At 60.5% G+C, this 56780-nt stretch carries 54 protein-coding genes, 8 tRNA genes and 1 riboswitch (2 of these 63 only partly in view); of the genes, 7 read left to right on the top strand and 55 right to left on the bottom strand.

The window, feature by feature from the left end; translation table 11 throughout:
- The 11 genes from HBH1_RS19190 to epsL form a co-directional block, all read right to left on the bottom strand.
- Nucleotides 1–594 carry the 5' end (the start) of an acyltransferase family protein gene (locus HBH1_RS19190; RefSeq protein ID WP_102664000.1) on the bottom strand. 1446 nt of this gene lie to the left of the window's left edge, so the window shows 594 of its 2040 coding nt (coding positions 1–594); the start codon lies at nt 592–594; the stop codon falls past the left edge of the window.
- A 28-nt stretch (nt 595–622) separates the two neighbouring features.
- A complete protein-coding gene (locus tag HBH1_RS19185) occupies nt 623–1681 on the bottom strand; it encodes an acyltransferase family protein (protein WP_102663999.1) in 1059 nt (352 codons plus the stop codon).
- Nucleotides 1678–2919 (bottom strand): glycosyltransferase family 4 protein, encoded by a 1242-nt coding sequence (locus tag HBH1_RS19180; RefSeq protein WP_102663998.1) that lies wholly within the window; start codon nt 2917–2919, stop codon nt 1678–1680. The genes HBH1_RS19185 and HBH1_RS19180 overlap by 4 nt, the downstream gene beginning before the upstream one ends.
- Before the next feature lie 86 nt (nt 2920–3005).
- Entirely contained in the window at nt 3006–4478 is a 1473-nt protein-coding gene (locus tag HBH1_RS19175; protein ID WP_233207656.1) for an O-antigen ligase family protein, read from the bottom strand.
- A gap of 128 nt (nt 4479–4606) precedes the next feature.
- Entirely contained in the window at nt 4607–6250 is a 1644-nt protein-coding gene (gene xrtB / locus HBH1_RS19170; RefSeq protein ID WP_102663996.1) for an exosortase B, read from the bottom strand.
- Between the two features lie 29 nt (nt 6251–6279).
- Complete coding sequence (epsG, locus tag HBH1_RS19165; protein ID WP_039876320.1) at nt 6280–7158, bottom strand: chain length determinant protein tyrosine kinase EpsG; 879 nt, start codon at nt 7156–7158, stop codon at nt 6280–6282.
- A gap of 51 nt (nt 7159–7209) precedes the next feature.
- Nucleotides 7210–8607 (bottom strand): chain length determinant protein EpsF, encoded by a 1398-nt coding sequence (gene epsF, locus HBH1_RS19160; protein ID WP_102663995.1) that lies wholly within the window; start codon nt 8605–8607, stop codon nt 7210–7212.
- A gap of 76 nt (nt 8608–8683) precedes the next feature.
- Nucleotides 8684–9475 carry a polysaccharide export protein EpsE gene (gene epsE, locus HBH1_RS19155; protein ID WP_166757967.1) on the bottom strand — a complete coding sequence of 264 codons (792 nt, stop codon included), beginning with the start codon at nt 9473–9475 and terminating at the stop codon, nt 8684–8686.
- 73 nt (nt 9476–9548) lie between these two features.
- Complete coding sequence (locus tag HBH1_RS19150) at nt 9549–10451, bottom strand: EpsD family peptidyl-prolyl cis-trans isomerase (RefSeq protein WP_006712707.1); 903 nt, start codon at nt 10449–10451, stop codon at nt 9549–9551.
- A 158-nt stretch (nt 10452–10609) separates the two neighbouring features.
- Nucleotides 10610–12019, bottom strand: coding sequence for an undecaprenyl-phosphate glucose phosphotransferase (locus tag HBH1_RS19145; RefSeq protein ID WP_102663994.1), 1410 nt, complete (start codon nt 12017–12019; stop codon nt 10610–10612).
- Between the two features lie 10 nt (nt 12020–12029).
- The gene (gene epsL, locus HBH1_RS19140; RefSeq protein WP_102663993.1) at nt 12030–13265 is read right to left on the bottom strand and encodes an XrtB/PEP-CTERM-associated polysaccharide biosynthesis outer membrane protein EpsL; all 1236 of its coding nucleotides are present in this window, start codon (nt 13263–13265) and stop codon (nt 12030–12032) included.
- 399 nt (nt 13266–13664) lie between these two features.
- Between epsL and HBH1_RS19135 the strand changes: the two genes are divergently transcribed.
- Nucleotides 13665–14273, top strand: a complete 609-nt coding sequence (locus HBH1_RS19135) for a phosphatase PAP2 family protein (RefSeq protein ID WP_102663992.1) — start codon at nt 13665–13667, stop codon at nt 14271–14273.
- A gap of 104 nt (nt 14274–14377) precedes the next feature.
- Here HBH1_RS19135 and HBH1_RS19130 read toward each other — a convergent pair whose 3' ends face one another.
- The 10 genes from HBH1_RS19130 to thrS all read right to left on the bottom strand — a co-directional run bounded on the left by HBH1_RS19130 (nt 14378) and on the right by thrS (nt 24326).
- A complete protein-coding gene (locus HBH1_RS19130) occupies nt 14378–15460 on the bottom strand; it encodes a choice-of-anchor A family protein (RefSeq protein WP_199181626.1) in 1083 nt (360 codons plus the stop codon).
- Between the two features lie 229 nt (nt 15461–15689).
- A complete protein-coding gene (locus HBH1_RS19125) occupies nt 15690–16211 on the bottom strand; it encodes a GNAT family N-acetyltransferase (protein ID WP_102663991.1) in 522 nt (173 codons plus the stop codon).
- Nucleotides 16212–16397: 186 nt separating this feature from the next.
- On the bottom strand, nt 16398–16799 hold the full coding sequence (locus HBH1_RS19120) for a MerR family transcriptional regulator (RefSeq protein ID WP_102663990.1): 402 nt from the start codon (nt 16797–16799) through the stop codon (nt 16398–16400).
- A 3-nt stretch (nt 16800–16802) separates the two neighbouring features.
- On the bottom strand, nt 16803–17216 hold the full coding sequence (locus tag HBH1_RS19115) for an integration host factor subunit alpha (RefSeq protein WP_077237224.1): 414 nt from the start codon (nt 17214–17216) through the stop codon (nt 16803–16805).
- A 64-nt stretch (nt 17217–17280) separates the two neighbouring features.
- Nucleotides 17281–19707, bottom strand: coding sequence for a phenylalanine--tRNA ligase subunit beta (gene pheT / locus HBH1_RS19110; protein ID WP_102663989.1), 2427 nt, complete (start codon nt 19705–19707; stop codon nt 17281–17283).
- Between the two features lie 66 nt (nt 19708–19773).
- Nucleotides 19774–20802: a phenylalanine--tRNA ligase subunit alpha gene (gene pheS, locus HBH1_RS19105; protein WP_006712692.1), complete on the bottom strand. Its 1029-nt coding sequence runs from the start codon at nt 20800–20802 to the stop codon at nt 19774–19776.
- Between the two features lie 185 nt (nt 20803–20987).
- On the bottom strand, nt 20988–21350 hold the full coding sequence (gene rplT, locus HBH1_RS19100; RefSeq protein WP_006712690.1) for a 50S ribosomal protein L20: 363 nt from the start codon (nt 21348–21350) through the stop codon (nt 20988–20990).
- A 24-nt stretch (nt 21351–21374) separates the two neighbouring features.
- Nucleotides 21375–21572: a 50S ribosomal protein L35 gene (gene rpmI / locus HBH1_RS19095; RefSeq protein ID WP_006712688.1), complete on the bottom strand. Its 198-nt coding sequence runs from the start codon at nt 21570–21572 to the stop codon at nt 21375–21377.
- Between the two features lie 251 nt (nt 21573–21823).
- Nucleotides 21824–22345: a translation initiation factor IF-3 gene (gene infC, locus HBH1_RS19090; RefSeq protein ID WP_077237003.1), complete on the bottom strand. Its 522-nt coding sequence runs from the start codon at nt 22343–22345 to the stop codon at nt 21824–21826.
- Nucleotides 22346–22418: 73 nt separating this feature from the next.
- A complete protein-coding gene (gene thrS / locus HBH1_RS19085) occupies nt 22419–24326 on the bottom strand; it encodes a threonine--tRNA ligase (RefSeq protein WP_102663988.1) in 1908 nt (635 codons plus the stop codon).
- A 372-nt stretch (nt 24327–24698) separates the two neighbouring features.
- Between thrS and HBH1_RS19080 the strand changes: the two genes are divergently transcribed.
- On the top strand, nt 24699–24884 hold the full coding sequence (locus HBH1_RS19080; RefSeq protein WP_102664010.1) for a hypothetical protein: 186 nt from the start codon (nt 24699–24701) through the stop codon (nt 24882–24884).
- Nucleotides 24885–24965: 81 nt separating this feature from the next.
- On the opposite strand, the gene HBH1_RS19075 is transcribed toward HBH1_RS19080, so the two are convergent.
- The 6 genes from HBH1_RS19075 to HBH1_RS19050 all read right to left on the bottom strand — a co-directional run bounded on the left by HBH1_RS19075 (nt 24966) and on the right by HBH1_RS19050 (nt 29615).
- Nucleotides 24966–25373 carry a response regulator gene (locus HBH1_RS19075; RefSeq protein WP_006712681.1) on the bottom strand — a complete coding sequence of 136 codons (408 nt, stop codon included), beginning with the start codon at nt 25371–25373 and terminating at the stop codon, nt 24966–24968.
- Between the two features lie 316 nt (nt 25374–25689).
- Nucleotides 25690–25766 (bottom strand) — tRNA-Val (locus HBH1_RS19070).
- Nucleotides 25767–25868: 102 nt separating this feature from the next.
- Nucleotides 25869–25945: transfer RNA gene (locus HBH1_RS19065), tRNA-Val, on the bottom strand.
- Nucleotides 25946–26069: 124 nt separating this feature from the next.
- Nucleotides 26070–28322, bottom strand: coding sequence for a RelA/SpoT family protein (locus HBH1_RS19060; protein WP_006712679.1), 2253 nt, complete (start codon nt 28320–28322; stop codon nt 26070–26072).
- A 6-nt stretch (nt 28323–28328) separates the two neighbouring features.
- Nucleotides 28329–28679: a RidA family protein gene (locus tag HBH1_RS19055; RefSeq protein ID WP_006712677.1), complete on the bottom strand. Its 351-nt coding sequence runs from the start codon at nt 28677–28679 to the stop codon at nt 28329–28331.
- 69 nt (nt 28680–28748) lie between these two features.
- Nucleotides 28749–29615, bottom strand: coding sequence for an alpha/beta fold hydrolase (locus tag HBH1_RS19050; RefSeq protein ID WP_102663987.1), 867 nt, complete (start codon nt 29613–29615; stop codon nt 28749–28751).
- Between the two features lie 305 nt (nt 29616–29920).
- Between HBH1_RS19050 and HBH1_RS19045 the strand changes: the two genes are divergently transcribed.
- Both HBH1_RS19045 and HBH1_RS19040 read left to right on the top strand, forming a co-directional pair.
- A tRNA-Leu gene (locus tag HBH1_RS19045) sits at nt 29921–30007 on the top strand.
- Between the two features lie 247 nt (nt 30008–30254).
- Entirely contained in the window at nt 30255–31184 is a 930-nt protein-coding gene (locus HBH1_RS19040) for a hypothetical protein (RefSeq protein ID WP_146012877.1), read from the top strand.
- Between the two features lie 85 nt (nt 31185–31269).
- Here HBH1_RS19040 and HBH1_RS25495 read toward each other — a convergent pair whose 3' ends face one another.
- A complete protein-coding gene (locus tag HBH1_RS25495; RefSeq protein ID WP_233207655.1) occupies nt 31270–31413 on the bottom strand; it encodes a hypothetical protein in 144 nt (47 codons plus the stop codon).
- 369 nt (nt 31414–31782) lie between these two features.
- Here HBH1_RS25495 and HBH1_RS19030 point away from each other — a divergent pair, with 369 nt between their 5' ends.
- Nucleotides 31783–32337 carry a DUF2242 domain-containing protein gene (locus HBH1_RS19030; RefSeq protein ID WP_102663985.1) on the top strand — a complete coding sequence of 185 codons (555 nt, stop codon included), beginning with the start codon at nt 31783–31785 and terminating at the stop codon, nt 32335–32337.
- 131 nt (nt 32338–32468) lie between these two features.
- Here HBH1_RS19030 and HBH1_RS19025 read toward each other — a convergent pair whose 3' ends face one another.
- From HBH1_RS19025 to HBH1_RS18990, 8 genes are all read right to left on the bottom strand, one after another.
- A complete protein-coding gene (locus HBH1_RS19025; protein ID WP_006465596.1) occupies nt 32469–32780 on the bottom strand; it encodes a hypothetical protein in 312 nt (103 codons plus the stop codon).
- A gap of 177 nt (nt 32781–32957) precedes the next feature.
- The gene (locus HBH1_RS19020) at nt 32958–33473 is read right to left on the bottom strand and encodes a 6,7-dimethyl-8-ribityllumazine synthase (protein WP_102663983.1); all 516 of its coding nucleotides are present in this window, start codon (nt 33471–33473) and stop codon (nt 32958–32960) included.
- Nucleotides 33474–33561: 88 nt separating this feature from the next.
- Nucleotides 33562–33730: riboswitch (FMN riboswitch) on the bottom strand.
- Nucleotides 33731–33825: 95 nt separating this feature from the next.
- A complete protein-coding gene (gene ybaL / locus HBH1_RS19015; protein ID WP_102663982.1) occupies nt 33826–35466 on the bottom strand; it encodes a YbaL family putative K(+) efflux transporter in 1641 nt (546 codons plus the stop codon).
- Nucleotides 35467–35641: 175 nt separating this feature from the next.
- A complete protein-coding gene (gene htpX, locus HBH1_RS19010; RefSeq protein WP_102663981.1) occupies nt 35642–36520 on the bottom strand; it encodes a protease HtpX in 879 nt (292 codons plus the stop codon).
- 155 nt (nt 36521–36675) lie between these two features.
- Nucleotides 36676–37101 (bottom strand): hypothetical protein, encoded by a 426-nt coding sequence (locus HBH1_RS19005; RefSeq protein WP_102663980.1) that lies wholly within the window; start codon nt 37099–37101, stop codon nt 36676–36678.
- A gap of 311 nt (nt 37102–37412) precedes the next feature.
- The gene (locus HBH1_RS19000; RefSeq protein ID WP_102663979.1) at nt 37413–38375 is read right to left on the bottom strand and encodes a sensor domain-containing diguanylate cyclase; all 963 of its coding nucleotides are present in this window, start codon (nt 38373–38375) and stop codon (nt 37413–37415) included.
- Nucleotides 38372–38995: a chemotaxis protein CheC gene (locus HBH1_RS18995; RefSeq protein ID WP_102663978.1), complete on the bottom strand. Its 624-nt coding sequence runs from the start codon at nt 38993–38995 to the stop codon at nt 38372–38374. Before HBH1_RS18995 ends, HBH1_RS19000 begins: the two co-directional genes overlap by 4 nt.
- Complete coding sequence (locus tag HBH1_RS18990; protein ID WP_102663977.1) at nt 38992–39375, bottom strand: response regulator transcription factor; 384 nt, start codon at nt 39373–39375, stop codon at nt 38992–38994. The genes HBH1_RS18995 and HBH1_RS18990 overlap by 4 nt, the downstream gene beginning before the upstream one ends.
- Before the next feature lie 321 nt (nt 39376–39696).
- Between HBH1_RS18990 and HBH1_RS18985 the strand changes: the two genes are divergently transcribed.
- Together HBH1_RS18985 and HBH1_RS18980 are read left to right on the top strand one after the other, a co-directional pair.
- Nucleotides 39697–41124 carry a cache domain-containing protein gene (locus tag HBH1_RS18985; RefSeq protein ID WP_102663976.1) on the top strand — a complete coding sequence of 476 codons (1428 nt, stop codon included), beginning with the start codon at nt 39697–39699 and terminating at the stop codon, nt 41122–41124.
- Nucleotides 41117–41770, top strand: a complete 654-nt coding sequence (locus HBH1_RS18980) for a response regulator (protein WP_102663975.1) — start codon at nt 41117–41119, stop codon at nt 41768–41770. Before HBH1_RS18985 ends, HBH1_RS18980 begins: the two co-directional genes overlap by 8 nt.
- Nucleotides 41771–41803: 33 nt before the next feature.
- On the opposite strand, the gene HBH1_RS18975 is transcribed toward HBH1_RS18980, so the two are convergent.
- From HBH1_RS18975 to lepA, 19 genes are all read right to left on the bottom strand, one after another.
- Nucleotides 41804–42418, bottom strand: a complete 615-nt coding sequence (locus HBH1_RS18975; RefSeq protein WP_102663974.1) for a histidine phosphatase family protein — start codon at nt 42416–42418, stop codon at nt 41804–41806.
- 2 nt (nt 42419–42420) lie between these two features.
- On the bottom strand, nt 42421–43203 hold the full coding sequence (locus HBH1_RS18970; RefSeq protein WP_199181625.1) for an adenosylcobinamide-GDP ribazoletransferase: 783 nt from the start codon (nt 43201–43203) through the stop codon (nt 42421–42423).
- Nucleotides 43204–43252: 49 nt separating this feature from the next.
- Nucleotides 43253–44296 (bottom strand): nicotinate-nucleotide--dimethylbenzimidazole phosphoribosyltransferase, encoded by a 1044-nt coding sequence (cobT, locus tag HBH1_RS18965; RefSeq protein WP_102663972.1) that lies wholly within the window; start codon nt 44294–44296, stop codon nt 43253–43255.
- Nucleotides 44297–44465: 169 nt separating this feature from the next.
- Complete coding sequence (locus HBH1_RS18960) at nt 44466–45440, bottom strand: chemotaxis protein (protein ID WP_006465609.1); 975 nt, start codon at nt 45438–45440, stop codon at nt 44466–44468.
- A 283-nt stretch (nt 45441–45723) separates the two neighbouring features.
- A tRNA-Gly gene (locus HBH1_RS18955) sits at nt 45724–45799 on the bottom strand.
- A gap of 52 nt (nt 45800–45851) precedes the next feature.
- A tRNA-Gly gene (locus tag HBH1_RS18950) sits at nt 45852–45927 on the bottom strand.
- A gap of 52 nt (nt 45928–45979) precedes the next feature.
- Nucleotides 45980–46055, bottom strand: a tRNA-Gly gene (locus HBH1_RS18945).
- Between the two features lie 11 nt (nt 46056–46066).
- Nucleotides 46067–46140: transfer RNA gene (locus tag HBH1_RS18940), tRNA-Cys, on the bottom strand.
- Between the two features lie 152 nt (nt 46141–46292).
- Nucleotides 46293–46368: transfer RNA gene (locus HBH1_RS18935), tRNA-Gly, on the bottom strand.
- Between the two features lie 70 nt (nt 46369–46438).
- Nucleotides 46439–47038: a CDP-diacylglycerol--glycerol-3-phosphate 3-phosphatidyltransferase gene (gene pgsA / locus HBH1_RS18930; protein ID WP_006463484.1), complete on the bottom strand. Its 600-nt coding sequence runs from the start codon at nt 47036–47038 to the stop codon at nt 46439–46441.
- Nucleotides 47039–47160: 122 nt separating this feature from the next.
- On the bottom strand, nt 47161–49026 hold the full coding sequence (uvrC, locus tag HBH1_RS18925) for an excinuclease ABC subunit UvrC (protein ID WP_102663971.1): 1866 nt from the start codon (nt 49024–49026) through the stop codon (nt 47161–47163).
- Nucleotides 49027–49041: 15 nt separating this feature from the next.
- Nucleotides 49042–50070 carry a beta-N-acetylhexosaminidase gene (gene nagZ, locus HBH1_RS18920; RefSeq protein WP_102663970.1) on the bottom strand — a complete coding sequence of 343 codons (1029 nt, stop codon included), beginning with the start codon at nt 50068–50070 and terminating at the stop codon, nt 49042–49044.
- Nucleotides 50067–50459, bottom strand: coding sequence for a holo-ACP synthase (acpS, locus tag HBH1_RS18915; RefSeq protein WP_102663969.1), 393 nt, complete (start codon nt 50457–50459; stop codon nt 50067–50069). The genes nagZ and acpS overlap by 4 nt, the downstream gene beginning before the upstream one ends.
- 10 nt (nt 50460–50469) lie before the next feature.
- Nucleotides 50470–51249 carry a pyridoxine 5'-phosphate synthase gene (pdxJ, locus tag HBH1_RS18910; RefSeq protein ID WP_102663968.1) on the bottom strand — a complete coding sequence of 260 codons (780 nt, stop codon included), beginning with the start codon at nt 51247–51249 and terminating at the stop codon, nt 50470–50472.
- Nucleotides 51250–51391: 142 nt separating this feature from the next.
- Complete coding sequence (gene recO / locus HBH1_RS18905; RefSeq protein ID WP_006463493.1) at nt 51392–52252, bottom strand: DNA repair protein RecO; 861 nt, start codon at nt 52250–52252, stop codon at nt 51392–51394.
- Nucleotides 52253–52355: 103 nt separating this feature from the next.
- Nucleotides 52356–53285: a GTPase Era gene (gene era, locus HBH1_RS18900; protein WP_039875381.1), complete on the bottom strand. Its 930-nt coding sequence runs from the start codon at nt 53283–53285 to the stop codon at nt 52356–52358.
- Nucleotides 53282–54256: a ribonuclease III gene (gene rnc / locus HBH1_RS18895; RefSeq protein ID WP_006463495.1), complete on the bottom strand. Its 975-nt coding sequence runs from the start codon at nt 54254–54256 to the stop codon at nt 53282–53284. Before rnc ends, era begins: the two co-directional genes overlap by 4 nt.
- A 203-nt stretch (nt 54257–54459) precedes the next feature.
- Nucleotides 54460–55374 (bottom strand): signal peptidase I, encoded by a 915-nt coding sequence (gene lepB / locus HBH1_RS18890; protein ID WP_006463496.1) that lies wholly within the window; start codon nt 55372–55374, stop codon nt 54460–54462.
- Nucleotide 55375: 1 nt separating this feature from the next.
- Nucleotides 55376–56780: the 3' portion of a translation elongation factor 4 gene (lepA, locus tag HBH1_RS18885; protein ID WP_102663967.1), read on the bottom strand. 389 nt of this gene lie beyond the right edge of the window; only the last 1405 of its 1794 coding nucleotides appear in the window; its start codon lies off the right edge, out of view — the gene reads right to left on this strand; the stop codon is at nt 55376–55378.

Raw genomic sequence — 56780 nt, 5'->3', positions numbered from 1 at the left:
GCCGATGATGCGCAGGAAGCCCCATTTGCGTTTCCACACGAAAGCCAGCAGGAGCGGCCAGAATAGATAGAACTGCTCCTCGATGGCCAGGCTCCAGAGATGGAGCAAGGGCTTGGTTTCGGCGGAGTTGTCGAAATAACCGCTCTCGCGCCAGAAAAGGATATTGGAAATGAAGGTAGAGCCACCCAGCAGGTGTTTGCCAAGCTGACGGTATTCATCGGCAAAAAGAATGATGCCACCGACCACCGCGCACAGAACCATCACCGTCATCAATGCCGGGAAAATGCGTTTGACACGGCGGATGTAGAAATCGACGATGCTGAAGCGATCATGCTCCAGATTATTGAAGATGATCAGCGAAATGAGGAAACCGGAAATGACGAAGAAGATATCCACGCCAATGAAGCCCCCCTTGAACCACTCCGGAAAGGCATGGAAGATCACTACCGAACCGACGGCGATAGCACGCAGGCCATCGATATCGGCGCGGTATTTGGGGTGCAGCTGGGGCAAGGCGGAACCCGATGTGATGGGAGGCGCAGACAAATCCGCCGCGTCTTTCTCAATAACAGGATTTTCGTTGTGTGTGACCATGTGATGGGCTTTCTCGACCAGTGCCGGACTAACGAAGCCGCGCTCGGAGCACGCGCAATGGAGCATCGACAAAGCGATCTACCGCGATGGCAAACAGGCAGGAAATAATCAGTGCAACGAGGACGTTGACTACAGCGTGACGAGAGATCCAGTCAACGTTGTTGAGCATGACGTAGTGGGCCAGATAGATCGAATAGGAATAGATGCCGATACGGCGTATCCACCCGATATTGAGCCAGCGAAACGGCCAGATTCCAGGATTGTTGACCGAATAATAGAACAGAGGAAGCAGTGCAATACCCTGCAGGGAATAGCGAATGGTCTCGCGAAAAGCATCATTACGCACGACCAGCGAAGCCAACAGCAAAACCAGCCCCGACAGCACGGCAACATGACGAACCACTGGCCTCTGCAATGTCTGCTGCCAGCGCTCGGATATTTGCACGGTGGCCAGAATGCAGCCGTACAGCATGGAATCGATACGGGTATCGCTGGCGTAATATGTCCGCTCGACCGACACGCCCACACCCAGGACCAGATAGCAGCGCCACGCAAGGAACAACAAGCACGCCACTGCCAGGTAGACCGGGATATGTCTTCGCTGGGCCCGATGCAGCATCAGCAGCAGCAAGGCGGGGAAGAAGAAATAGAAATGCTCTTCCACCGCCAGCGACCAGAACACGCCCGTCCCCAATGGAACCGTATGAGCAGCGTCGAAGAACAAGCCGTAGTAATTGGCAAAATAAAAAAGCTGTGCAAAAAAACCTTGCCAGGTCGCATACCCCTTGAACCACCCCAAGTAGGTCAACAGGTAGGTCACCACCAGTACCAGCAGCAAGGGGGGCGTCAAACGGAGCAAGCGGCGCAGATAGAAATGCTTGATGTTGATCGCACCGCTGGCGGCATATTCCCGCAGGAGCAAGGTCGTGATCAGATAGCCACTCAGGAAGAAGAATATGGTCACACCCAGACCGCCCGGCACGATCTTCCCCAGGCCAGCATGACTGGCTGCGACAATGATGATGGCAACAGCACGCCACCCGTCCAGCGAAGCGATGTCCTGATGCTTGGTATGCACCATGCTCATGCCGCTGCTCCCTGGGAAGCGACTGCTTGCCCGGAATGGCCGGAGAACAAAGCCGCAAGTTTGGCCGCCTCCGTATCAATGGAGTGACGGGCCACTGCACGCACGTGCGCCGCCTCCCCCATCCGTTCCAGTTGTTCAGGCGAAGCTTGCAGGCAGGCCTGCATGGAATTCACCAGGCGCTCCACGTCACCTGCCGGGAACAGCCAGCCGTTCTCTCCATCGATCACCAATTCGGGGATGCCTGCGATGAACGTCGTCAACACGGGCCGGCGCAACGCCATGGCTTCCATCACGACCACCGGCAATCCCTCTGCAAAGCTGGGCAGAACCATGGCACGGGCGGCAAGCAATTCGTCGCGCACCTGGCGACTGCTGATCCATCCCGTAATACGGATTTTTTCCTGCAGTCCGTGATGACGGATACGCTCCTCGATCTGCGGGCGCATCTCACCGTCGCCGGCCAGCACCAGCTCGAAGGACAGGCCTTTGCGATGGAGCGCTGCTGCAGCCTCGACCAGCAGCAACTGCCCCTTCTGTTCACATAGGCGTCCGACACACACCAGGCGCGCCGCAGCCTGAGCCTGTGCCGACGCATCCGAATAGAAACCGCGATCCAGTCCGCAATGGACGATCGCCACCTTGGACCACACGCTCTGCTCCACCCAGCGATACAGCTGGCTCTGGCAGAACGAGGTGATGGCCACTGTAAAGGCTGAACGCCGGATCTTCTCGTCCAGGCCCAAGGCCAGTGGCTTGTCGAATTCTTCAGGGCCGTGCACGGTGAAACTGTAGGTCGGGCCACCCAGGCAATGCGCCAGCATCACGATCTCAGTGGAATTGGTGCCGAAATGGGCGTGGATGTGAGTAGCGCCGAAATCCCGGGTCCATTCAACCACCTGGGCTGCTTCCAGCAGGTACACCAGGTGATAGATCAGCCCACGCTCACCGCGACGCGCCATCTTGAAAGCCAGTCCCAGTGCGGCCAGCGCGCCCTTGGGGTTGCTCAGCACCTGGCGCAGCATCGGCGCCAGCAAGGCAAACACGCCACGCTTGAGGATATAGCGCGTGCGGTCACGTTCAGCGCGATCGTCTTCATCCACCACTTCGGCGTCCCAGCCACGCAGCGCAATGCGGTCGATGGCAAAGCCCTGCAGTTCCACCGCAGCGATTTCACGGCGGATGAAGCTGTGGCTGACCTTGGGATACTGGTTGATGAAATAGGCGATTTTTTTTGTCATGACAGATTCGATGGCGAGTGCATGCCCCGGCGGCGAGGCCGGAGTACGAATATCGATGGTTCGGAATGGAGCGACCGAACCTGGTTTCAGGAAGATACGGCGGGAACCGGTTGCAGCGCGGTGCGTTTCTTCTTCATGGCGTCCTGTTTGCCGGCCTCGCTGTTGGCATAGACCGACCAGCCCATGCCCATCACCAACCAGAAATACCAGTTGAAGGCCAGGTAGGAAAGCATGTTGTCCGACGCCGAAACGACCAGGTATTCAATCAGCGTACAGATCAGGATCACGGCGCCGAGCTTGTCCACCGAGTAATAGCGAATGAGCACCCGCATGACCTGATAGAAGATGGCGAGATAGGCCACCATACCTACCAATCCCGTATCGAAGAACCACTGCACGAACACGCTGTGCGCACCCCACTTTACGCCGCCGGCCAGGGGGAAGAACATACCCGAATAGAAGGGGAAGGCTTCGACCCCATAACCAAAGATGTAGTGCGAAGGCGTCATCCAGTTCAATCCCGACTGCCAGAGATAAGTTCGCCAGGCGAAGGAATTCAGCTTCGCGTAGGTCGTGACGGTATTACCCGAATCCAGTTGCAGGATACGCTCCTGCACACTGGGAACCATCAGCGCCAAGGTGCCCAGCACAAGCATATACACCAGATAGCGCCGCTCGAACTTCACGCCGTACAGGAAGAAGATCAGGAAACACGCCACCCAGGCGCTACGGGTCTGCGTCAACAACAACAGCAGGAAGAGCACGCCCAGATAGCCCGCCAGTACGAAGCGCTTGAACTGGTCGAGCTTGAATTCGGCACTCTTGATCACATACAGGCCCAGCGCGATGACCAGGGTCAGATAGAAAGCGAAGATATTGGGGTGACCGAAGGTACCTTGCAGGCGAAATCCGCTCAGTCCACCGCGTGCATTGAGCGCGGTGCTGACCAGGCCGTAGACCGCCGGAATCAGTGAAGACGCGAGGATCAACAAGACCATCGATCTGAATTCCTCAGGCGTACGCACCAGGTAGAACGCGCAGACGAACACGGCAAAATAGGAGCACAGGCCCAGAACGATCTTGAGTGCCGCCCCCTTGTCGGGCGAGACGGCCATACCCGCAAAGGCGACGACCATCAATATCATCCAGTAGAGCCATGCCTTGCGCGGCAGCAGCTTGGGCCTCTCGATAAAGAACAGGAAAGCCATCAGGATGATCAAGCCGTTGATAGCCCCGCCCAGACCCAGCGACAGACTGCCGCCGGAACCGACACGCGTGGATTCGAGCACGATGTCCCCGGAAGCACGCAGCAGAAGCACGATCAACAAGAGCAGGCGCTTGTTGAAGAGGAACAGCCCCCCGAAGATCAGCAGTGCCGGCAATGCAGCGAGGCGTGCATAGCTACCTTCCAGAAGGCCGGCTACCACAGGCAGGACCAGACCCGCCATGGCTGCAATGACGCAGGCGGCGAGCAGGAACTTCAGCTCAGAGGGTGGGAGGTTGATTCTTCTCATCATTTCTTCCTTGGCGAATGGCTGCCATACCGGCCATCCGATCAATCATCATGTCTGCCCAGGCAGTACGCATCTGCCTCGGTTTCACCGGGCCCATCCGCCCACTTGCAATTGGGGCTGGAGCCGCCGGCGAACCAGGAGAAACTCCCAATCGGCCTGACTGCCAGCCAAATTCAGACCGGCACCAAGAGGCCAGGTTGGCCAACGCGCACAGCGGCATCCAGGTCTTGCAGGAACTTCTGCTGCAAGGCAAAGGCGTCTGCCTCGTCATCCTTTTCCGCCATCAAACTGGAGGCCCGCACAAGAATGCCGTCCGAGACCCGACCTGCCATGCCATCCTTGAAAATCTTCCATCGCGCAGCCAGGCCCCCATTGGGGAAACCATCACCGATGCGCACCCAATAGCTGACCGCCTCGACACGATTCTTCTGAGTGGCCACGAAACGCGAAGCGGCAATCGGATGATCCTGTCCGCGCATCGGCATCTCAACCCGTTGCTCATCCCTGAGCTTGAATCCCTGGGCGACGTAGCAGACCTCGGGCAGGTGGATCTTGACGTCCTGGGTCTGCTCGTTGGCATAGGCCAGAGCCAGCATCACCATCTGACCGTGGCTGTTGACGTAGGTGCGGCTGAGCACATCGTCGTAAGGTTGATCCGAATTGCGACCGGTCCCGTCATCCAGTCCGACGTCGACCTGCAAGAAAGGCGACGGCATTTCCCGCCAGTCGCCGAATTGGGTCGGCACGACGGCGGACAGCTTGGCGGCCTTCACGGTCTGCATCTCATGGGGTACCAGCAGGCCTGCGACTGCTACCGACACTGCCATGACGATGGCCACCGGTACGGCCAGACGAATGTTCATGACGAACTTGTCGCGGACAGCTTGGCTGGTGTCCACCCTCTCGCGTTGCACTGGCATCGGCGCGGCCCGACCCTTCCAGTTTGCATGACGCGCAGCGATCCAGCGTAGCAGTCCATCTAATGCAATGATCAGTCCCAGAGCCACCAGGAACAGCAGCATGCCGGCAAAGCCATGCAGGAAACCCTGCCCTGCGGCATCGCCCAGATAGTAGGTAATCAGTGCCAGCACCATGACGCGCACGGTATTGGCGGTGAAAGAAATCGGCACAATCAGAACCGCCAGCAACACGTTTCGCAACAGTGACTGATGGCGCACCAGATTCATGTACAACAGTCCCAGCGCCTCCAGGGTAAACAGCGAATTGAGGCCGGCGCAGGCATCGGCAACCAGCAACTGGTATGGGCCGATGTAGAGAATCACACCACTACGCGCGATGGGGTAGCCGAGCAGGCGCAACACCTGCTCCGACACATAGGACACCCCAATCTTCAACGGCTGCGTCAGGAGATCGACCACCGAGGCTGGCAGCGGCACCATGAAGAGCATGAAGAAAAACGCGAACCACAGCCGACGACAGGTACGCACGCCAAATTGCAGCAGCACGATTCCCATGAGGATAGGAATCAGGGAGCCGGCTTCCAGAAACAGTACCGTCTGCGACCGCCCGAGTACAAAACTGAGTATCCCGATCAACAGAAACGCCACGCCCGGGATTGGCGCAGGACGGCGTTCGATCAATCCTTCCTGCAACAGTTGGCGGACCCGCACCACCAGGTAGCAGCAGGCGACAGCGAGAACGATCGGACCGTGTGCGTTACGCTCGGTCCCCCACACTCCATGGAACAGATCGATGAAACTTGGAATGTACATCGCCGCCAGACCTGCCGCGATCACCAGCCATGGCAGGCCGGAAAATCGTGGTTCGGGCATCGGGCGGACGGTCTCTGCAGTCATCTGGACTTTCTCCGGCGGATAGACAGCCGTCAGAATTCGTTGACGACACTGCCGACCACGGCCACATGCGCACTGGTCAGGTTATCCGTCAACGTACGCACTGCAGAAATATGGGTCACATTGGTGCGCACCACCACCAGACTGGCACCGGTGCGGGCCGAGATCATGTTGCCGTCGGCGTATTGGGCGCCAGAGGGCGTGTCCACCAGGATGATGTCGAACTCCTGCGCCAGGTCGGTGAGCATCTGCGTGAAGTTCGGACGTCCCAGCAGTTCCTGCGGATTGGGTGGCGTAGGACCCGCCGGCAGCACCGACAGATCCAGCAGATCCGGCACGCGTTGAAGCGCATCGGCTGCGGAACAACGACCGGCGATCACGCCCGACAGACCATTGCGATTGTCCAGTCCGAACAATTCGTGCTGGCAAGGATGACGCATGTCGGCGTCGATCAGCAAGGTGCGTTCGCCCAGCTGCGAGAACACCACCGCCAGGTTGGAGGCAATGAAACTGCGCCCTTCCCCGCTCTCCGGGCTCACGATCGACAGGGACTTGTGCTTGCCGTCGACGTCGAACCAACGCACCATCAACTGGCTGCGCAGCGCCCGCAGGGCTTCGACCTGCTTGCTGAACGGGTTGTAGGCGGCAACGACTTTCTCACTGACCTTGCTCTCGCCCTTGAGCAGATAGGGGTAGTCGAACTGGCGCGACAGCGCCTGATCGATATCGGACTGGGTCAGCAGTCCCAACTGGATCGCCGCGTCCCCAAAGCGCAAGCCGCGCTCGCGCTGCAGGCGCAGGATACGTTCCGCGTTCTCGGGGGAGAGCTTGCCGCTATCGACCAGGATCGCACCGATGGAGCGGTTCGGCAGGGATGCGCCTTCATTGAAGGTCAACGTTGCAGTAGTCATGTTATTCCCGGGGATTCATATTTTTTATCGATGAACGAGAGCAGTCCGCACTCACACTGGTTTGGAGCGGCCAAAGCCGAACCGGCCGCGACGTGTCGCAGCGACGGGGCGGGTAATGGCACCCAGCACCGGCAGACCCAGTTCTTCAACCAGATCATGTTCCGAACGCACACGACGATTGGTCAGTTCCAGACCCAGGGCTGCCATCACGCCCAGGATGGTACCGACGAAGATCGACAGCACCAGGTTGACAAAAATACGGGGGCTGGAGGGATTGGCAGGCGGCACTGCTGCCGACAGCAGGGAAATGTCCGACTGGTTGGACTGCCCCTCCAGATTCGTCTGTGCGAAGCGCTGGGTGGTCAACTCGTAGGCGCGCTGGGCACTTTCCAGTTCGCGGGTAAGCACCGACAGTTCGTCACGGGTGCGATTCATCTCCAGGACCTTGCGCTTCTGGGCCTCGAACTCGGCGCGGATTTCTGCCTCGCGCTTGGCCAGGATGGTCGCATTGCTGCCCACCGAAGCCGAGATCGAGGAAGTGGCAGCAGCCAGCTGGGCACGCAGACCGTCGCGCTCGGCCTTGGCCGACTGGTAGTCCGGATGATTGGTGCCCAGTCGCTTGGCGGCTTGCTCGAAGCGTGCTTCCGAGCTGGCAAGATTCGCCCGCAGGTTCTGGATCAAGGCGTTGGAGTTGACGTCCGGCGATTCACCGGCGGCGCCACCGCTGGCCTGACGGCGACGGGACTGGGCTTCCGCCAGGGCCCCCTGAGCCATGACCAGCTGGGTCGACAAATCGTTGAGGCGATTGTTTTCGACGTCGGTACGGTTGTCCAGGTTGGTGATGCCGTGCTCTTCCTGGTACTTGGACAGCTTGGTTTGAGCCTGCTCATACGCGTCGCGCAGAACCTTGACCTGGTCGTTGAAATAGACCGAGGCCTTGCGGGTCGGGTCCAGCTTCAGCTGCATGCTCACATTCTGGTAGGCAGCGGCGAAGGCATTGGAAACGAGCGCGGCAAACTGCGGATCTTCTGCCCTGTAGGTGATATCGATCACGCTGCTCTCCTTGGAGGCAACGGCATCAAGCTTTTTCAGCAGCAGCGCAGCCAGCCAGTTACGGATGTCCAGTTCGCCGTGATCATCGGCCTCATAGGCATCCTTGACGGCCTGCTGCTGCGTCAGCTTGAGGCTGTCGACCACCGCCAGCGCCACCGAGGGGCTGTTGATGATGGCCACCTGCGTCGGCATGAAACCGGGTAGCGCCTGAGGCGAGACCACCAGACCGGTGACCGGGTCCGAAGCCTTGTAGTTGAGCACCACGGACGATGTCGCCTTGTATTGCTTGGGCAAGACCAGACTGACCACCAGCGTCACGACCACCGTGACGGCAAGAATGAGCAGGATCACCTTGCGACGGGCCTGAAGGATCAGAAGAAATTGGGATAGGTTCATAGGATCACGCCTCCTGGTTGGCGTATTCAGTCACTAAAAGAAAAAACGCACATCTGTCGTTGCCGGGATTGCGGGTTTAAAACCAGCTTTCCTTCACATAGACGATATCGTCGGCCTGCAGCAGATCATCCTTTTTCACAGGGACTTCCTGCAGATTGCCATCCGGATCACGGCGCTTGACCATCAGGCCCCGCTCCGTACCACGCTGGGTCAGGCCACCGCCCACCGACAAGGCCTGCAACACAGTGGTGTTGCGCTCCAGCTTATAGACACCGGGACGCTGGACTTCGCCGTAGATGTAGAAGCGCAGCGAACGCTCGACATAGACCACGTCATTGGCGCCGACTTCCGGCAGAGATGTGGTATCGCCGCTGTGAGTGATGTTGTAGATATCGACCAGTTGCTTGGTCACCCCACCCTTGCCATCCGGGCGCACGATGGTCACGGCATCGCCACCGTCGGGGGTGACGCCACCAGCCAAGGCAATCACGTCAGCCACGTTGCGTCGGCCATCCAGCGGGTAACGACCCGGCTTGGTCACCTGGCCCAGCACCGAGATCATCTGGCTTTGCGGCACGGTAACCAGAATGTTGACCTGCGGATTGTTCAGGTAACCACCGTTCTTGAGCAGACTGGCGATCTTGGTCTCCGCCTGCGCCGTGGACAGGCCACCAACCTTGACTTCGCCCACCAGCGGATAGCTGATCACACCGGCTTCACTGATCCGGGTTTCCAGACTCAGGTCGTCGCTGCCATACACCTTGACGCGAATGACGTCACCCGCACCCAGCAGGATGTCATCGGCCTTGGCAAACAGACTGGTGCTGGCGAGCAACAGGCCGACCAGCAGAAATACCATTTTTCTCATCATTGTCATTACTCCGCAGTACATCAGGTTCTTGATTCAGGCGTCGGACGCCCGGATGTTGATCAATACTTCCTTACTTGAAACTGGCCACGCCGCGCGATATTGCATCGTTCTTGACACTCTCGGCAGTCTTCCCGGCATCGTCCTTTTCAGCAGGGCTCGCGACACTCAAATCCTTGAACGATTTCGCCTGCTCGGAATACTCGATCTTGGCCTCGCTCTTGAGACGATCCAGCAATTGTTCAGAGGCCTGATTCTGCTTCTGCGTCACCAGATATTGCACAATCTGAGGTGTCGCCACGGCCAACGATACGGGCGCATTCTTGACGTCCTGCAACGAGGTCAGGATCGAGGTCTGACCTTCGATCACGATGAACAGTGTTCCTCGCTCCATGTTCTTCAGGGTGGCATTCATCTGCGGCGGGAGGTCTGCCGAGGTCTTGATGACGTTTTGGCGGACGTACTGGACACGATGCGCATCCAGCCAGGCCACGACGTCCTCAAGCCTCTTGCCACGCTGATCCATCAACTCACGCAGCTCGGGTGTGACACTGGAGCCAGCGACGATCAACTGTGCGAACTCAAATTGGCGACGCTGCGCAAACCAGTCCGGGTTCTTGCGATACAGGTCGTCGATGTCCTGATCCAGGGGCCGGGCAGGCGCCTTCACCTTGGTGGCTGCATAGCTTTGGGCGAGCACCAGATTGCGCGCGCGCTCCATGTCGGCCAGCACGGCCGGATCGGTATCGAGCTTGTCCTTCTTGGCGGCATTGATCAATAGCTGGCGCGCGACCAGGCCATCAAGCAACTGTTTGGTGACCTGCTGACCACCGGTCTTGGCCAATTCATTGTTGACCTGGTGGATCGTGATTTCCTGACCATCGACGATGGCCACTACCTGACTGGAGGACGCCGCAGCCGGCTTTTTCTCGCCGCAGGCAGCAAGGCCCATCAAGAGCATGGTCGAGACGAGCATCCTGGTCGCCATTTTGTTATGTTTTATCACCGCTTCGTTCCCGATTTTCATTTCACCAAGCTCTCGATTTTTTCATTCTGTTTATTCGCTACCACTTGTTGCGCAGGCGCCGGTACACCTCATACTGAGCGCACTCGCCGGTTAAGAAGCATCGCCCATCAATAGGCGTTGTCGCGCTTCACTACCATGCGTACGGTCTGGAAGATGATCCACAGATCAAATACCAGCGACCAGCGACGCAGATACTCCAGATCGAACTCGATACGGGCTTTCATCTTGTCCAGTGTTTCGGTCTCGCCGCGCAGGCCATTGACCTGGGCCCAGCCGGTGATGCCCGGCTTGACCTTGTGGCGCAGCATGTAGCCCTTGATCTGCTTGCGATACAGCTCGTTGTGGGCCACCGCATGTGGACGCGGTCCGACAATGCTCATACGACCCTGCAGGACGTTGAAGAACTGGGGCAATTCATCAAGGGAGCTGGAGCGCAGGAAACCACCAATCTTGGTCAGTCGCATATCCCCTTTGGTGGCTTGCGTGACCTTGCCGCCGTCTTCCATCACCGTCATGGAGCGGAATTTGTAGACCACGATTTCTTCGCCATCCAGGCCGTAACGGCGCTGCTTGAAGATGACCGGCCCCGGCGAGGTGAGCTTGACGCAGATGGCAATGACCATCATCACTGGCAACAACATGAGCAGAATGGCGGAGGCCAGAATCACGTCGCTCACGCGCTTGACCAGATTGTTGGTTCCGGTAAAGGGTGTTTCGCAGATCGCCATCACCGCCATCCCGCCCACATAGTCGAAGCGGGCCTGGATCAGGTTGAAGATGTAGATGTCCGGGATGAAATAGATCGATGCGGTTGTGTCCTGCAATTCGTCGATCATCTGCAGCACGCGCGGCTGGGCGGAGATCGGCATGCTGATGTAGACCATGTTGATGTTGTGCTGGCGGACATAGGCAGCAACATCAGACATCTTGCCATGCAGGGGGGTATAGGTACCGGCCGGCTGGCGATTCAACTCGCGGTCATCGAAGAAGCCCATGAGCTTGATCATCAGGGAGGGATACTTCTCCATGCGGTCTGCCAGCTTCAGCGCAGCCGGATTGACACCAATGATGATGGCCTTGCGTACCTCGCCCTTGGTATGCAGGTCGCGCAGGACGCGTGATTGCACATGCTGCGAAATGATCAGACCGATGGGCGTGCTGACCACCCAGAAGAAGATCGCACGCATCGAGAAGCTTTGGTAGAACTCGCAGATATAGGCCACCAGGACCAGCACCGCAGCCACTGCCATCCAGTCCAGCACCGGTGCCAGCACGGAGGGGCCTTTGGGATTGCGGCGCAAGCGACGCTGATGTAATTCGGTGAAGAAATAAGACGAGAGGAAAAAGGCCATGATGGCCAGCACCCAGTAATCGCCAGTAAAGGTGTGACCATGCAGGCGGACCAGAACCCACAGATAGGCCACGATCAGCGCAGGCTCGACAAAGCGCTTGAATACCATGGTGATGGTATTAGGCTTGACGTTGACCAACGGCAGGCCATCATGCAGGTCACTCATTTTGGGGGCCTCAGAATTCATAGCGCGAAGTCAGGGAAATGCCGTTGGAGAGGTAGCTGAAGGTATTGATGTTCGACTGCAGGTTTTCTCGATAGATGGACAACATCAACGACAAGGACGTGGTCGGCGAATAAGTCAGACTCAGGCTCGCCTTCTCATAGTTGTCCCGCCGATTCGTGGGTGTCACACCAGTCACGATTGAGGCACCGTTGTAATTACGCTTTTCATAATCGATCAAGCCATCCACGCGCAATTTGGCCGTGGGCAAATAGGTCGTCGCCACGCTGACGCCATTGGTCAGCGCGAAATTCGCATCCACATCGTTCACGCCACCGATCTCACGCCAGAGATTGGCCTTGAAACTGGTCTTGCCAGTGGCCGCCCAGTCTGCAATCAGGCGAGCGTTGAATCCACGATAACCGGCATCAGCGGCTGAATTTCGCTCACGCTGGGTGATACCACCCAGAAACTGAAGTTTGGTCTTGCCGCTGTAAAGCCAGACAATCTTGGCCTTGTAGTCTTCCTGGCTGAACGAGTTATTGATCGTCCCGGTACTGACCACGGAGTCATACGGATAATTGCCCGTGGTCTTACGTACCTGCACCCCTGCTATGCTGCCGCTGGCGGGGTTGTAATCCAGTCCGACTTCAGCCAGGTTCTGGGTAAAACTGTTTGCCTTCTGGGTACTCAGGTCATATGCCAAGCCAAACCGCGATGCCTGGACCCGCAACGTCCAATCGGGATGCAATTGCCATGCCAAGTTCGCATATTTCGTACTCATCGTGCGGATATTCAGATCCAGCACCCGGTAGTTCTGGAAAGGTGTCAACGAACGCGAATACACGTAACCGACGTTGCCCGAGAAACGCTCTCCAAGGGCCCAACCCCAGTCTGCTTTCAGATCACGCGCGTCGTTGTCGAACTGCCTGAAATAATCAAACGTGTTCTTGGTCGCACTCGCATCCAGATAGATGTGTTGGCGACTGAGATTCTTGTCGATACGGATCCCGGCCAGCCGGCTCTGCACGTTGTCCGACAATTTGGACGAACCGAGCGCTGCCTGGGCCGCCTCGGGACTATTCAAGCGCAACAGGTTATCGTCATGCAAATAGGTGTACTGCACATACGGAACGACCACCTGACCGGGGTCTGCCGCGTAGGCCAAAGGGCAGGTCACGGACACCAGCAGCGCACATACTTGCACCCGGGTCTTGCGCTTGCTGCTATTGCGAAACTGCCGTGGCATCACGAATCAGCGCCCTTTCTTTTTTTAGTTTTACTTTTAAAACAATGACAATTTTTTGCATCCGAATTGCTGCATCGCAACACGAAAAAATTTAGAGTCAATCATGCATCATTTTTGATATTTAGGCAAAAATTTGTGCTGAAGATTGCCCTCCAGAAAACAATGCGGTAAGGATACGCACCCCTAGAATCGGGACAATCAGACAATGACGGATGCCTTTGTAGGACAAACGGGATATTTCAGTTTTAATAACTATCGCAAGAAAAACCATAAACTATTTATATCGCGACGCAACAAAAACTGAACGTTTATCTCCTATCAAGCGTCCCAGCGCTTTCGCAGCACCCTTCTAGCGGATAAGATCCTCACCGCACTGCCTTGCAAACCTCCTTGTCTTCCATGAATCTCTCCTGGCATACCATTACCTTCTTCGGCGACAGCGCCATTACCATCCCGGCTGCCTGCATCCTTGCGCTCTGGCTGGGCCTGAACAGGCTGTGGCGTCCGATGCTGGCGTGGCTGGTCTGTTTTGGCACGGCAATGTTCATCGTCGTCGTCAGCAAGCTGTTGTTCATGGGGTGGGACATCGCCCCTCCCATGCTCAATTTCACTGGCTTCAGCGGCCATACCGCTTCTTCCAGTGCACTCTATCTGTCCATTGCGCTGGTGCTGACACAAGGTTGCAGCCGCCCTCGCCGCTCGCTGGTGCTCGCATTGACGGCACTGGCGGTGACTGCGATCGGCGTCTCACGCCTGATGATCAAGGTGCACTCCGAATCCGAGGTGTTGCTGGGCCTGCTGCTTGGCGCCGGCGCGGCCTGGGCGTTCAGCCTGTCGCTGCATCGCGCTCCCCCTCCCTGGCGCCATCTCTTGCTGCCACTGGGCCTGGCGGCTGCGCTGCTGATGACCGGCTTCGACAAACCGGCACCCACACAGAGCTTCCTGCAGGAACTGGCCAAGAATCTGTCGGGGCGGCCGGAGGTCTATTTCCGTCACGAACCGTTGTAAGTCGGCACTGCCGCGCCCTGCCCTTCACCATGAAAAATGCCGTTCAGCAATCCGCTGAACGGCATGTCTTGCGCATCACGTCTATCTGCTAGGTGACTGCGGCCTCAGGCAGCCAGTGCCGCCGGCATCGGGACATTCCTGCGACGCAGCGCTGCCACGCCAATGACGATGGCCAGGCCGGACAGCATCATCAGATATTGCTCAGGCTCCGGGACCGGAGCCACGGCTGCCAGGTTGCCAGTGAAGGACTGCAGGTGCAGTTCGCCATTCTGGGTCAGGCTGTTGACGAAGACACCACCCTCGATGTTCTGGTTATTGGTCAGGCTGGCATGCGTGGCCAGGATGGAGCCGCCAAACTGGTTGTTGATGGTGAGGCTGCTGGCGTTATAGAAATTCCAGACGATGGACTTGCCCAGCGACTGTGCTTGCCCGCCCAGGAAGTTGGCACCGATCACTGCCGAACTCACGCTCGAATTGATGATGATGGTGCTGGCGCCATTGGCGGCGAAAGAGAATTCGCCGGCCGAGAACACCGAGGCGCTGGTCGTGTTATCCAGGTTGAAGACGGCCACACCCTTGGCATTGGCAACGGCATTGAAGGTCGCCTTGTTGCCGCTGAGCGAAACCGTGCTGTTGGCGACTGCGCTCTTGAGGGTGTTGGACAGCGCGCCGAGCGTGCTCCCGAAATTGGTGGAGCCCGCTGCATCGAAGTTGGTCTGCATCAGCGAGGACGGCGCGGACAGATGGCCGCCATTGAAATTGCTGCCGGTGCTGCCGCCGACCACATAGGCCGGGCCGTTCAGATTGCTATTGGAGACGGAGCCGCCGATGTAGCTGGAGCCGGTGTTGACCGTGGAATTGACCAGCGAGCCGCCGATAGTCGAGCCCAGGCCGTTGACGTGTACGTTGGTCGCGGTACCCATGACCGTCAGGCCCGCATAGTTGGAGGCCGGAGTGTCGCCGGCATGCTGCACGTAATCGCCACCGGTGAGCGAGCCGCCGATCCAGGCACGACCATCGACGTGGGAATTGGACGTGGCACTACCGAGCACGACCAGGTTGAATTGCTGAAGCGCTTCGGCGCCAGTCAGCGACGTCGTGGCCGCCTGGGCGGCTTCGGACAGACCGAGCGACAGCAACGGCGCGATGGCAAACGTGGCCAGGACCGACTTGGAACGGACAAGCATGAAACCCCCGATTCAATGAAGTGACGCCCGGTCAGATCTCCCAACTGGCGCAGGCAAGAATTGATCGCGGCCAACACCGCGTAAATTCACACAAATAGTTGTAAATTTTTTATCAATTCTAAGGGCTTAGTTGTCACTTGATCAAGTAGGGAAGTGAAGTATTGCGTCGTTGTGAAAAATTTGCCACATTGACAATAATCAAGTTTCCCGCCGCCTGGAAGCGGCGTGGTCAGCGCAAGGTTCTGGACATGTAGCGAGCGCCAACTCCATAGCTGGAGATTGCGTCGGCCCCTTGCAGATGGGCCCGATCATCGCTCTCGAATCCAGCATTGCGCCAGTAGTCTCCGGAATCATGGACAGCCACCAGCGTGGCGCGCTGCAGACCAGCGGCGCGCCCAAGCTGGCAGATTTCCGCCACCAACGCGCGCCCCAGCCCCGAACCCCGGGCTTGCGGCAACAAGGCGACGTCATGCAGATGCAGGCAGTCCGCCTGCTCTTCGAGCTCCAGCAGCAAGCGATTCAAGGCGGGAGGTTGACCATGGCGGGTAGGATGCATGAAGGCATAACCGATGACTTCCTCGGTACCGGCTGGCGTCATGTGGGCGGCGATGCGGCAGCCTTGCGGGAACAAGGCCAGTCGTTCGGCAAAGACTTCAAGGGCTTCGTAGTAATCGGCGTGAACCAGCGCTGCGATCTCCATCACATGCGACAAGTCGTCCGCCTTCATCGCACGCCATTGGTAATGGGTCATGAGTAATCTTCCTTGCCATCGGCATCCTCGCGATGGCGGGCCTGAAAGGAAACGCGCCGCACGGTGGTCGATAAAGACCAGCGTGCGGCGCGTTGGATTGCAATGTCAGTCGAAACCGGGATAAGGCTATTGTCGAAGGCAGGACGCCCCGATACGAATAGCGCTGCCCATCAGTCCATCAGCCCATCAGGCTGCCGCACCCGGCTTGAGCGTCTCCAGAACCGCCTGCAGCTCGGCACGCAGGCTGTCGATGGCGGCCTCGTCCAGACTGATGGCGGGCGGTTGTGGCTCTTCCACTTGCTCGACCTCGTGGGTGCCATCGAGCTTGTTGCGGGCGCCACTGATGGTGAAGCCCTGCTCGTAGAGCAGTTCACGGATACGACGGATCAGCAGCACTTCATGATGCTGGTAATAACGACGGTTGCCACGTCGCTTCACCGGCTTCAACTGGGTAAATTCCTGCTCCCAATAGCGCAACACGTGCGGCTTGACGCCACACAGCTCGCTGACCTCACCTATCGTGAAATAACGCTTGGCCGGGATGGGCGGCAGCACGATGGCCGCCGGCTTGTTGACACGATCGTTCATAGATTAGACGGACATTTCAACGGTGCTACCGCTGGAGAGTTCCACCATTTCCTTCAATTTCTGGCTGGCATGGAAGGTCACGACGCGGCGCGCCGTGATCGGGATTTCCTCGCCTGTCTTGGGATTGCGGCCAGGCCGTTGCGGCTTGTCGCGCAGCTGGAAATTACCGAAGCCGGAAAGCTTGACGGCCTCACCACGCTCAAGCGCGTTGCGGATCTCGTCGAAGAAGGTTTCCACCATGTCCTTGGCTTCGCGCTTGTTCAGACCGACCTGCTCGAACAAAAGTTCGGCCAGCTCGGCCTTGGTCAGCGTCGGCAGGTTCTTGTCGGCCTGCGAGCGTGCCTGCGATTCCATCACGGCACGATGCAGGTCGGCGTCCAGCACGGATTGAAATTCGTTCGAATTCACGTTGTTCATGGCGATGAATGACTGGGCCTCAACCGATTCCGGTCTGTAATTATTTTCGCTCTCGGACATCACGTCAGGCACGCAACCTGGCGCCAAGCCTGCTGCCCGCAGCGGCCACCAGCGCACTCACGGCAAGGTCGACCTTGTCATCCTGAAGGGTGTTTTGAGTATCTTGCAAGGTGCAGCGGAACGCAAGACTTTTTTCGTCGCTCTCCAGACCCTTGCCTTGATATTCATCAAATAAAACAAGGGCTTGCAAGATGGCGCATGCGGGGTTGGCCTCTTTCTCGGCAGCGAAAACATCGAGCAATTGCTGGGCGCCAATCGACTGCTTGACCACCAGTGCGATATCACGGCTGACGGCCGGGAATTTGGAAATCTCGGTGTAGACCGGCAGGTCACGCTGCTGCAGCGCATCGGCATCGACTTCGAAGACCACCGGCGCCAACGGCAGCTCGTACTTCTGCTGCCACTTCGGATGCAGCTCGCCGATCACGCCGATGACCTGCTCGCCCAGCAGCACATGGGCGGTACGGCCCGGGTGCAACGCCGGATGTTCTGCCTTCACGAAACGCAGGGTGCGCGGTGCGAACAAGGCTTCCAGATCGGCCTTGACGTCGAAGTAATCGACGTTGCGGCTGGACTGGCCCCATTGTTCCTCGGCCACCGGGCCGTAGGCCAGCGCGGCCACGCGCTTGGGCTGCTCGAAACCGGCCACTGACAGCGGGCCATCGGCAATATCGGCATTCTTGCGGAAGACGGCACCGGCTTCGAAGACGCGGATGCGCGACGCCTTGCGGTTGACGTTGTAGCGTGCGTTGGCCACCAGCCCGGCGATCAGCGAAGAGCGCATGACGCTCATCTGGCTGGCAATGGGGTTGAGCAGCTTGATCGGATCGGCGTTGCCGCCGAAGTCGGCTTCCCAGGCGCTATCGACGAAGCTGAAATTGACCACTTCCTGGAAGTCCTGGTCCGCCAGCAGACGCCGGATAGCGAACAGCGAGCGAGTGTTCTCGGGCGCGATGCGCATGGCATTGGCGGCCACCGGCGGCAGCGCCGGGATGTTCTCGAAGCCGTAGACGCGCGCGACTTCCTCGATCAGGTCTTCCTCGATCTCGATGTCGAAACGATAGGACGGTGGCGTGACCGAGAACAGACCCGGCTCATAGTCGAAGGACAGGCCCAGGCGCTTGAAGATGTCCGAGACCATCTCATCGGTGACGTCCACACCGATCACCTTGGCCGCGCGCGCCGTACGCAGCGTCACCGGCTCGCGCTTGGGCAGGTTGACGATCTGGTCGTCGATGGGGCCGACGCGGGTGTCGCTGGTGCCGCAGATTTCCAGCAGCAGCGCAGTAATGCGTTCGATGTGATCGACCACGGTGGCGAAGTCGACACCACGTTCGAAGCGATGCGCCGCATCGGTCGAGAAGTTGTAGCGACGTGCCCGGCCCTGGATCGACTGCGGGAACCAGAAGGCGGCTTCCAGGTAGATGTTGCTGGTCTCCAGCGAGACTGCAGTGGCGTCGCCACCCATGATGCCGGCCAGGGATTCGATTTCCTTGTCGTCGGAGATCACGCCCACCCACTCATCGACTTCCACGGTATTGCCGTTGAGGAGCTTGAGCGACTCGCCCTTGCGCCCCCAGCGCACATCCAGGCCGCCATGGATCTTGTCCAGGTCGAACACGTGCGAGGGACGGCCCAGCTCCAGCATCACGTAGTTGGAGATATCCACCAGTGCCGAAATCGAGCGCTGGCCGCTGCGCTCCAGGCGCTGCTTCATCCATTGCGGCGTGGCTGCCTTGGCATTGAGGCCACGGATGACGCGACCGGCGAAACGGCCGCACAACTCAGGCGCGGAAATGCGCACGGGCAGTTTCTCGTCGAGATTGACCGCCGCCGCCTGATACACAGGCGCCTTCAGGGGGGTTCCGGTCAGGGCCGACACTTCACGCGCCACGCCCAGCACCGACAGGCAGTCCGCCTTGTTGGGGGTGAGCTTGATGGTGAACTTCAGATCGTTCAGTTGCAGGTAGTCGCGGAAATTCTGGCCCACCGGTGCATCGTCCGGCAGTTCCAGCAGGCCGCCGTGATCTTCCGACAGTTTCAGTTCGCGCGCGGAGCACAGCATGCCCTGCGATTCCACACCGCGCAGCTTGCCAACCTTGATTTCGAAGGGCTTGCCATCGGCACCCGGGGGCAGCACCGCGCCTACCATCGCGCAAGGCACCTTCAGGCCGGCACGCACGTTGGGCGCGCCGCAGACGATGTTCAAGATGGTGCCGGTGTGCACGTTGACGCGGCATACGTTCAGACGATCCGCATCCGGGTGCTTGGTCACTTCCAGCACTTCACCCACCACCACATTGGTGAAGGGGGGCGCGACCGGCTCGACTTCCTCGACCTCCAGGCCGGACATGGTCAGCAGATGCGACAGTTCATCCGAGGTCATGGTCGGATTGACCATGGTACGCAGCCAGTTTTCAGAGAATTGCATGATTCAGACTTTCAGCTATCAGCCAGAGGCGCGTCGCGACATGGCGCGGCGCCCTTCTTGATCGGATTAATTGAATTGCTTCAGGAAGCGCAGGTCGCCTTCGTAGAACAGGCGCAGGTCATTGATGCCATAACGCAGCATGGTCAGGCGCTCAAGGCCGGAGCCGAACGCGAAACCGATGTACTGCTCGGGGTCCAGCCCCATGTTGCGCACCACGGTGGGATGCACCTGGCCGGCACCGGAGACTTCCAGCCAGCGCCCCTTGAGCGGACCGCTGCCGAAGGCGATGTCGATCTCGGCCGAGGGTTCGGTGAAGGGGAAATAGGAAGGACGGAAACGTACCTGCAGGTCGTCGGTCTCGAAGAAGGCCTTGACGAAGTTGAGGTAGACGCCCTTCAAGTCGGCGAAGCTGATGTCCTCGGCGATCCACAGGCCTTCGACCTGGTGGAACATCGGCGAGTGGGTGGCATCGCTGTCCACGCGGTAGGTGCGGCCCGGGGCAATGACCTTGATGGGGGGCTTGTTCATGCGGGCGTAGCGCACCTGCATCGGGCTGGTGTGGGTACGCAGCAGCAGGGGCTTGCCCTGGGTATCGTGACCTTCGATGTAGAAGGTGTCCTGCATCGAGCGCGCCGGATGGTTCTCGGGGCTGTTCAGTGCAGTGAAATTAGTCCAGTCGGTCTCGATCTCGGGACCGTCGGCGACATCGAAGCCGATGGAGCGGAAGATTTCCTCGACGCGCTGCCAGGAGCGCATCACCGGATGGATACCGCCTACGCCGCGACCACGGCCAGGCAGGGTGACGTCGATGGCTTCCGCATTCAGGCGCGCCTGCATCTGGGCATTGGCCAGAGCATCGCGGCGTGCGGTCAGTGCGTTTTCGATCTGTTCCTTGGCGACGTTGATGATCGCCCCTTGTACCTTGCGCTCTTCCGGCGCCAGCTTGCCCAGCCCCTTCATCTGCTCGGTGATCTGGCCGGTCTTGCCGAGGTACTTGGCCTTGGCGTTTTCCAGTGCGGCGGCGTCCGGCGCGGCGGCGAAATCAGCCTGCGCCTGCGTGACCAGTTGGCCCAGGAGTTGGTCTAGGGGATTCATGCGGTAAGTCTCGCTCCAATCGAAAATCCGACGACGAAGTCGAAAAGGAAAAAAATCCACGAAACCGTGGATCAAAAACATACGGGGCATCGGTGTGACCCTCTGCCCCGCAGGATTTTGCAGCGCCGGCTGCTGGTCTGACTATTGCTGGACCTGCGACCGGCTACCGCACATACGCTGTCGATTTAGGCGGCAGCGATGTTGGCCTTCACCTGGTTGACGATGGCAGCGAATGCAGCCTTGTCGGTGACAGCCATATCGGCCAGGACCTTACGATCCAGTTCGATCGCAGCCTTCTTCAGGCCGTTCATGAACACGCTGTAGGTCACGCCGTGCGAACGCGCAGCGGCGTTGATACGGGCGATCCACAGTGCGCGGAACACGCGCTTCTTGTTACGACGGTCACGGTACGCGTACTGACCAGCGCGCATGACTGCTTGCTTGGCGATACGGTAGACGTTTTTGCGACGGCCGCGGTAACCCTTGGCGAGTGCGAGGACTTTCTTGTGGCGGGCACGTGCTGTTACCCCACGTTTGACTCTAGGCATAGTAGCTCCTTAGTGTAGGTGAGGTTAAGCGAACGGCAGCATTGCGCGAACGGAATTCAGGTTCGTCTCATGGACGCCCTCGGTACCGCGCAGTTGACGCTTGTTCTTGGTGGTCTTCTTGGTCAGGATGTGACGCTTGAAGGCTTGACCGCGCTTGACGGTACCGCCCGGGCGCACGCGAAAACGTTTCTTCGCGCTGCTCTTCGATTTCATCTTAGGCATAGCAACTCTGTCCTTCCGGACAGCTCCATTTTTTGATGATTGCAGGTGGCAGCAAATACTCGCTGCTCTTTGATGCCTGCTCTCACTTATTTGACAGCGGGTAATCCCGCTGCTTTTGCCTGGCACAGTCGCCTGCGCCCTGCAAATCCTTTGTCGGCCCTACGCTGCCGCGGCTTTCGCGGCATGGACGACACCGGAGAGATGTCGTCCTGATACGGCTAACTGCTTGAAACTGAACAACAGAAAAAGATTTACTTCTTTTTCTTCGGCGCCAGCACCATGATCATCTGGCGGCCTTCCATCTTGGGAAACTGCTCGACCTGGCCGTAAGGTTCCAGGTCTGCCTTCAGACGCTCCAGCACACGCATGCCGATTTCCTGGTGAGCCATTTCACGGCCGCGGAAACGCAGGGTGATCTTGGTCTTGTCACCGTCTTCCAGGAACTTGGTGAGGTTGCGCAGCTTGATGTTGTAATCGCCATCATCGGTACCCGGGCGGAACTTGACTTCCTTGACCTGGATGACCTTCTGCTTGAGCTTGGCCTCGTGCGCCTTCTTCTGCTCCTGGTACTTGAACTTGCCGTAGTCCATCAGGCGGCAGACGGGAGGTTGCGCGGTCGGCGCAATCTCGACCAGATCGACTTCAGCCTCTTCGGAAAGACGTAAGGCTTCGGCCAGGCTGACGATGCCCAGAGGCTCGTTTTCGACACCCGAAAGGCGTACTTCCGGCGCAGTGATCTCGCGGTTGAGGCGATGCGACTTGTCAGTAGCTATTGCAGTTTCCTTTTAAAATCCAATAAATTAAGCCGTGCTCTTGCGCTGGGAGGAAGCCCTAGGCTTCCCCGACTCAGGCTTTGGCGGCGACCTCATCCTTGAGGCGCTCCACCAAGGTGTCGATGGACATGACGCCCAGATCGACATTGCCCCGCGCACGCACGGCCACAGTGTTTGCATCCCGTTCTTTATCGCCGACAACCAGGATATAGGGCGGCTTCTGAATAGAATGCTGCCGTATTTTATAGGTAATCTTTTCGTTGCGCAAATCGGTCTCGACCCTAAACCCTTGTTTTTTCAGCGTTTGCGCAACGTTTTGCACATAATCCGCTTGCGCGTCGGAAATATTCAGGATGACAACTTGTGTTGGCGCCAGCCACAAAGGCATCGCGCCGGCGTGGTTTTCGATCAGGATGGCGATGAAACGCTCCAGCGAACCGACGATGGCCCGGTGCAACATCACTGGCACCTTGCGGTTGTTGTCTTCAGTGACATACTCGGCGCCCAGGCGGGCCGGCATCGAGAAGTCCACCTGCATGGTGCCGCACTGCCAGGAGCGACCGATGGAGTCCTTCAGGTGGTATTCGATCTTGGGACCATAGAAAGCGCCCTCACCCGGCAACTCCTCCCACTCCGAACCGGAGGCACGGATGGCTTCGCGCAGGGCGTTCTCGGCCTTGTCCCAGACTTCCTCGGCACCGATGCGCTTTTCCGGGCGCAGGGCAAGCTTCACCGCCACCTCCTTGAAACCGAAGCAATCGTAGACTTCGCGCACCACGTTGTTGAAGGCAGCCACCTCTTCCTGGATCTGGTCTTCGGTACAGAAGATGTGACCATCGTCCTGGGTGAAGCCGCGCACGCGCATCATCCCGTGCAGCGCGCCCGAGGGCTCGTTGCGATGGCACTGGCCGAATTCGCCGTAGCGCAGCGGCAGGTCGCGATAGCTGTGCAGGCCGGAATTGAAGATCTGGATGTGGCCCGGGCAGTTCATCGGCTTGAGCGCATAGGCGCGGTTTTCCGACTCGGTCGTGAACATGTTTTCACGATAGTTTTCCCAGTGACCGGTCTTTTCCCACAGCGAGCGGTCCAGGATCTGCGGCGCCTTCACTTCCTGGTAACCGTTGTCCTGATAGACGCGACGCATGTATTGCTCGACCTGCTGCCAGATGGTCCAACCCTTGGGGTGCCAGAAGATCAGGCCCGGCGCCTCATCCTGGAAGTGGAACAGGTCCAGCGCACGGCCCAGCTTGCGGTGGTCGCGCTTTTCCGCCTCTTCCAGCATGTGCAGGTAGGCCTCCTGGTCTTCCTTCTTGGCCCAGGCGGTGCCATAGACCCGCTGCAGCATCTCGTTGTTGGAGTCCCCACGCCAGTAGGCACCGGCCAGCTTCATCAGCTTGAATACCTTGAGCTTGCCGGTGGAGGGCACGTGCGGGCCGCGGCACAGATCTGTAAAGCCACCCTCGGTGTAGAGCGAGACATCTTCGTTCTGCGGAATGGAAGCGATGATCTCGGCCTTGTAGGCTTCGCCGATGGACTTGAAATAGGCCACTGCCTCGTCGCGCGGCAACACCTTGCGGGTCACCGGCTCATCCTTCTTGACCAGCTCCGCCATCTTCTTTTCGATGGCCTGCAGGTCTTCCGGAGTGAAGGGGCGCTTGTACGAGAAGTCGTAGTAGAAACCGTTGTCGATGACCGGGCCGATGGTGACCTGGGCGTCCGGGAACAACTCCTTGACCGCGTATGCCAGCAAGTGGGCGGTGGAGTGCCGGATCACCTCCAGGCCATCGGGATCCTTGTCGGTGATGATGGCCAGCTCGGCATCCTTGTCGATCAGGTAAGAAGTATCGACCAGCTTGCCATCGACGCGGCCAGCCAGGGCTGCCTTGGCCAGACCGGTGCCGATGTTGGCGGCGACCTGCGCCACCGTGACCGGGTTGTCGAACTGGCGTTGCGAACCATCGGGAAGACGAACTGAAACCATTGTGCACTCCATGTCGGCAGCGTGACTGCCTTGCCTAGTAAGGGTAAAAGAGGGTCGCCAAGGAAAATGGCGAAAAGACGGACGAAAAAAAACGCGGACCAGCCGCGCTTTTTCAAAGGACGAAAAAGAACCCGACTAGCGTCGCGTGAAAACCTCGGTAGTAGTTCGCGGTGTCATAACCGGTTTGCCTTTCTCGCTCTTACAGATTGGGATGAATCGATATTCGGGAAGCCACCACTGACAGGCGGCCTCGACCTTAGCTGGCTATTATAGCAAATTCCCTCGACCATCGACACAACTTACGCTAGCTGCAGCGTACGCAGAGGGACGCCACCGTGCTAGCATCCAAGTCCATTGAGGGAGACCAGCATCATGTCGGACCAGGAAAATCACACCGAGCACCAGACCGTGATCAACAACCGGGAATACACCCTGCAGAGTCGCACGGTGGAACTGGAGAACGGCGAGCGCCATGAGGAGTACCGCGTACTGCTCGATGGCGATGTCATCAAATCCTGGACGCGCGGCGATGTCGCCCGCTACTTCGGCCTGGCCTGAGCTCCCCCCCTATCCTCCGCACCAAAAACAAAAACGGCATCCGCAGATGCCGTTTTTTTGCTTGCCGACCACCCGCCAGCCTCAGGCCTTGGCCAGGCTGGCGCGTCGCGCCAGGATCTTCTCGATCTTGTCCTTCAGCGTCGCCGCATTGAAGGGCTTGACGATATAACCATCGGCGCCCGACTGCGCGGCCTCGACAATGTTTTCCTTCTTGGCTTCGGCCGTGATCATCAGCACCGGCAGATGCGCCATGGACGGCGTGGCGCGAATCTTCTTGAGCAGCGTCAGCCCATCCATGCCCGGCATGTTCCAGTCGGTCAACACGAAAGTGATCGGCATGGCACCTGCTTCCAGGATTTTCAGGGCCGACGTACCGTCGTCAGCCTCCGCCATCTTGGTGTATTCAAGTTCCTTCAGCAGGCCGCTGACAATACGACGCATCGTCGAAAAGTCATCAACCACGAGGAAATACTGATCATCTGCTGCCATAGGAAAATTCGTTCATCCGTAGAGAATATGAGTTTGAGGAGCAAACTCACAAAAAATTCGACGCAAGTGTAAAGCATTTTTAGATGCTTTCGCGAAACATATGTCACGCAAACACGTAAAAACACCCCTCTTCCGCCCTGCTACGCCCAAACAGCGGAACAGCCATGCCTCAGATCTCCCGCACTATGGGAAAGAAAGACGGGAACAATGGGAGATATCAATGTGGGGCCACAAAACAAAAAAGGAAGCCGCCGATGCGCTTCCTTTTGCGTTTTATCTTCGCCAACTCACCCGTTCAACACTGCAACAGAAGAATTGGTAGGCACGATTGGACTCGAACCAACGACCCCTACCATGTCAAGGTAGTGCTCTAACCAGCTGAGCTACGCGCCTATCGAAGAATTACCGATGAGAAAACAAAAAAGGAAGCCAAGAATGCGCCTCCTTTTCAGTTGGCTTCGCCCCAACCCACCATCCCCAGAAGGGAAGAAAGATTGGTAGGCACGATTGGACTCGAACCAACGACCCCTACCATGTCAAGGTAGTGCTCTAACCAGCTGAGCTACGCGCCTAACGAAGAAGCGAGAGTATAGGAGGCTTTTCAAAATTTGCCAAGAGGTAAATGATGAAAAATTAAAATAATTTCCATACCTCCTGCCCCTCCTTGCCCGCGCAATCCCGCTCCGCCCGAACCCGCTACTGCCGCTTGGCCTCGATCACACCCTTCACATCGCGGATCACCGTCAGGGCTTTCTGCAACTGTTCGGTCGAACCGATCTCGGCGGTAAAGGCCATGCGTGCATGCCCCTTCACGCTTTGCGTACTCACCCCGATCACATTGATCTTGTCACGCAGGAAGATATCGGAGATATCACGCAGCAAACCCTGACGATCACTGGCCAGCACGAAGATATCGACCGGATAGACCGTATCCCGCGCCGGTGCGCCCCAGGTGGTCTGGATCACCCGCTCGGGCGCATGCGAGGCCATTTCGGCGAAATTCTTGCAGTTCACCCGATGGATCGACACTCCCTTGCCCCGTGTGACGAAGCCGGCAATCACATCCGGCGGCGCCGGCTTGCAGCAGCGCGCCAGTTGCGTCAGCAGACCATCGGTGCCGACCACCAGCACACCGGACTTGGCACCCTGCACGATGCTGGAGGCGCGACTCTTGCGGGTAATCAGCGCTTCGTCATCGATCTCGGGCTTCTTGTCCTGGCCTTCATGCAAAGCCTGCTCGACGTGACGCAGGCTGAACTCTTCCTTGGCCAACGAGAGGCACAGGTCGTCCACCTTGGCAAAGCCCAGCTTCTGCGCCAGCTCTTCCAGGTTGACAGCCGTCTTGCCCTCGCGCTGCAGGGTTTTTTCCAGCAGGCCGCGACCGACCGACAGGGTTTCCTGCTGTTCGATGGCATTGAACCAGGCGCGGATCTTGGAACGGGTGCGTGAGCTGGCAGCATAACCGGGGCTCAGCCAGTCGCGCGACGGCCCGACGCCGGCACCACTCTTGGCCGTGATGATCTCCACCGTCTGGCCGTTCTTGAGCACCGTATTCAACGGTACCATGACCCCATCCACCCGGGCACCGCGGCAGCGATGGCCGACATCGCTGTGCAGGTGATAGGCGAAGTCGATAGGCGTGGCGCCGCTGGGCAGCTCGATCACCCGCGCCTGCGGCGTGAGCACGTAGATGCGCTCATCCAGCGTGGCCGACTTGAGCTTTTGCACCCAGTCACGGCGAACCTCCTCCTGATCCACCACGGCGTCGGTGACTTCATTTTTCCAGGCCAGAAGCTGACGCAACCAGGCGATCTTCTCGTCGTATTTCTGCGCCGAGAAATTGGAGCCACCACTTTCCTTGTAACGCCAGTGGGCCGCCACGCCGTACTCGGCAAAGTGATGCATCTCGTGCGTACGGATCTGCACCTCCAGGGCGCGACCGTCCTCGGCCAATACCACCGTGTGCAGGGACTGGTAGCCGTTCTGCTTGGGACGGGAGATGTAGTCGTCGAACTCTTCGGGAATCGGCGTCCAGATATCGTGCACGATGCCCAGCACCGCGTAGCAGGTCTTGACGTCGTCGACGATGACCCGGAAGGCGCGCACATCGTAGAGCTCGGAAAAGTCGATCGACTTGCCGCGCATCTTGTTCCAGATGCTGTAGATGTGCTTGGGCCGGCCACTTACCTCGGCCCGGATATCCTGGGCCGCCATTTCCGAGCGCAGGCGCGCAATGGCACTGGCCACGAAGGCCTCGCGCTCCAGGCGCTTTTCTTCCAGCATCTTGGCGATGCGCTTGTAGGTCTGCGGCTCCAGGAAGCGGAACGACAGATCCTCCAGCTCCCACTTCAGCTGCCAGATGCCCAGGCGGTTGGCCAGCGGCGCATAGAGGTCGAAGGTCTGTCGCGCATACTGGGCACTGGCCTCGTTCTCCTGCTTGGTTTCGGCAAAGTAGCGCAAGGTCGCCACGCGGGAGGCCAGGCGCACCAGCACCGCCCGCATGTCGGTGGCCATGGCCAGGAGCATCTTGCGCAGTGTTTCCACCTGGGCAGCCGCCTGCTGGGCGGCGTTCTTGCCGCGCAGGACCTCCTGGTTCTGCGGCTGGAAGCTGAGGCTATGGAAGCGCATCAACTGACGCACGTTACCCACCAGCTCGGCGATCTCCTTGCCGAAGCGCTCTTCCAGCTTTTCTTCCAGCTCGGGGTGCAGCATCTGCGCCTCGAAGGCCAGGCCGGCGATACGCGTAGCGGCGTCGACATTGAGCGCCGTCAGCACGGTGGCCACGGAAACCGCGAATTGCAAGGCGTTCTGCCCGGACAGGATCTGCCTGTCGGCATACAACGGTTCGAGCTCGGCCAGCGCCTGCTCGACCCGCGTCACATCCTCGGGGGCGAGGCCGGCGGTGATCGCCGCCAGGCCTTCGCCCTGTGTACTTGCTACCGAAACCATAAACGATTACTTCTGTGCGGCGACGATGATGATTTCCACCAGCAGTTCAGGACGGGCCAGCTTGGCTTCGACGGTGGCGCGCGGCGGCGCGTTGCCGGGGGCGACCCATTCGTCCCAGACCGAATTCATGCCAGCAAAATCCTTCACATCGGACAGGAAAATCTGGCACGACAGGATCTTGGTCTTGTCGCTGCCGGCTTCGGCCAGCAGGCGGTCGATATGACCCAGGACTTCACGGGTCTGGCCTTCGATGTTCTGGGTGGCGTCTTCGGCGATCTGGCCGGCCAGGTAGACGGTGCCGTTGTGGATGGCCACTTCGGAGAGGCGCTTGCCGACGTGCAGGCGTTGAATGGGCATGGGATTTTCCTTATAGGTAAGCCGGCTCAGCAGGAGCCGGCATATGAAAAAATCTACCGGGTCGAATGCTCAACCCAGCAGGAACTGACGCGCCACCTCGATTTGCGGGGCATGCATGAAGGTCGGCGCATGACCGACCTCGGGGAATTCCACCAGCCTGGCCTGAGGGCCACGACGGGTCATCTCCTGCGCCACCTCCGGCAGCAGCAGATCGGACTGGGCGCCGCGCACCAGCAGCGTCGGGCAGGTGATGGCGTCATAGGCGGCCCACAGCATCTGCTCGGCGGCACTGGCCGCTTCCGGCGTGGTCAGCTTGAACGGCAGCGCCAGCGCCAGATCGTAATGGCGCACCCACTTGCCATCCTCATTCTGGCGCAGCACGTCCCTGGCCAGCTTGTGCCACTCTTCATCACTGTGATGGCCAAAGCTGGCCGAGATGGTACGAATGTACTGCGCAGCTTCCTCGAAACTGTCGAACCGCACATCCTGGCCGATGTAGTCACCGATGCGCGCCAGCGCCGCGCCATTGATGGAGGGGCCGATATCGTTGAGCACCAGGCGCCGGATCGGATTACCCGGCAGTGAGGCCAGTGCCATGCCGATCAGTCCGCCCATAGAGGTGCCGAACCAGTCCACGATCTCGGCATCGGCCCGCGCCAGCAGGGTGACCATGTCGCTGACGTATTGCGGCACCGTATAGAACTGCGGATTGGCCAGACGACCGGAGCGCCCGCGACCGACCACGTCGGGGCAGATCACGCGATAGGTATCGCAGAGCTCACGGGCCATGCGGTCGAAATCGTCGGAGACCCGGGTCACCCCGTGCACGCACACCAGCACATTGGGATTGCGGGCATCGCCCCATTCCTTGTAGGCCATGGTATGCAGCCCGGCGGGCGAGATGCATTGCACTGTCTTGACTACGGCTTCAGTCATGATGACGGCTTTTCTGGTGAAAGAAGTCATCATTCTACTATCTCGAACCGGCTTCTCGTCCGGAAATGGCTCACTTCGTCCCCGGTGAAATGCTCTGGCACCTATCCGAATGGACGGGGTCGGCGTACCGGAAAGGCGCGCCCGGAAAACAGGGACTTTTCCTTAGGAAAAAATCCATATCGCAACATAAGTCGCTGCTATAATGCCTGCCTTTTCGGCGGCCATCGCCGACATCGCTGATGTCTTGGCGATCGTCACGACAGCGCAACCGGCGTGCATGCGCACTGACCGGCTGATGTCGCACCGGGGGTATGGTGAAATTGGTAGACACAAGGGACTTAAAATCCCTCGGCTGCAAGGCCTTGTCGGTTCGATTCCGACTACCCCCACCAGAGGTTCACAGCAACGCGGTTCAGCAATTGCTGGCAGCGGACTGAACAGACGCCACCGCTCCCCACAAAATCCCGCCCTCCCATCGCCGGCCATGCGCCAAAGAATGGCAGTACCCACGGCGAGCCTGGCTTTTCTTTTCCGGTCGCGTCCGCCCCGAAAACATTTCCGTTCAGAAATTCGAGTTAATATAGGCAATTATTTTCCATTAAACGGGCCACCGGGAAAGAAAAACCGCCCGATCTCAACATGAATACCGCCGCCCCACCCTCGCCCACCCCACCTGAACTCCATGGGCAAGCCGAGGAGTCCCCGGCACTTCCGCCGATTTCTCCTTCAATGCCGTCAACGCCGTCGGTGGTGCCCATCATGGCTTACGCCGCACTGATCAGCGCGGGGATGATGTGCATCTGGATGCTTCTGCTGGGCCGCTACTACTGGAATGTCGCCACGTCGTCCCTGCCGTTCCCGGTCAGGTCACAGGCCATCATCGCGATCGTGTCCCTGACCCTTTGCCTGATCTACAACCCGCTGCTGGCATGGGGATTCCTGGCTGCGAAAAAGTGGGCGCGCCTCATCTTCTACGTCAGCCTGATCGTATTCCCGCTTCCGTTGCTGGCACCCATGGTGGCTTCGAACCTGAAATGGGCGTATGCCCTGGCCCTATTTCCTTTCGTAGCCGGACTGCTCTACCTGATCACGCGCAAGGAGGTCACGCAGTATTTCAGCCAGCCCCCCATGCGTACCACCTCATCGTACTCCCGCGCGGAAAAAATCAGGCGGGCACTGCGCAGCAGCCTGTACGTGGTCGCCGGCATCATCCTGGTACTGAGCTTTCATGGCATTGCCACCGGATTGGGACATTTCTATCCCCAGCTCCGCGGGATGGAAAACCTGAGCTTCCTGGCGCTGCCGGTCTTGCTGGTTGCCGAGGGACTGGGCGCATCACCTGGCGCCCTGGGTCGCTTGTTCAATTTAAGCGCCAGTCTGACGTTGGTCATGGGGCCGAACGCCGTCTTGAATGGTTTGATTACCCTGCCGGGAACATCAGCGGCATATCAGCTTCATCAGAGAAACTGGGCATTGGGATTGGCGAGCTTGACGGCCATGCTGTACTACCTGAAGCGCCGCCAACGACGTCGGCCGCCAGCAGCCCCTGAAGGCAGCGAGCACTCTTGATGTCGGCATGATGTGTATGGAAGGAACGATGAGCCGATATGGCCTGCTCGGGCAAGCTGCCCCGCCGGTGCAGTCCGGCGCAAGATCAGCGCTTGAGCAACTCCAGCGCATCCTCGGCCACGCTGCGCAGATTGGTGATGGTGGCATTGAGGTCCGCCAGTTCAGCAGCGGTGGGCGGCTGATCCATGCCATTCTTGACCAGCGAAGCCTTGATGATCGTGGCAGCCATCTGCCACGCAGCCTTATTGTGTGCATCCACCAATTCCTTCTGGATGCGCGCCAATTCCGCTTTCTGATTTTTATCCATTATCCTTGACGAGGCCGTATGCGAATTTGCCCAGCTCGCTGCGCAGATTCATGATCGTCCCGATGGAAGACCACTCCCGAACGCCACTTTCTTGACTCACCTAAAGATACTTTCAGTCAGGCAATTTCACAAGTGATTTTACCTTCACGCAAGGGACTTGCGAACCTCTTCACATCTGTTCTCATTCGGTGATAAGCCTTCTGTTACCGATCTTTACCATCTGCCCAAACCCTGCGTCAGGCGAATCCTTTACAATTCAGCCACCATTTTCTGTCGCCGGAGATCAGCTGCATGTCGCGCCCGTGTGTTTATGTCCCGCTCACCCTGGTCCTCGCCCTTGGACTGACCGCCTGCTCCACCGGCAAGACCGCCTTCTACCACCAGGAAGAATTCAGCGATACCAGCGCCTTCTCGCGCAGCTTCCCCGGTAGCGAAAAGGCCGTCTGCGAGGCTGCACGCCGGGCGTTGCTGGGCCAGGGCTACGTCATCAGCCGTTCCACCGACAACACCATGGATGGCAACAAGAGCTTCCAGCCGGCCAGCGACAAGCACATGGAAATCGCTTTTCACGTGGTCTGCGCCTCCAATGGCAACGGCAAGAGTTCGACCATGTTCGCCAGCGCCACCCAGGACGGCTACGGCATCAAGAAGAGCAACAGTTCGGCCAGCCTCGGAGTCAGCGTGCTGGGTTCGGTGTCGATGCCCTTCGCCGCCAGCGACGACTCCATGGTGCGCGTCTCCAGCGAGACCATCCGCTCGCCCGATTTCTATGACCGCTTCTTCGGCGCGGCAGAGCGCTATCTGCTGGTCGACGTCGACGACGAAGCCGCTCCGACCAAGAAGTAGGCCGCGGATTCAGGCGCGAGGCTCACCACGCCCGTCGCAAGGTTCACATCGCGGATACGACAATGGCGGCCTCGGCCGCCATTTTTTTCGCCGGCACACCCCAACTCACCAGGGGTAGCCTGTCCCCGACATCAACGATGCCAGTAGCCCGGAGGCGGCGGCGGACGGTGCCAGTGACGATGATGGTGCCCACGGTAATAGCCCGGCGCCACATAGACCGGCGGCGGACCGTAATAAACCGGAGCCGGGCGAACATAAACCGGCGGCGGGGGTGCATACACCGGTGCTGGCTGCACGTAGACCGGCTGCGGAGCCACGTAGGCGCCCGGCACGCCGATGTTCACGCCGATCGAGACATGCCCGGCCATGGCCGGAGCGGCCGACAGGCCGGCTACGGCAGCGAAGACGGCCAGGCCGGCCATCAGGGGAATCGACTTTTTCACGATAGCTCCTCGTTGTTCTGGATTACGTAGCGTGAATATAGCCCGCCAATCCTGACAACTCTAGGCCAAAGCCGTAAGGGTTGTAAGCAAATGCTTCACAATCGTTAAGCAAAATGTGAACAAAGATTTGAATCCGCTCCCCCTGCGCGAGCCGCCTGCGCGCCTGGCCGACCTCATTCAGGCCGCGTTCAGGCTATGCCGCGCAGCCTCGGCAGCCCGCACCTCCGCCAGCTTGGCCACGGTGGTGGCGCAAGCCTGTGCCGCTTCCTTGCCCTTGACCAGGAAATGCTCGTGGAAGTACTGGTGGTGCTCGCTATGGGAATGGAAGTGATGCGGGGTCAAGACGGCCGAAAAGACCGGCACTTCGGTATCAAGCTGCACCTGCATCAGGGCTGAAATGACCGACTGTGCCACGAAGTCGTGACGGTAGATGCCGCCATCGACCACCAGGCCGCTGGCGACGATGCCGGCATACTTGCCGGTCTTGGCCAAGACCTTGGCATGCAGGGGGATTTCGAAGGCACCAGGCAGTTCGAAGAAATCGATGGTGCTGCTCGGCCAGCCAAGTGCGGCCATTTCCGCGGTGAAGGCGATACGGCACTGGTCGACGATATCCTTGTGCCAGCAAGCCTGGATGAAGGCGATACGTTGACCGTGATGGGAAGACACTGCAGAAAGATGCGATTGCGACATGGTTCAGGACTCCTGTTCGATGATTAAACAGGGCGTTGGAATGCGCGGCCGCAAGCACACTGCTCGCGCAGGGCTGCCATGCCGGACACTCCGTTCTCTTTCATCCGGACTATGACCGTCGGCCCCGGGATCACACCGGGTCTGCTGACCCCGTCCCGCTATGATGGCAGGCCGGGCGCTCGCGGGCTACAGACGAGGTCGGGTGACCTCGCCTGATTACCGCCGGTGGGGAGTTTCACCCCGCCCCGAGAACTTGTTGCTGTGCAGCGGACAGTGAGCCCGCCACAGCAGCAGCCGCGACTTTAGCACGCATAGAAAATTGCTGCAGGCCATCGGCGCGTTGACCGAACCATCAGGCGCCCTGCCCCACCATGTCGAGCATGCCACGGGCGATTTCGCGTTCCCCCATGATGACGCGCTGGGCACCATGTTTTTCCAGGTGCTCGATCTCGGCATCCGAATGGGCCCGCGCCACGACCTGCAGCCCGGCGTTCAGCTCCAGCGCGTTCTCGATCACCTGGCCGGCCTCGAACACCTCGGGAATGGCCACCAGCAACCAGCGCGCGCGGTCCACCGCCGCCGCCTTCAACAGCTCGCTCTGGGCGGCATTGCCATACAGGGCCGGCACACCGGCACTGCGCAGGGCATCCAGGTTTTCCCGTTGCGCCTCGATGACCACGAAGGGCCGGCCCTGGGCACGCAGTTGCTCGCCGATGCCGCGCCCCACCCGTCCATAACCGACCAGCACCACGTGATCCTGCAGGTCGACGGTCGGTGGCGCATTGTCGGCGTCTGGCTCCTTGGGTTGGCGTGCCTCGTAGCGATCCAGCAGCGAGAACAGCAAGGGATTGAGCAGGATGGAGAGGATGGCGCCGCCCAGGATCAGGTCGCGTGCCATCGGCGAGAGCAGGTCCAGCGACAGTCCCAGCGTTGCCAGGATGAAGGAAAATTCACCGATCTGCGCCAGGCTGGCCGAAATTGTCAGGGCGGTCGAATTCGGGTGTCCGAAGACCCGCACGATCATCAATGCCGCCAGCGACTTGCCGACCACGATGATGAACACCGTCGCCAGCACCAGCAAGGGCTCGCGCACCAGGATGGAGGGATCGAACAGCATGCCGACCGAAACGAAGAACAGCACCGAGAAAGCGTCACGCAGCGGCAGGGATTCCTCGGCGGCGCGATGGCTCAACTCGGATTCGGACAGGATCATGCCGGCGAAGAAGGCCCCCAGCGCGAAGGAAACACCGAACACATAGGCCGAGCCCAATGCGAAGCCCAGCGCGATGGCCAGCACCGCCAGGCGAAACAGTTCGCGCGAGCCGGTATCGGCAATGCGCTCCAGGATCCAGGGAATGACGCGACGACCGACGATGAGCATCACCGCCACGAAGGCCACCACCTTGCCCAGGGTGATCCCCAGCGTCAGCAGCACCGCATTGCCGCTCAGGGCCTCGCCCTTGCCGCCGAGGATGCCCGACAGCGCCGGGATCAGCACCAACGCCAACACCATGGCAATGTCTTCGACGATCAGCCAACCGACTGCGATACGCCCACGCTGGGTCTCCACCAGGCGCCGCTCCTGCAGGGCCTTGAGCAGCACCACGGTACTGGCCACCGACAAGGCCAGGCCGAACAGGAAACCTTCACCCACCGGCCATCCCAGCACCCACCCCATGCCCATGCCCAGCAAGGTCGCGATGGCGATCTGGGCCACCGCCCCGGGGATGGCGATGTTCTTGACCGACAGCAGGTCCTTGAGCGAGAAGTGCAGCCCCACTCCGAACATCAGCAGGATCACCCCGATCTCGGCCAGCTCCTGGGCGAGGTCGGCATCGCCCACGAAACCGGGAGTAAAGGGGCCGATGGCGATACCGGCGACCAGATAGCCGATCAGCGGCGGCATTTTCAGACGATGGGCCAGGGTGCCGAAGATAAAGGCCAGCACCAGGCCTGCGACAATGGTGGCAATCAGGGGGGTGTGATGGGGCATCAGTCAGGCTTCCTTTCTGTGTGGATGAAATTGATGGAGATGACTGCAGATAAAGCACGAAGGACACCGACGACCACGCAAAGACTAACATGGCCGTCGGGCGACCACGGCGGCGAACTGCGGCGCTTGGCGCGACGCCACTGGTCCGCCGTCTGCGGTCACTGCGCCGTGGCGATCAACGGGCTGCCTGCAGGGCGGCGATGCGCGACTCCAGCGGCGGGTGGCTGGAGAACAGTCCCAGCCAGGCCTCGCGACCGGAAATACCGGACGCCTGCAGGTTCTGCGGCAGACCGTCGGATTGCAGGCCGCCCAGGCGACGCAGGGCATTGATCATCGGCGCGCGCGAACCCATGAGCGTGGCGGCACCGGCATCGGCGCGATACTCGCGCTGACGCGAGAAGTACATGACGATCACGCTGGCCAGGATGCCGAATACGATCTCGCAGACGAAGACGGTCACCATATACGCGATGCCGGGGCCGGAATTTTCTTCGTTGTTGCGACGCAGGAAGGAGTCGACGAAATAGCCGACGATGCGGGCAAAGAACATCACGAAGGTATTGACCACACCCTGGATCAGGGTCAGCGTCACCATGTCGCCATTGGCGATGTGCGCCACCTCGTGGGCCAGCACGGCTTCCACTTCTTCCTTGGTCATGCCCTGCAGCAGGCCGGTAGACACCGCCACCAGCGAATTGCTCTTGCTGGCACCGGTGGCGAAGGCATTGGGCGGGCCGTCATAGACCGCCACTTCCGGCATCGGCAACTGGGCACGGGCGGCCAGGGTCTGGACGGTCTGCAGCAGCCACAGTTCGGTGGAATTCTGCGGTTGCTCGATCACGCGCGCACCGGTCGACCACTTGGCGATGGTCTTGGACATGAACAGCGAAATGAAGGAGCCACCAAACCCCATCAGGCCGCAGAACACCAGCAGCATGCCGAAGTTGAGACCATTGGCGGTGAGATAGCGATTCACCCCGAGCAGACTGGCTGTGACGCTCAGGACCAGCATCACGGCCAGGTTGGTAACGAGGAAGAGAACAATGCGTTTCATGGTTTTTCCTGTAGAACGAAATGAAAGCGTCCGGCACGGGCCGGTCACCAAGACGGGGGAAACGGGAACACGGGAAATCAGGGAGAGGGAGCGCACCGCCGCTGGCGGGGGCCATCACTGGGGACGCGACAAGGCCGCGCGCAGATCAGGCGCGCTCAGGCCACCAATGGCGGCGGCCGCAACTGGTCTCGCAGGTAGGACGACCAGGCAGGGATTGCCGAAAAGGCGTGGGGAAACGGGTACCAGCGCAGCTCCGGGGTGGCGATGCGCGCCGGCAAGCCGGGGTCTTCCAGCTCACCTTGCAGCGAGGGCCGGTCATCATCATCGTCCACGGGTGCGCCGGGCTCGCTGGCGGTCGCGCCAGCCACATCAGCCACATCAGTCACACCGGCCAGTGTCGTCAATGCGTGCCAGCCACGCAGGTCCGGGCCGGCCTGCGGGCAAGAAGCCGCGCCGGCAGCGGAGTGCGATGCGTTGTGCAATCCGGTGCGCAACTGCTCGCGAAGCTGTGACTCTCCCGTGGCTGCCAGCAATTGCAGCGGGATCAGCAGAGTCAACAACAGGAGCAGCAATCGGCGCATCAAATCCTTGTCAGGTGGAAAAACGGAGCAAAGAGACGGAGCAAAGAGCGGGGACAACCCACGGGTGTCAAAAAGGAAATATCTGTCAGCATTTCGTCAGCAATGACGGCCCGGCATTATACGCAATATCACCGCCAGCCCGCTGTCGATCAAGTGCCGACCATGCTCCCCAGAATCAAGCCGGCAGGAAAGTTATCCACAAAAGCTGTGAACAAGCCTGTTGATAAGCACCCTGACAGTTTCTGACATGCTTGCTGAGCAAGGGTTTCCAATAAATTGCCCTTGTTTTACACAAAGGTGAAGAAATTGACCTAGGTAATGGAGACCACCTTGTTGCGGCCACCGAGTTTGGCGCGGTAGAGCGCGGCATCGGCCGCTTCCAGCAGCTGACGACCGTCGTTATCGTCCTGCAGTTCACGCGTGCAGACGCCGACGCTGATGGTCAGGCGCCGCTCGACCAGCGACTTGTCATGGGGCTCGGCCAGCTGATAGACCGCCTGGCGCAATGCCTCCCCAAGCTCGGCAGCCTGCTGCGGCTGCAGATTGCGGACCAGGAGGATGAATTCCTCGCCACCATAACGCGCCAGCACGTCATCCGGGCGCTGCAGGTGCGTGCGCAGGGTCTCCGCCACGCGCTTGAGCACGCGATCGCCGCCACCGTGACCATAGAGGTCGTTGTACTGCTTGAAATAATCGACGTCGATCATGAACAGGGAGAGCGTTCCCCCCTCTTCCTGGACCCGCTGCAAGGCACGGGTGTAGTTCTCGTCGAAGTAGCGGCGATTGGGGATGCCGGTCAGGCCGTCGGTACCGACCTGGCGCTTGAGCACTTCCGAATGGGACAGCAGCATCTTCTCGCGCTTGACCGAATTGCTGGCGTCGGTGACCTGCATCAGGCACAGCCGCTGGCCGTCCGGATTGTCGATGGGCGTGAGCACCACCGACTGCGCCATCCTCTGGGCGCCCTCCCCCTGCCCGCCCGGATGGTGCGGGTAGAGCGGCAAGGGCGACCGGTGCAAGGCGCTGGAGAGCAGTGATGGCAGGCCGTAGCTGAGGGTGTTGTCCAGCGCGCGCAGCAGGGCCGGTGTCACCTGTCCCGCAAACAGCGCAGCAAAGTCGGCATTGATGGCAGCGCTGGCAGGCACACGGCTGTGGCGCGCCATCCAGGCGTTCCAGAGCAGGATGTTCAAGTCCCTGTCCAGCATGACCAGGCCGCAATTGAGCTGGTCGTAGACGTCCTCCAAGCGGAAGCGCCCGGCAACGAAACTGCTCATGTCAACTCGATCTTCCTCAGATAGGCCTGGACATGCTCGACCAGTGCGTGCAAGGACGTGGAACTGAGCAGGAAGATGAGATGGCCGTCGGTCTGGTGTTTTTCGATGACCAGATCGATGTGCAGCACCAGCACATAGCGCTCGTCGGACTGCACCTCCGACAGGCGCGAGGAAATCTCCTCCGGGGAGGACACCACGTACTGCGGCAGGGAGCTGTTGAGCGTGATCTCCAGCATGTCCGCCATGGCCGACAGACAGGCATTGAGGATGATGTTGCCCAGTTCGCACATGGCTTCGCGTTCGAACTCGGCCAACTGGTCCAGGCTCATCTGCGACCCCATCATGTCACGCACGATGGCCAGCGCCCGGTCTTCGGTAAAGAGCAGCACCGCTTCGGCATCGAAGGGGCCATAGAAATTCTGGCTCACCGTGGCAAAGCGGCCCTGGATACGCGGTAGCAGCTGCTCGTTGATGGCGTCGGTGCGCAAGACCTCCACCGAAGGCACGGTCAGGCGCACTTCATCGCCGACGATTTCCGACAGGCTCTGCGCAGCGCGACCGGCACCGACATTGAAGATCTCGGTCAGGGCATCGCGTTCGATTTCCGACAGGATGCTCACACCGGTCCCCGGAAATGCAGCAAGGCCTGGGCGATCGACTTTTCCGTGACCGGCTTGGCGACAAACACGGCACCCAGTTGCTGGGCCCGCGTCTGTGCGGCCTCCTGGATATTGGCCGAGAAGATCGCCACCCGCACACTGGGCTGTAGCTGCAGGATCTGCTCGGCCGCATCGGTGCCGAGCATGCCGGGCATGTTGATGTCCATCGTGCAGTAATGCGGCGCATTCTGCTGCACCACGCGGATCGCCTCGTCCCCGCTGGCCGCTTCCACCACCTGCCAATCCGGGTGCGCCGCCAGCACGTGGGCCTTGATCACCATGCGCGATACCTTGCTGTCATCGACGATGAGGAGGGTCTTGCCTGTTGCGTCATTAACCATCTTGAATCACTTTGACTATCAGAAAGCTGAATACAAGCTGAAAACAAACAGCTGAACGAAAATGCAGAAAAAACGGGATAAATGCTGACACCTACTGACAAGTTGTCAGACATTTAAGAATGATAAATCAAAATCAAGCCGGGCCGTATGGGGGAATCCCTGATAAAACCTGCATCTATCAAAGATGCAACATGAATATTACTCCGGTGGGACCGCTTTCTCACGCCACTGCAGCCGACATCTTGACCTGTGGCAATAGCATGACGCCGGCGCAATGCAGATTTTCGGCGGCGTCGGCAGCCCTTGGGTAGAATCGCGGGCATGAAGCTGCGCCAGAAGATCATTTTCCTTGCCATCGTTCCCCTGGGACTGGCCTTTGCCGCCATTGCGCTGGTGGTGCGCTACCAGGCGGTGGAGCTGGCCCGCCAGCAGCGCGCCACCATCGAAGCGGCCTATCTGGCCAGCAAGAACACCGAATTGCGGCATTACGTGGACCTGGCCCGGCACGCACTGGCCCATCTCTACGACACCGGGCGCAGCGACGACGCCATCAAGGAAGAGGCGCGCCGCATCCTGGCCGACATGGAGTTCGGCGACGATGGCTATTTCTTCGTCTATGACGACCATGGCCGCAACATCGTCCACCCGCGCCAGCCGGAACTGGTGGGACTGGACATGTGGGACTGGCGCGACGAGTCCGGCAGCCTCACCATCCAGCACCTGATCACGCTGGCCCATCAGGGAGGCGGCTTCGAACATTACCTGTGGCGCAAGCCATCCAGCAAGGCGGTGGCGCCCAAGCTGGGCTATGTGATCAGCCTGCCTCGCTGGGGCTGGGTGATCGGCACCGGCATCTATCTCGACGACGTCGACAAGGCGCTGGCCCAGGTGGATCACCAGAACTCCGGCCACCTGCGCCGGACCATGCTGCTGATCGCCGCCATTGCACTTTCCAGCGCGCTGGTGGTGGGCCTGGCCGGCGTCCTGCTGAACCTGAGCGAACACCGCGTGGCCGACGCCAAGCTGCGCCAGCTGGCGCAGCGCGTGGTGCGCTCGCAGGAAGAAGAACGCGCCCGCCTCTCACGCGATCTGCATGACGGCATCAGCCAATGGCTGGTATCGATCAAGCTGCAGATCGAGGCAGCCCTGGAACGCCTGCGCGGCACACCCGAGCAGGCCGCCCAGGCGCGGCTGGGCTTCGAGAAGACCGCGACCCAGATCAATGGGGTGCTGGCCGAAGTAAGGCGCATCTCGCACGACCTGCGTCCGGCCATCCTGGACGACCTCGGCCTGGCGGCGGCACTGGAACATCTCTGCGGTGAATGGCGCGATGCTGTCGGCGACGGTCGCGGCAATGATGCCGATGGCGAGCGCACGGAAAGCCGCATCACCTTCGTCAGCGAAGGCAACATCGGCGATGGCGCGCCGCTGTCCGACGTGGTCAATACGGTGCTCTTCCGGGTGGCCCAGGAGGCGCTGACCAACATCGCCCGCCATGCGCACGCCAGCCAGATCAGGATGCGCCTCTACGGTGGCCACAACCTGATCATGCTGCAAGTCCAGGACAATGGCTGCGGCTTCGACCTGGGCCAGGTGGATGATCACTCGCGCCACGGCATCGGTCTGCGCAACATGCGCGAGCGCATGGAGTCGGTGGGCGGCGAACTGGCGATCGATTCGTCGGCCGCCGGCACCAGCATCAGCGCCATCATTCCCCGTTCTTCCCTGTTCCTCTCCTCCCATGGCTGAATTCATTCCCATCGCACCGGCACTGACCCGCATCATGCTCATCGACGACCATCCGCTGGTGCGGGACGGCTTGCGGGCACGCCTGGAAATGGTACCCGGCCTGCTGGTGGTGGCCGAAGCCGGCAACGCCGAGGAAGCGCTGGCCGCCGCCAGCGCGCAGCAGATCGACCTGACGCTGATGGACATCAACATGCGCGGCATCAACGGGATCGAGCTGACCGCCCGCTTCCACGCCCTGCATCCGGAGATCGCGGTGCTCATCCTGAGCATGCACGACAAGGCTGAATACGTGATGCAATCGATCCAGGCCGGCGCCCGTGGCTATGTGCTCAAGGATGCCCCCAGCCAGGATATCGTGCAGGCCATCGAGACCGTGCGTTCGGGCGGCATCTACTACAGCGCGGCACTGGCACGCCAGCTGACTCAGCCGCTGCCGCCGCGCGACCTGCTCACGCAGCGCGAACGGGAGGTGCTGCAGCACATCGCCAACGGCGAATCGAACAAGCAGATTGCCCGCGAGCTGGACCTGAGCGTACGCACGGTGGAAACGCATCGACTCAACATCAAGCGCAAGCTCAACATCGATGGGCAGGCCGAGCTGATCAAGTTCGCGGTGGAGTCACGCAACAGCACCGGCACGTCCTGACGGGTGCAGGCCGATTGGCCGGCATGATGCACGTCACGCCGCTGGTGTGGGCATGGCGGGCAAGCTCAGGCGAATCACTTCCCCAAACCCGATCTGGCGTCGCTGCGCCATGGCGCGCAGGGCAATGTCTTCGTATGCCTGCTGCTGCGGGGCCAGCATGTCACCCTGCTCTGCGCGCCACTGGGCGCAGGCGTGCAGCATGCGGATCGATCCCGCATGGCAGACCACGATGGCAGCCGGTAGAGCGCGTGCGCGCAGGCGCTCAAGGGCCTGCCAGATGCGCCGGGCCATCGCCGGCAGTGTCTCGCCGCCACCGGGTGCATGGTGCAGCAGATCCTGGTTCCAGGCCTCGACCTCGGCCCAGGGGATATCGTCCCAGCGGCGCAATTCCCAACTGCCGAAATCCATTTCCTGCAGATCACGTTCCAGCACCGCGCCTGTCTGCTCCAGCCGCACCGCCAGCTGTTGCGCCAGCCCGGCGCAGCGACGCAGAGGACTGCTGAACACCGGCACATCGCGCGGCAGTTGCGTGAGCAGTTGCTCCAGGCACTGCCGCTGCACCTCGGGTGCAACCGCGATATCGCTGCGGCCATAGCAGGTGTGCTGGTCCAATACCGGCTGCGGATGGCGGATCAGGTAGAGCAGCATGGTCAGGCAGTCCACCAGCCTGGCAGCGTGGCCAGTGTGCCCAGATAGAACGCGGTCTCGCTCATTTGCTGGACCGCCCCCAGGCAATCGCCGGTGTAGCCCCCCAGCCGCTGCTGGAAACGTCGCGCCAGCCAGACCGCAGCGAGCGCCGCGAGCAGCACGCCCACCACGATGCGTTGCCACGACATGAGGCCGAGCGCCCACACGCCGATCACCGGTAGCGCCGCGCACAGCGAAGCGAGCAGGAATTCACCGCCACGCATGTGCTGGGCCAGCGGCTTGGCTTTGCCTTGCTCGCGCACGTAGTCCATGCGCCAGATCAGGCAGGTGGCCAGCCAGCGCGACACCGGATGGGCCATGCCCAGTACGGCCAGCACCTGCAGGGGCAGGAATGCGTTGAGCGCAGCCACCTTGAGGGCCAGTAGCAGGACAATCCCGATCACGCCATAGCTGCCCAGACGCGAATCGCGCATGATCTCCAGCGCCCGCTCGCGCCCCACTGCACCACCCAGGCCATCGCAGACATCGGCAAAGCCATCCTCGTGAAACGCCCCGGTGAGCCAGATGCCCACCGCTGTCGACAACAGCACCGCCAGCAGATGTGGCCAGAACTGCACTGCCAGCAGATACACCAGGGCGCAGACCCAGGCCACGATCCAGCCCACCAGCGGGAAATAGCGCGTGCAACGCTGCAGCCATTCCGGCTGGAAGCCAACCCAGCGCGGAATCGGCAGGCGCGTGAAGAACTGCAGGGCGATGAAGAACAGCCGCAGCTGATACAGCATGCCCGTGCCGGATGTGGAGTCCCTGGAGTCCCCGGAGTCCTGGCGCGGATCAGCCATGTTTGACGCTGACGCTGGCCGAGGAGAAGGTCGCCATCTGTTCCAGGAAATTGACGGCCGCCCGCAGCAGGGGCAAGGCCAGCGCAGCGCCGGTGCCCTCGCCCAGGCGCAGATCCAGCTGCATCAGCGGTCGGGCCTGCAGATACTGCAGCATGCGACCGTGGCCGGCCTCGTCGGAGCAGTGGGAAAACACGCAGTAGTCCAGCACCGCCGGCTGCAAGGCCGCCGCCACCAGCAGCGCCGACGTGACGATGAAACCGTCGATCAGCAGGACCAGGCGCCGCTTGGCGGCGCCCAGCATGGCGCCGACCATGAAGGCAATCTCCAGGCCACCCAGCGCCGCCAGTTGTTCCAGCGGCGCCAGTGGCGTACTCCCTTGCGCGTGCAGGCGCAACGCACGCGTGATGGCATCGGCCTTGCGCGCCATGCCCTGCTGGTCCAACCCGGTGCCGGCGCCGATACAATCCTCCACGGCCATGCCGGTCAGTGCGGCCATCAAGGCGGCCGCCGCAGTCGTATTGCCGATCCCCATCTCGCCAAAACCGAGCACGTCCGCATCCACCGACGCGGCCCACTGCAGCCCCGCCTGGATGGCGGCCTCGCATTGCACTGCCGTCATCGCCGGGCCATGACAGAAGTTGGCGGTGCCGTGGGCAATCTTGCGATCCAGCAAGCCGGTACGAACACCGAAATCATGATTGACGCCGACGTCGACGATGGTCAGCGCGCATTCGTTCTGTCGCGCAAAGACATTGATCGCGGCGCCGCCGGCCAGGAAATTCTCGACCATCTGCCAGGTCACGCTTTGCGGATAAGCGGAGACGCCCTCTGCCGTCACCCCATGGTCGCCGGCACAGACGACGATGGCCGGCCGGCGCAGGGTGGGCCGATCGGTCGCCTGGATCAGTCCGATCTGGCGCGCCAGGCGCTCCAGCGCGCCGAGGCTGCCCTGTGGCTTGGTCTTGTCGTTGATGCGTGCGTCCAGGCGCGCGGCCAGCGCGGCATCGTGGGTGGAAACGAGGGTGGGAATCTGCATGGCGTCGTGCTGGGCGCCGCATGGCGCGGCAGGATCAAGGGAGCGACAGTATAAGAGATCGCCGCGACCGAAGGCGACGACGAAGCGCGGTGCGGACGCAAAAAAGGCAGGGCGCCCTGCCACTCCCTGCCCTTGGCCGCTGTTGGCCGGCCCGTGGTGATGGCAGCGATCAGGCCTTCACGGCCGCCTTGTCCAGCACGCCGTAGATGGTCGAGGCCAGCTCGTTGGCTTCGAACTTGGCGACATAGGCGTCGCCCCCCACGCTGCGCACGTGATCCTCGTTGGCCGAACCGGACAATGAGGAGTGGATGATGACGGGAATGCTCTTGAGGAAATCTTCACGCTTGATATTGCGGGTCAGCGTGAAGCCATCCATTTCGGGCATTTCCAGATCGGTCAGGACGAAGGAAATCTTGTCGGAGATCGGCTTGCCCTCGGCGCGTGCTTCCTTGGCCAGTTTCTGGATCTTCTCCCAGGCTTCCTTGCCGGTGACGTGCATTTCAAAGGGAATCTCCATGGCCCGCAAGCCCTGCTCGATGAGCGAGCGTGCCACCTTGGAATCGTCCGCGGCAATGGCCACGGTCCCCGGACGGATGCCATGACCGGTGCTCTTCTCCAGGCTTTCCATCTTCAGGTGACGGTCGCTGGGCATGATCTCGTGCAGGATCTGCTCGACGTCCAGCACCTGAGCCAGACGGCTGGTGTCCTTGTCGTTGTCCAGGCGCGCAATGCTGGTGACGAAGGCGCCGCCGCTGCTGGTTTCGGCCGACAGCACCTGGCTCCACTCCAGGCGCACGATCTCGTCCACCGACTCCACCGCAAAGGCCTGGGTGCTGCGGGCATATTCGGTGACCAGCAGGATGTTCAGGCCGGTCTTGGGTACACAGCCGACCACGGCCGGCAAGTCGATGACCGAAATGATCTGGCCCCGGATGTTGACCATGCCCAGCATCGGCGATTGCGTCCCGGCCGCCTTGGTGACGGGCGGCATGGGCACGATTTCGCGGATCTTGAAGACGTTGATGCCGAACAGCTCAGAGCGCTCGCCGTAAGGATCCGCCCCCAGACGGAATAGCAGCAGCTCGAATTTGTTAGATGCGGTGAGATTGGTTCTCTCATCGATCTCTTTCTGGAAACTATCCATATCTTCCCCCCGATTCGAATGGATGTGACAGGTAAAGACCTGCTCCAGCAATGTAGTGGGGAAAGTTGGCCGTGGCAATCAGGCAATCACTGATATACGATTTTTTTGATTTTCTGCAATTTGAATCAGGCTGAAATACGACGTCGCGAGAGATGTCCCGGAAGAAGGATGGGCAATGCCCAGGGAGCAAGGCCGCTGCGCCGGCGAGGAGGAAAAGCCGTGTGCTGATGGAAATGCGAGCCGGAAAGCAAAAAAGGAAGCCCGAAGGCTTCCTTTTTCAACTTGGAGCGGGAGAAGAGTCTCGAACTCTCGACCTATACCTTGGCAAGGTATCGCTCTACCAACTGAGCTACTCCCGCATGGGAACTGACATCTACTGCAACAGGAAACCGAAGCCGCCTGCCTTGAAACTGGAGCGGGAGAAGAGTCTCGAACTCTCGACCTATACCTTGGCAAGGTATCGCTCTACCAACTGAGCTACTCCCGCATGGGAACCTGCATCTACTGCAACAGGAAGCCGAAGCTGCCTGCCTTGAATCTGGAGCGGGAGAAGAGTCTCGAACTCTCGACCTATACCTTGGCAAGGTATCGCTCTACCAACTGAGCTACTCCCGCATGGAGCGTTTTGGAGGCGGGGGTCGGGATCGAACCGGCGTAGACGGCTTTGCAGGCCGCTGCATAACCACTTTGCTACCCCGCCTTGGGGACACGCATACTACCTAAAACGCGTGTTGTTTGCAAACATCTTTTTTGACTTTTTCGACAACTTTCTAAAGCCAAACTTTCAATGCATGCTCACCTATCACAATAAAAAAAGGAAGCTTTGTTAGGCTTCCTTTTTTCCAAGTAACCTGGAGCGGGAGAAGAGTCTCGAACTCTCGACCTATACCTTGGCAAGGTATCGCTCTACCAACTGAGCTACTCCCGCATCGAAAACAGAACGCTATTATAAGTCACCGTTGGCGTTTGTCAACTATTGAACTTGGTTTTTTAATTATTTATTTAATTATCTTCTTGCGGTTTTCAGCGTCGGCTTCCTTGATCATCGGCATGGCGCGACGCAGGTAATACAGCATCGACCACACCGTCAGCACCGCCGCCACCAGCAGCAGCAGGCTGCCCCACAGGCGGGTATCGATGATGGAGAACAGCGTGTCGTAGTACAGCAGCATGGGGATGGCGATCATCTGGGCGGTGGTCTTGATCTTGCCCAGCGAACTGACGGCCACCGACTTGGACGCGCCGATCTGGGCCATCCACTCGCGCAGGGCCGAGATGGCGATCTCGCGACCGATGATGACGAAGGCGATCACCGGGTGTACGCGATCCAGATGCACCAGCACCAGCAGTGCACCGGTGACCATAAGCTTGTCGGCCACCGGGTCGAGGAAGGCACCGAAGGCCGAGGTCTGGTTCCAGCGCCGGGCCAGGAAGCCGTCGAACCAGTCGGTCGCAGCGGCGACGATGAAGACGGCGGTAGCGGCGATACCTTGCTCATAGCGGTTCAGGCCGATCTCGGGCAGATAGTAGACACCGACGACCAGGGGAATGAGCGCCACCCGCAACCAGGTCAGCAGAATCGGAATATTGAAAGGCATACGTCTTGGAGGGTGGGTGCGGCGTACACAAAAAAAATTTACCGAATAGTAGCAGAGTCGTCCCCTGCTGCGCCCGCCTTTCATTCGGCCGGCGCCGCGCGGCGCATCGCGCGGGTGACGGATCAGTGCAATTGCCGGTAGATTTCCTCGGCCAGCTGGCGCGAGATACCTTCCACCGAAGCCAGGTCATCCACGCTGGCATCGACCACGCCGCGCAAGCCACCAAAGCGCACCAGCAGGCGCTGGCGACGCTTGGCACCGATGCCTTCGATCTCTTCCAGGCGCGAGGTCTGGCGTGCCTTGGCGCGCTTGGCCCGCATGCCGGTGATGGCGAAGCGGTGCGCTTCGTCGCGGATCTGGGCGATCAACATCAGCGCGGCCGACTCCTTGCCCAGTTCCTTGGGCGCGCGTCCATCTGCGAAGACCAGGGTTTCCAGGCCGACCTTGCGCCCTTCCCCCTTGGCTACGCCGACGATGAGGCTGATGTCCAGGCCCAGTTCGGTCAGGACCTGGCGTGCCATTTCCACCTGCCCCTTGCCGCCGTCGATGAGAACGATGTCGGGCATGACGCCTTCGCCGTTGGCGACCTTTTCATAACGGCGCGTGAGCACCTGGCGCATGGCGGCGTAGTCATCACCGGGGGTGATGTCGTTGATGTTGTAGCGGCGGTATTCGCCGTTCTGCATGGCATGGTGATGGAACACCACGCAGGATGCCTGCGTGGCCTCGCCCTGGGTGTGGCTGATGTCGAAGCATTCGGCGCGCAGCTCGTCGAGGTCGTCGCGTTCCAGCTCCAGCACGTCGGCCAGGGCACGCGTGCGGGCCTGCTGCGAACCCTGCTCGGAGAGCAACCGGGCCAGCGCAATGCCGGCACCCTTGGTCGCCATGTCCAGCCACTGCCGGCGCTGGCCCTGGGGCTGGAAGGTCAGCGTGATGCGATGGCCGCATTGCTCCATCAACGCCACCATCAGGGCCGGATCGTCGAATTCGGTCCCCACGATCAGCGAGCCGGGGACGAACTTGTCGATGTAATGCTGGGCCAGGAAGGCCTTGAGTACTTCGACCTCGATGCTGTCCTCGGCGGTATCCATCGCATCGTCGACGTGCGTGGGGAAATAGGCACGGTCGCCGAGATGACGTCCGCCGCGCACCATCGCCAGGTTGACGCAGGCACGACCGCCCTGCACCACCACCGCAATGATGTCGATGTCGGCGTCGCTGACGGTTTCCATGCTCTGCTGGTGCAACACGCTGGAGAGCGAGCCGATCTGGTCACGCACGGCAGCGGCCTGCTCGAACTTGAGGTCGGCGGCGAAGGCATGCATCTTCTGCTCCAGCGCTTCCATCACTTCGCTTTGGCGACCACGCAGGAATTTCGAGGCGTTCTCGACGTCGATGGCGTAGTCCTCACGACTCACCAGATTCACGCAGGGGCCGCTGCAGCGATGGATCTGGTGCAGCAGGCAGGGACGCGTGCGATTGGTGAAGACCGTGTCTTCGCAGGTGCGCAGCAGGAAGACCTTCTGCAGGATCTGGATCGATTCCTTGACCGCGCCGGCATTGGGAAACGGCCCGAAATACTGGCTGCGCTTGTCCACCGCGCCACGGTAATAGGCCATGCGCGGGAAGGCGTGGCCGGTGATCTTCAGATAGGGGTAGGACTTGTCGTCGCGAAAGAGGATGTTGAAACGCGGCCGCAGGGTCTTGATCAGGTTGTTTTCCAGCAGCAGTGCTTCGGCTTCGCTACGGGTCACCGTGGTTTCCAGGCGGGCGATGCGCTCGACCATCATGGCGATGCGCGGGCTGGTCAGGGTCTTCTGGAAATAGCTGGAGACCCGCTTCTTGAGGTCGCGTGCCTTGCCCACGTAGAGCACATTGTCTTCGGCATCGAAGTAGCGATAGACGCCGGGCAGGTGCGGCAGGCGGGCGACCGTTTCAAGCACGATCTCGCGTGGATCGGGCAACGCAGAGGCAGGAATATCGGACATGGATATGACGGCAGCTTACAGCGATTGCAGCAATGTGCGCGCAGCCAGATAGCGCGCATCGGCTTGCAGCGCATCCCAGCCCGCGGCCTGGCCCAGCGGCAGCAGGCTGGCACGGCGCGTGGCGGAAGCGGTATCGGTGCCTCCCTTGAGGCCAGCCAGGATGGCATCGGCCTTGTCGGGCGAATTGCAGATCAGCGCCACGTCGCAACCCGCATCCAGGGCGGCCTGTGCGGCCTCCAGCGGGCCACCGGCGACACTGGCGCCGTGCATGCTGAGGTCGTCGCTGAAGATCACGCCCTGGAAGCCGAAACGCTCGCGCAGCAGCGACAGCCATACCTTGGAAAAACCGGCCGGCTGGGCATCCACCTTGGGATAGATGACGTGGGCCGGCATCACCGCCGCCAGGCTCATGCCGAGCCAGTCGTAGGGCGTGGCGTCCTCGCCGAGGATGGCCTCCAGCTCCCGCTCGTCGACCGGAATGGCCACATGCGAATCGGCCGTGACGAAACCGTGTCCGGGGAAATGCTTGCCGCAATTGGCCATGCCGGCCAGCGCCAGGCCGTGGTTGAGGCTCTTGGCCAGCAAGGTCACCACACGCGGATCGCGATGGAAGGAACGGTCGCCGATCACGGTGGAGACGCCGTAGTCGAGGTCCAGCACCGGCGTGAAGGACAGGTCGATGCCACAGGCGCGCAACTCGGCGGCCAGCACGAAACCGGTGGCGGTCGCCAGCTTGGTAGCCTGCAGCACATCACGGTCCCACAGCTGACCCAGTTGACCCATGGCCGGCAGGCGGGTGAAACCATCGCTGCGGAAACGCTGCACACGCCCGCCTTCGTGATCGACCGCGATCAGGATGCCGGGGCGTGCCTGGCGGATGGCGCTGGTCAGCGCGATCAACTGCGCACGGTTCTCGTAGTTGCGGGCGAACAGGATGACGCCGCCGGTCAGCGGGTGCTGCAGGCGGGCGATATCGGCGGCATCCAGCCGCGTGCCGACCACGTCCAGCATCACCGGACCCAGGGGCTGGACGGCTTGGTTCATGACTTCTCCACGATGACAAAGGCGACGGCGTATTCCACTTCGTCGGTGATGGTGACGTGGGCGCTGAGGCCCTGCTCTTGCATCCATTGTTGCAGGGCGCCGCTGCAGACCACCACCGGCTTGCCGCTGGGGGCGTTCAGAACCTGCATGGCGCGCCAGGTCATGGGCATGCGCATGCCCATGCCGATGGCCTTGGAAAAGGCTTCCTTGGCCGCGAAACGGGTGGTCAGGAAACGGATGCCACGGGCCTCCACCTTGGCCTTGCGCCGCAGGTATTTTTCCATTTCCTGCGGCCCCAGGATCTTGCCGGCGAAGCGATCGCCGTGGCGCTTGAGCGCCGCTTCCAGGCGCGGGATCTTGAGGATGTCGGTACCGATGCCGTAGATCATGCGATGCGCCTCAAACCTTGGCGCCGGACTTGGTCGCTTCCAGGCGCGCCTTGACCATGATGGCCTTCATTTCGGAGACCGCATTGCGCCAGCCGACGAAGACCGCATGCGCCACCACGGCATGGCCGATGTTCAACTCGGCGATCTCGGGAATGGCGGCAATCGCCTGGACGTTGGTGTAGTGCAGACCATGCCCGGCGTTGACCTTCAGGCCAAGCTTGACGCCTGCCAGTACGGCTGTGCGGATACGTTCCAGTTCTTCCTGCTGCTCCTGTTCGCTGGTGGCATCCGCGTAGCGACCGGTGTGCAGTTCGATCACCGGCGCGCCGGACTCGGCGGCGGCCTGGATCTGTTGCACGTCGGGATCGATGAAGAGCGAGACGCGTACCTGTTCCTGCTGCAACTGGCGGATGGCGGACTGCACATCGGCAAAATAGCCGGTCACGTCCAGCCCGCCTTCAGTGGTGACTTCAGTGCGCTTTTCCGGCACCAGGCAGACATCCTGCGGCTTGATGAGACAGGCGAAGTCGATCATCTCCTTCGTCACTGCCGCTTCCAGGTTCATGCGGGTCTGCAGCAGCGGGCGGATGGCCTTCACATCGTCGTCGCGGATGTGGCGACGATCTTCACGCAGGTGCAGGGTGATAACGTCGGCACCGGCTTCCTCCGCTTCCAGGGCAGCGCGGATGGGATCGGGATAGCGGGTCCCGCGCGCATTGCGCAGGGTGGCGACGTGGTCGATGTTGATGCCCAGTTCGATGGTCGGGCCGGCGGGCTGCAGGAAACTCATGGCGTCAGGATGCTTCGTGTGAGTGATATTCGGATGTGCTGTATGCATCTGGCCGCGCATCGGAGACGATGCGGCCAGACGATGATTGTAGCGACTTGGGAGCGTGCGTGGGAGGAGCGACGGCGAGCGCGCCGCCGTCGGATCACAATTGCATGAGGTCGATCAGGATCTGGCGCGTATTCAACTGCGCCCCACCCAGATGGTGCGCCAGCAGGTAGCGCATCAGGAATTTGCTCTGGAGCTGGGTGGTCGGGTCGCTGTAGTCCTCGCGCTCCATGTCCAGCAGGGTCTTGCCGCTGACCTTGGGCGCACGATCGGAAATGCGCTCCGGACGCGTCCCCTGCTCGGGATCGACGACGTAGATGCCATCGGCCTGCACCGTCTTGCCGCTGACCACGCAATGGCTCCAGTTACCGGCCACGCCGGTCTGCCTGAGCAGGACGCGTTCGAACTGGCGCAGCACGATCGGTGCATTCTCGCCATGGGCCAGCTTGTTCAGGGTGGCCACGTAATGATCGAACAGCGCCGGGTGCGCGTCTTCGCGGGCCAGCAGCTTGACCAGCAATTCGTTGAGATAGAAACCGCACAGCAGCGCCGACTTCTCCAGCGGCAGCAGGCCACCCACCCATTCGGCATCGGTCAGGGTACGCACCTCGGACTTGCCGCTCCACGACAGCGAGAGCGGCTGGAAGGTCTGCAAGGCACCACGCAACTTGGAATGCGGGCGCTTGGCGCCCTTGGCCACCAGCGCCACGCGACCATGGTCACGCGAGAAGACGTCGATGATGAGGCTGGTTTCCTTGTAGGGATAGCTGTGCAACACGAAGCCCGGCTGCGCCAGTACCTTGTGCTCCTTCTCCGGCACGGCGCGGCTGCGCGCACGAGGCGCGGCCGGCTTGCGCGCCGGGGCCTTGACAGGCGCCTGCGGCACGACTGCCGGCGCTGCGGCATTTGCCGGGTCAGCCTGGCTGTCGAGCTGGGATTCGGTGAGCATGGTAGTCATGGATATCCGTCCTGAATGCGTGAAGCCACGTCGTTAGGGCGCGGCGTAATGCCATGATGATGCAGGAATTTCGCGCAGCCCGCAGGACGGGCCGCAGCCGGGATCATTCGTAGCCGTAGGCACGCAGGCCGGCTTCGTTGTCGGCCCAGCCCGATTTGACCTTGACCCAGATCTCCAGGTAGACCGGACCGCCGAAGAGGCGCTCCATGTCCAGCCGCGACTGGGTGGAAATTTCCTTCAGACGCGCGCCCTTCTGACCGATCACCATGGCCTTGTGGGTGTCGCGTTCGACCAGGATGGCGGCGAAGACGCGGCGCAGGTTGCCTTCCTGTTCGAACTTCTCGATCAGCACCGTGCTGGTATAGGGCAGTTCTTCGCCGACAAAGCGGAACACCTTTTCACGCACGATTTCGGAGGCCAGGAATTTCTCGCTGCGGTCGGTGATGTCGTCTTCGTCGAACATCGGCGGATTCTGCGGCAGCAGCTTGCGTACCTCTTCCTGCAGGCGATCCAGCTGGAAGCGCTGCTTGGCTGAGACCGGCACCACGGCAGCGAAGTCATGATGCGAGGCCACTTCGGCAGCAAAGGGCATGAGGGTGGTCTTGTCCTTGTTGCGGTCGGCCTTGTTCAACACCAGGATGCAGGGCACGTTGGACGGCAGCAGATCCAGCACCTGCTTGTCGGCCGGGCCGAAGGTGCCCGCCTCGATGACGAACAGGATCACATCGGCCGCCGTCAGGGTATTGGTGACGGTGCGGTTCAGGGTCTTGTTGAGCGCATTGCTGTGACGGGTCTGGAAACCGGGCGTGTCGACGTAAACGTACTGGGTGTTCTCGATGGTCTGGATGCCGGTGATGCGATGGCGCGTGGTCTGGGCCTTGCGCGAGGTGATGCTCACCTTGGCGCCGACCAGCACGTTCATCAGGGTCGACTTGCCGACGTTGGGACGACCGACGATGGCGATGTAACCGCAACGGTAATCGTCGGCCGGGGTCTGCGCCGACGCGTCGCCGGCCATGGGGGAATCTGTCATGCTGTTCTGGATTGCGTGGCGGATGAAGCCGCCGAAATGGGTTCTGCCGCGACCGTTTCAGCGCGGTCGCCAGTGTTGTTCTTGCCCTCGTTGCGGGTGGCCGCCGCAGGGCTCTTCGGCTCCTTGGCGGACTTGGCCGGTTTGCTGGCAGGAGCGCGCTCGGAGGAGGACGCCCCCTCCGGACGATTGCCCTTGCCGCTTTCCTGGTCCGGTGCATCGGGCTGGATGGTGGCGATGCCGGCCAACTTCAACTGGGTGGTGCGGGTGCGCGGCTTGCGGCCGGCCGAGGGCGTCTTGGCCAGCGCCAGCTGCACCGCTTCCAATGCCAGCTTGGCAGCGGCCTGTTCACCGGCCCGGCGACTGCCACCGGTGCCGAAGACCTGGATGTCCAGCTTGGGCACCAGGCATTCGATCTCGAATTCCTGGCTGTGGGCGGCACCGTGGGTGGCAATCACGTTGTATTGCGGCAGCGGGATTTTCTTGCCCTGCAGGAATTCCTGCAGCAGTGTCTTGGCATCCTTGCCCAGCGTACGGGGATCGACGTGTTCCAGCACCGGGACGTAGAGCGAACGGATCACCGCGCGCGCCGCCTCGAAACCGGAATCAAGGAAGATGGCGCCGAACAGCGCCTCCAGGGTATCGGCGAGGATCGAGGGGCGGCGGAAACCGCCCGACTTCAGCTCGCCCTCGCCCAGGCGCAGGAACTGCGACAGTTCCAGCCGCTGGGCGATCTCGTACAGGGACTGCTGCTTGACCAGATTGGCGCGCAGGCGGGAAAGGTCGCCTTCGTCGATCTTGTCGTAGCGTTCGAACAGCAGGGAAGCCACCACGCAGTTCAGTACCGAATCGCCGAGGAATTCCAGCCGCTCGTTATGCAAGGCGCTATGGCTACGATGGGTCAAGGCCTGCTGCAGGAGCGACGCATCCTTGAAAGTGTGGCCTAGCCGTTGTTGCAAGAGTTGAGGATCCATTTTTTCATCCGTCATTCAGTCTGCCGCCCCGTTCGCGCAGTGGCGCGAGGATCGGGGATTACCAGCCTGACCAGTCAGCGGGATCGGTGCAAAGCAAAGCTCAATACTGCTCCGGGTCTGCCTCCACAACGCAAAATTGCCAAATGGAAACTACGAAAAACGGCGAAACCTTCGAAAGCTGCTCGATCAGAACGTGGCGCGCCTTAGTGGAAGCTGCCGATCCGCTTGATATCGCCCAGGTTCATCCAGACAAAGAAGGCCTTGCCGACGATGTTCTGGTCCGGCACGAAGCCCCAGTAACGACTGTCGAGGCTGTTGTCCCGGTTGTCGCCCATCATGAAGTACTCGCCCGGCGGCACCGTGCAGGCAAAACCTTCAGCGTTGTAGGTGCACAGCTCATGATGCGGGAAGGCATCCGGGTTGGGCACGAAGTTGGGAGCACGCTCATCAGTGAGGATCTTGTGTTCCACGCCGGTCAGGTTTTCCTGCCATTGCTTATAGTACGTCAGATTTTCCTCGTCCAGATAATCCGGCAGCGCTTTATAAGAAATTTGTTCACCATTTACGGTTAAGCGCTTGTTTTTATAGACAATTTTATCACCAGGAACGCCAACCACGCGCTTGATGTAGTCAACCGACATGTCCTTCGGATACTTGAAGACCATGACGTCGCCACGCTGCGGCTGGTTCACTTCGATGATCTTCTTATTGATGATGGGCAGGCGGATGCCATAGGTGAATTTGTTCACCAGGATCAGGTCGCCGACCAGCAAGGTGGGCACCATGGAGCTGGAAGGAATCTTGAACGGCTCGTAGAGGAAGGAGCGCAGGCAGAACACCAGGGCGATCACCGGGAAGAAGCTGCCCGAGTATTCGATCCAGGCCGGCTGCTTCATCAGGCTGGCCTGCAGGTCGGCGCGGCCGGTGGCCACGGCACCGTCACGCTTGATGCCCTGGGCCTCGTCACGCGCCACGCGGGCATCGAACTCGGCCAGGGCGGCGTCGGCACGGGCGCGGCGCTGCTTGGACAGGAAGAAGGTATCGGCGAACCAGATCACGCCGGTCACCAGCATCAGGACGAACAGAATGAGTGCGAAGTTGCCCAACAAAGCCTGCATGTTATTTATCTTCCACTTGTAAGATTGCCAGGAATGCTTCCTGCGGGATTTCGACCGAGCCCACCTGCTTCATGCGCTTCTTGCCGGCCTTCTGCTTTTCCAGCAGCTTGCGCTTGCGCGAGATGTCGCCGCCGTAGCACTTGGCCAGCACGTTCTTGCGCATGGCCTTGACGTTCTCGCGCGAGATGATGGTGGCGCCGATGGCGGCCTGGATGGCGACGTCGAACATCTGGCGCGGGATCAGCTCGCGCATCTTGGCCGCCACCTGGCGGCCACGGATCTGGGCGGCGGCGCGGTGCACGATGATGGCCAGTGCATCGACCTTTTCGCTGTTGATCAGCATGTCCACCTTGACCACGTCGGCGGCCCGGTATTCCTTGAACTCGTAGTCCATCGAGGCATAGCCGCGCGAGGTCGATTTCAGGCGATCGAAGAAGTCCAGCACGATCTCGGCCATCGGCATTTCATAGGTCAGCTGCACCTGCTTGCCGTGATAGCTCATGTTCATCTGGATGCCGCGTTTCTGCGTGCACAGGGTGATGACGGAGCCCACGTATTCCTGCGGCATGTACAGGTTGACGGTGACGATGGGTTCGCGGATTTCCTCGATCTTGGACACTTCCGGCATCTTCGACGGGTTGTCCACCATCAGCATGGTGCCGTCCCGCTGCTGCACTTCGTACACCACCGTGGGCGCGGTGGTGATCAGGTCCATGTCGAATTCGCGCTCCAGGCGCTCTTGCACGATTTCCATGTGCAACAGGCCCAGGAAGCCGCAGCGGAAGCCGAAGCCCAGCGCCTGCGAGACTTCGGGCTCGTACATCAGCGCGGCGTCGTTGAGCTTCAGTTTTTCCAGCGAGTCGCGCAGGGCGTCGTACTGGTTGACCTCCACCGGGAACAGGCCCGCGAACACCTGGGGCTGCACTTCCTTGAAGCCTGGCAGCGGCGAAGGCGCCGGCTTGCTGGCCAGGGTGATGGTGTCGCCCACGCGGGCCGATTTCAGTTCCTTGATGCCGGCGATGACGAAGCCTACCTGCCCTGCCGTGAGCGCATCACGCGATTGCGACTTGGGCGTGAACACGCCGATGCTTTCGGTCAGGTACTGGGTCTCGGTGGCCATCAGCAGGATCTTGTCCTTGGGGCGCAGGGTACCGTTGACGATACGCACCAGCATGACCACGCCGACGTAGTTGTCGAACCAGGAATCGATGATCAGCGCCTGCAGCGGCGCATCCGGATCACCCTTGGGCGCCGGCACCTTGGCAACGATGGCTTCCAGCACCTCTTCCACGCCCAGGCCGGTCTTGGCCGAGCATGGGGTGGCATCGGAGGCATCGATGCCGATCACATCCTCGATCTCGCTCTTGGCGTTGTCGGGGTCGGCCGACGGCAAGTCGATCTTGTTC

The organism is Herbaspirillum sp. BH-1 (genome assembly GCF_002870055.1).
GTDB classification, from domain to species: domain Bacteria; phylum Pseudomonadota; class Gammaproteobacteria; order Burkholderiales; family Burkholderiaceae_D; genus Herbaspirillum; species Herbaspirillum frisingense.
This window is presented reverse-complemented; position numbering and strand designations above follow the sequence as displayed.

Coding starts and splice junctions, on each gene's coding strand:
- HBH1_RS19185 (WP_102663999.1), bottom strand. CDS start 1,681: ATGAGCATGGTGCATACCAAGCATCAGGACATCGCTTCGCTGGACGGG.
- HBH1_RS19180 (WP_102663998.1), bottom strand. CDS start 2,919: ATGACAAAAAAAATCGCCTATTTCATCAACCAGTATCCCAAGGTCAGC.
- xrtB (WP_102663996.1), bottom strand. CDS start 6,250: ATGACTGCAGAGACCGTCCGCCCGATGCCCGAACCACGATTTTCCGGC.
- epsG (WP_039876320.1), bottom strand. CDS start 7,158: ATGACTACTGCAACGTTGACCTTCAATGAAGGCGCATCCCTGCCGAAC.
- epsF (WP_102663995.1), bottom strand. CDS start 8,607: ATGAACCTATCCCAATTTCTTCTGATCCTTCAGGCCCGTCGCAAGGTG.
- epsE (WP_166757967.1), bottom strand. CDS start 9,475: ATGAGAAAAATGGTATTTCTGCTGGTCGGCCTGTTGCTCGCCAGCACC.
- HBH1_RS19150 (WP_006712707.1), bottom strand. CDS start 10,451: ATGCTCGTCTCGACCATGCTCTTGATGGGCCTTGCTGCCTGCGGCGAG.
- HBH1_RS19145 (WP_102663994.1), bottom strand. CDS start 12,019: ATGAGTGACCTGCATGATGGCCTGCCGTTGGTCAACGTCAAGCCTAAT.
- epsL (WP_102663993.1), bottom strand. CDS start 13,265: ATGCCACGGCAGTTTCGCAATAGCAGCAAGCGCAAGACCCGGGTGCAA.
- HBH1_RS19135 (WP_102663992.1), top strand. CDS start 13,665: ATGAATCTCTCCTGGCATACCATTACCTTCTTCGGCGACAGCGCCATT.
- HBH1_RS19130 (WP_199181626.1), bottom strand. CDS start 15,460: ATGCTTGTCCGTTCCAAGTCGGTCCTGGCCACGTTTGCCATCGCGCCG.
- HBH1_RS19125 (WP_102663991.1), bottom strand. CDS start 16,211: ATGACCCATTACCAATGGCGTGCGATGAAGGCGGACGACTTGTCGCAT.
- HBH1_RS19120 (WP_102663990.1), bottom strand. CDS start 16,799: ATGAACGATCGTGTCAACAAGCCGGCGGCCATCGTGCTGCCGCCCATC.
- HBH1_RS19115 (WP_077237224.1), bottom strand. CDS start 17,216: ATGAACAACGTGAATTCGAACGAATTTCAATCCGTGCTGGACGCCGAC.
- pheT (WP_102663989.1), bottom strand. CDS start 19,707: ATGCAATTCTCTGAAAACTGGCTGCGTACCATGGTCAATCCGACCATG.
- pheS (WP_006712692.1), bottom strand. CDS start 20,802: ATGAATCCCCTAGACCAACTCCTGGGCCAACTGGTCACGCAGGCGCAG.
- rplT (WP_006712690.1), bottom strand. CDS start 21,350: ATGCCTAGAGTCAAACGTGGGGTAACAGCACGTGCCCGCCACAAGAAA.
- rpmI (WP_006712688.1), bottom strand. CDS start 21,572: ATGCCTAAGATGAAATCGAAGAGCAGCGCGAAGAAACGTTTTCGCGTG.
- thrS (WP_102663988.1), bottom strand. CDS start 24,326: ATGGTTTCAGTTCGTCTTCCCGATGGTTCGCAACGCCAGTTCGACAAC.
- HBH1_RS19080 (WP_102664010.1), top strand. CDS start 24,699: ATGTCGGACCAGGAAAATCACACCGAGCACCAGACCGTGATCAACAAC.
- HBH1_RS19075 (WP_006712681.1), bottom strand. CDS start 25,373: ATGGCAGCAGATGATCAGTATTTCCTCGTGGTTGATGACTTTTCGACG.
- HBH1_RS19060 (WP_006712679.1), bottom strand. CDS start 28,322: ATGGTTTCGGTAGCAAGTACACAGGGCGAAGGCCTGGCGGCGATCACC.
- HBH1_RS19055 (WP_006712677.1), bottom strand. CDS start 28,679: ATGCCCATTCAACGCCTGCACGTCGGCAAGCGCCTCTCCGAAGTGGCC.
- HBH1_RS19050 (WP_102663987.1), bottom strand. CDS start 29,615: ATGACTGAAGCCGTAGTCAAGACAGTGCAATGCATCTCGCCCGCCGGG.
- HBH1_RS19040 (WP_146012877.1), top strand. CDS start 30,255: ATGAATACCGCCGCCCCACCCTCGCCCACCCCACCTGAACTCCATGGG.
- HBH1_RS25495 (WP_233207655.1), bottom strand. CDS start 31,413: ATGGCTGCCACGATCATCAAGGCTTCGCTGGTCAAGAATGGCATGGAT.
- HBH1_RS19030 (WP_102663985.1), top strand. CDS start 31,783: ATGTCGCGCCCGTGTGTTTATGTCCCGCTCACCCTGGTCCTCGCCCTT.
- HBH1_RS19020 (WP_102663983.1), bottom strand. CDS start 33,473: ATGTCGCAATCGCATCTTTCTGCAGTGTCTTCCCATCACGGTCAACGT.
- ybaL (WP_102663982.1), bottom strand. CDS start 35,466: ATGCCCCATCACACCCCCCTGATTGCCACCATTGTCGCAGGCCTGGTG.
- htpX (WP_102663981.1), bottom strand. CDS start 36,520: ATGAAACGCATTGTTCTCTTCCTCGTTACCAACCTGGCCGTGATGCTG.
- HBH1_RS19005 (WP_102663980.1), bottom strand. CDS start 37,101: ATGCGCCGATTGCTGCTCCTGTTGTTGACTCTGCTGATCCCGCTGCAA.
- HBH1_RS19000 (WP_102663979.1), bottom strand. CDS start 38,375: ATGAGCAGTTTCGTTGCCGGGCGCTTCCGCTTGGAGGACGTCTACGAC.
- HBH1_RS18990 (WP_102663977.1), bottom strand. CDS start 39,375: ATGGTTAATGACGCAACAGGCAAGACCCTCCTCATCGTCGATGACAGC.
- HBH1_RS18985 (WP_102663976.1), top strand. CDS start 39,697: ATGAAGCTGCGCCAGAAGATCATTTTCCTTGCCATCGTTCCCCTGGGA.
- HBH1_RS18980 (WP_102663975.1), top strand. CDS start 41,117: ATGGCTGAATTCATTCCCATCGCACCGGCACTGACCCGCATCATGCTC.
- HBH1_RS18975 (WP_102663974.1), bottom strand. CDS start 42,418: ATGCTGCTCTACCTGATCCGCCATCCGCAGCCGGTATTGGACCAGCAC.
- HBH1_RS18970 (WP_199181625.1), bottom strand. CDS start 43,203: ATGCTGTATCAGCTGCGGCTGTTCTTCATCGCCCTGCAGTTCTTCACG.
- cobT (WP_102663972.1), bottom strand. CDS start 44,296: ATGCAGATTCCCACCCTCGTTTCCACCCACGATGCCGCGCTGGCCGCG.
- HBH1_RS18960 (WP_006465609.1), bottom strand. CDS start 45,440: ATGGATAGTTTCCAGAAAGAGATCGATGAGAGAACCAATCTCACCGCA.
- pgsA (WP_006463484.1), bottom strand. CDS start 47,038: ATGCCTTTCAATATTCCGATTCTGCTGACCTGGTTGCGGGTGGCGCTC.
- uvrC (WP_102663971.1), bottom strand. CDS start 49,026: ATGTCCGATATTCCTGCCTCTGCGTTGCCCGATCCACGCGAGATCGTG.
- nagZ (WP_102663970.1), bottom strand. CDS start 50,070: ATGAACCAAGCCGTCCAGCCCCTGGGTCCGGTGATGCTGGACGTGGTC.
- acpS (WP_102663969.1), bottom strand. CDS start 50,459: ATGATCTACGGCATCGGTACCGACATCCTCAAGATCCCGCGCCTGGAA.
- pdxJ (WP_102663968.1), bottom strand. CDS start 51,249: ATGAGTTTCCTGCAGCCCGCCGGCCCGACCATCGAACTGGGCATCAAC.
- recO (WP_006463493.1), bottom strand. CDS start 52,252: ATGACTACCATGCTCACCGAATCCCAGCTCGACAGCCAGGCTGACCCG.
- era (WP_039875381.1), bottom strand. CDS start 53,285: ATGACAGATTCCCCCATGGCCGGCGACGCGTCGGCGCAGACCCCGGCC.
- rnc (WP_006463495.1), bottom strand. CDS start 54,256: ATGGATCCTCAACTCTTGCAACAACGGCTAGGCCACACTTTCAAGGAT.
- lepB (WP_006463496.1), bottom strand. CDS start 55,374: ATGCAGGCTTTGTTGGGCAACTTCGCACTCATTCTGTTCGTCCTGATG.